Origin of the sequence: Ammoniphilus sp. YIM 78166 (assembly GCF_004522215.1) — a bacterium.
GTDB lineage: Bacteria > Bacillota > Bacilli > Aneurinibacillales > RAOX-1 > YIM-78166.
On record NZ_SDLR01000001.1, the window covers coordinates 856,428 to 914,098 of the forward strand.

General features: G+C 43.7%; 57 protein-coding genes and 1 riboswitch (1 of these 58 only partly in view). Of the genes, 47 read left to right on the forward strand and 10 right to left on the reverse strand.

Going from position 1 to position 57,671, the window contains the following annotated elements; all coding sequences use genetic code 11:
* Nucleotides 1-107: 107 nt before the first annotated feature.
* Nucleotides 108-875 (forward strand): DODA-type extradiol aromatic ring-opening family dioxygenase, encoded by a 768-nt coding sequence (locus tag EIZ58_RS04230; protein ID WP_134699250.1) that lies wholly within the window; start codon nt 108-110, stop codon nt 873-875.
* 110 nt (nt 876-985) lie between these two features.
* On the opposite strand, the gene spx is transcribed toward EIZ58_RS04230, so the two are convergent.
* Nucleotides 986-1,342 carry a transcriptional regulator Spx gene (gene spx, locus EIZ58_RS04235; protein WP_134699251.1) on the reverse strand — a complete coding sequence of 119 codons (357 nt, stop codon included), beginning with the start codon at nt 1,340-1,342 and terminating at the stop codon, nt 986-988.
* Between the two features lie 159 nt (nt 1,343-1,501).
* Here spx and EIZ58_RS33060 point away from each other — a divergent pair, with 159 nt between their 5' ends.
* Both EIZ58_RS33060 and EIZ58_RS04240 read left to right on the forward strand, forming a co-directional pair.
* Nucleotides 1,502-1,651: a hypothetical protein gene (locus EIZ58_RS33060; RefSeq protein WP_167577481.1), complete on the forward strand. Its 150-nt coding sequence runs from the start codon at nt 1,502-1,504 to the stop codon at nt 1,649-1,651.
* Between the two features lie 6 nt (nt 1,652-1,657).
* Complete coding sequence (locus EIZ58_RS04240; RefSeq protein WP_134699252.1) at nt 1,658-2,317, forward strand: FMN-dependent NADH-azoreductase; 660 nt, start codon at nt 1,658-1,660, stop codon at nt 2,315-2,317.
* Nucleotides 2,318-2,361: 44 nt separating this feature from the next.
* Here the strand turns inward: EIZ58_RS04240 and EIZ58_RS04245 are convergent, their stop codons facing one another.
* Nucleotides 2,362-2,664: an IDEAL domain-containing protein gene (locus EIZ58_RS04245; protein ID WP_134699253.1), complete on the reverse strand. Its 303-nt coding sequence runs from the start codon at nt 2,662-2,664 to the stop codon at nt 2,362-2,364.
* A 155-nt stretch (nt 2,665-2,819) separates the two neighbouring features.
* Between EIZ58_RS04245 and EIZ58_RS04250 the strand changes: the two genes are divergently transcribed.
* From EIZ58_RS04250 to EIZ58_RS04280, 7 genes are all read left to right on the forward strand, one after another.
* Nucleotides 2,820-3,032 (forward strand): hypothetical protein, encoded by a 213-nt coding sequence (locus EIZ58_RS04250; RefSeq protein WP_134699254.1) that lies wholly within the window; start codon nt 2,820-2,822, stop codon nt 3,030-3,032.
* A 233-nt stretch (nt 3,033-3,265) separates the two neighbouring features.
* The gene (locus EIZ58_RS04255) at nt 3,266-4,789 is read left to right on the forward strand and encodes a PAS domain-containing protein (RefSeq protein WP_167577482.1); all 1,524 of its coding nucleotides are present in this window, start codon (nt 3,266-3,268) and stop codon (nt 4,787-4,789) included.
* Between the two features lie 515 nt (nt 4,790-5,304).
* Entirely contained in the window at nt 5,305-7,122 is a 1,818-nt protein-coding gene (locus EIZ58_RS04260) for an assimilatory sulfite reductase (NADPH) flavoprotein subunit (RefSeq protein ID WP_134699256.1), read from the forward strand.
* 27 nt (nt 7,123-7,149) lie between these two features.
* On the forward strand, nt 7,150-8,868 hold the full coding sequence (gene cysI, locus EIZ58_RS04265; protein WP_134699257.1) for an assimilatory sulfite reductase (NADPH) hemoprotein subunit: 1,719 nt from the start codon (nt 7,150-7,152) through the stop codon (nt 8,866-8,868).
* A 75-nt stretch (nt 8,869-8,943) separates the two neighbouring features.
* A complete protein-coding gene (gene rpiA / locus EIZ58_RS04270; protein WP_305033866.1) occupies nt 8,944-9,633 on the forward strand; it encodes a ribose-5-phosphate isomerase RpiA in 690 nt (229 codons plus the stop codon).
* Nucleotides 9,633-10,598, forward strand: a complete 966-nt coding sequence (locus tag EIZ58_RS04275; protein ID WP_134699638.1) for a sugar kinase — start codon at nt 9,633-9,635, stop codon at nt 10,596-10,598. Before rpiA ends, EIZ58_RS04275 begins: the two co-directional genes overlap by 1 nt.
* Before the next feature lie 15 nt (nt 10,599-10,613).
* Nucleotides 10,614-11,612 (forward strand): C-terminal binding protein, encoded by a 999-nt coding sequence (locus EIZ58_RS04280; protein WP_134699258.1) that lies wholly within the window; start codon nt 10,614-10,616, stop codon nt 11,610-11,612.
* Nucleotides 11,613-11,670: 58 nt separating this feature from the next.
* Here the strand turns inward: EIZ58_RS04280 and EIZ58_RS04285 are convergent, their stop codons facing one another.
* Nucleotides 11,671-12,870 (reverse strand): ROK family transcriptional regulator, encoded by a 1,200-nt coding sequence (locus EIZ58_RS04285; protein ID WP_134699259.1) that lies wholly within the window; start codon nt 12,868-12,870, stop codon nt 11,671-11,673.
* A gap of 339 nt (nt 12,871-13,209) precedes the next feature.
* On the opposite strand from EIZ58_RS04285, the gene EIZ58_RS04290 reads away from it, so the two are divergent.
* From EIZ58_RS04290 to mqnE, 15 genes are all read left to right on the forward strand, one after another.
* Nucleotides 13,210-14,241 (forward strand): TRAP transporter substrate-binding protein, encoded by a 1,032-nt coding sequence (locus EIZ58_RS04290; RefSeq protein ID WP_134699260.1) that lies wholly within the window; start codon nt 13,210-13,212, stop codon nt 14,239-14,241.
* A gap of 83 nt (nt 14,242-14,324) precedes the next feature.
* A complete protein-coding gene (locus EIZ58_RS04295; RefSeq protein WP_240688939.1) occupies nt 14,325-14,807 on the forward strand; it encodes a TRAP transporter small permease in 483 nt (160 codons plus the stop codon).
* Between the two features lie 45 nt (nt 14,808-14,852).
* The gene (locus EIZ58_RS04300) at nt 14,853-16,127 is read left to right on the forward strand and encodes a TRAP transporter large permease (RefSeq protein WP_134699640.1); all 1,275 of its coding nucleotides are present in this window, start codon (nt 14,853-14,855) and stop codon (nt 16,125-16,127) included.
* Nucleotides 16,128-16,158: 31 nt separating this feature from the next.
* Nucleotides 16,159-18,564, forward strand: coding sequence for a glycoside hydrolase family 31 protein (locus EIZ58_RS04305; RefSeq protein WP_134699261.1), 2,406 nt, complete (start codon nt 16,159-16,161; stop codon nt 18,562-18,564).
* Between the two features lies 1 nt (nt 18,565).
* Nucleotides 18,566-19,975 (forward strand): glucuronate isomerase, encoded by a 1,410-nt coding sequence (gene uxaC, locus EIZ58_RS04310; RefSeq protein WP_134699262.1) that lies wholly within the window; start codon nt 18,566-18,568, stop codon nt 19,973-19,975.
* Between the two features lie 21 nt (nt 19,976-19,996).
* Nucleotides 19,997-20,854 (forward strand): SDR family oxidoreductase, encoded by an 858-nt coding sequence (locus EIZ58_RS04315; RefSeq protein WP_134699263.1) that lies wholly within the window; start codon nt 19,997-19,999, stop codon nt 20,852-20,854.
* A 110-nt stretch (nt 20,855-20,964) separates the two neighbouring features.
* Complete coding sequence (locus EIZ58_RS04320) at nt 20,965-21,522, forward strand: glycerol-3-phosphate responsive antiterminator (protein ID WP_134699264.1); 558 nt, start codon at nt 20,965-20,967, stop codon at nt 21,520-21,522.
* A 15-nt stretch (nt 21,523-21,537) separates the two neighbouring features.
* A complete protein-coding gene (glpK, locus tag EIZ58_RS04325) occupies nt 21,538-23,028 on the forward strand; it encodes a glycerol kinase GlpK (RefSeq protein WP_134699265.1) in 1,491 nt (496 codons plus the stop codon).
* Nucleotides 23,029-23,177: 149 nt separating this feature from the next.
* The gene (locus EIZ58_RS04330; protein ID WP_240688940.1) at nt 23,178-24,881 is read left to right on the forward strand and encodes a glycerol-3-phosphate dehydrogenase/oxidase; all 1,704 of its coding nucleotides are present in this window, start codon (nt 23,178-23,180) and stop codon (nt 24,879-24,881) included.
* A 22-nt stretch (nt 24,882-24,903) separates the two neighbouring features.
* Nucleotides 24,904-25,968 carry a mannonate dehydratase gene (gene uxuA, locus EIZ58_RS04335; protein ID WP_134699267.1) on the forward strand — a complete coding sequence of 355 codons (1,065 nt, stop codon included), beginning with the start codon at nt 24,904-24,906 and terminating at the stop codon, nt 25,966-25,968.
* Between the two features lie 243 nt (nt 25,969-26,211).
* Nucleotides 26,212-27,093, forward strand: coding sequence for a pyridoxal 5'-phosphate synthase lyase subunit PdxS (gene pdxS / locus EIZ58_RS04340; RefSeq protein WP_134699268.1), 882 nt, complete (start codon nt 26,212-26,214; stop codon nt 27,091-27,093).
* 186 nt (nt 27,094-27,279) lie between these two features.
* Nucleotides 27,280-28,491, forward strand: a complete 1,212-nt coding sequence (locus EIZ58_RS04345) for an ornithine--oxo-acid transaminase (protein WP_134699269.1) — start codon at nt 27,280-27,282, stop codon at nt 28,489-28,491.
* A gap of 21 nt (nt 28,492-28,512) precedes the next feature.
* The gene (locus EIZ58_RS04350; RefSeq protein ID WP_134699270.1) at nt 28,513-29,787 is read left to right on the forward strand and encodes a Glu/Leu/Phe/Val family dehydrogenase; all 1,275 of its coding nucleotides are present in this window, start codon (nt 28,513-28,515) and stop codon (nt 29,785-29,787) included.
* Between the two features lies 1 nt (nt 29,788).
* Nucleotides 29,789-31,360 (forward strand): L-glutamate gamma-semialdehyde dehydrogenase, encoded by a 1,572-nt coding sequence (gene pruA / locus EIZ58_RS04355; RefSeq protein ID WP_134699271.1) that lies wholly within the window; start codon nt 29,789-29,791, stop codon nt 31,358-31,360.
* A gap of 187 nt (nt 31,361-31,547) precedes the next feature.
* Nucleotides 31,548-32,627 (forward strand): aminofutalosine synthase MqnE, encoded by a 1,080-nt coding sequence (mqnE, locus tag EIZ58_RS04360; protein WP_240688941.1) that lies wholly within the window; start codon nt 31,548-31,550, stop codon nt 32,625-32,627.
* Between the two features lie 38 nt (nt 32,628-32,665).
* Here the strand turns inward: mqnE and EIZ58_RS04365 are convergent, their stop codons facing one another.
* On the reverse strand, nt 32,666-32,884 hold the full coding sequence (locus tag EIZ58_RS04365; protein ID WP_134699273.1) for a spore gernimation protein GerPD: 219 nt from the start codon (nt 32,882-32,884) through the stop codon (nt 32,666-32,668).
* Between the two features lie 153 nt (nt 32,885-33,037).
* On the opposite strand from EIZ58_RS04365, the gene EIZ58_RS04370 reads away from it, so the two are divergent.
* From EIZ58_RS04370 to EIZ58_RS04425, 12 genes are all read left to right on the forward strand, one after another.
* Nucleotides 33,038-33,259, forward strand: coding sequence for a spore germination protein (locus tag EIZ58_RS04370; protein ID WP_134699274.1), 222 nt, complete (start codon nt 33,038-33,040; stop codon nt 33,257-33,259).
* A gap of 25 nt (nt 33,260-33,284) precedes the next feature.
* Complete coding sequence (locus EIZ58_RS04375; RefSeq protein ID WP_134699275.1) at nt 33,285-33,536, forward strand: spore germination protein GerPB; 252 nt, start codon at nt 33,285-33,287, stop codon at nt 33,534-33,536.
* Nucleotides 33,537-33,562: 26 nt separating this feature from the next.
* Nucleotides 33,563-34,171 (forward strand): spore germination protein GerPC, encoded by a 609-nt coding sequence (gene gerPC, locus EIZ58_RS04380; RefSeq protein ID WP_134699276.1) that lies wholly within the window; start codon nt 33,563-33,565, stop codon nt 34,169-34,171.
* Complete coding sequence (locus EIZ58_RS04385; protein ID WP_134699277.1) at nt 34,172-34,369, forward strand: spore gernimation protein GerPD; 198 nt, start codon at nt 34,172-34,174, stop codon at nt 34,367-34,369.
* A gap of 3 nt (nt 34,370-34,372) precedes the next feature.
* Nucleotides 34,373-34,735: a spore germination protein GerPE gene (locus EIZ58_RS04390; protein WP_134699278.1), complete on the forward strand. Its 363-nt coding sequence runs from the start codon at nt 34,373-34,375 to the stop codon at nt 34,733-34,735.
* Between the two features lie 11 nt (nt 34,736-34,746).
* Nucleotides 34,747-34,965 (forward strand): spore germination protein, encoded by a 219-nt coding sequence (locus EIZ58_RS04395; protein WP_134699279.1) that lies wholly within the window; start codon nt 34,747-34,749, stop codon nt 34,963-34,965.
* 191 nt (nt 34,966-35,156) lie between these two features.
* On the forward strand, nt 35,157-36,482 hold the full coding sequence (locus tag EIZ58_RS04400; RefSeq protein WP_134699280.1) for a CitMHS family transporter: 1,326 nt from the start codon (nt 35,157-35,159) through the stop codon (nt 36,480-36,482).
* Between the two features lie 62 nt (nt 36,483-36,544).
* Nucleotides 36,545-38,155, forward strand: a complete 1,611-nt coding sequence (locus tag EIZ58_RS04405) for an ATP-binding protein (protein WP_134699281.1) — start codon at nt 36,545-36,547, stop codon at nt 38,153-38,155.
* Nucleotides 38,130-38,828, forward strand: a complete 699-nt coding sequence (locus tag EIZ58_RS04410) for a response regulator (protein WP_240688942.1) — start codon at nt 38,130-38,132, stop codon at nt 38,826-38,828. The genes EIZ58_RS04405 and EIZ58_RS04410 overlap by 26 nt, the downstream gene beginning before the upstream one ends.
* Nucleotides 38,829-39,173: 345 nt before the next feature.
* The gene (locus tag EIZ58_RS04415) at nt 39,174-40,223 is read left to right on the forward strand and encodes a tripartite tricarboxylate transporter substrate binding protein (protein WP_134699282.1); all 1,050 of its coding nucleotides are present in this window, start codon (nt 39,174-39,176) and stop codon (nt 40,221-40,223) included.
* Nucleotides 40,224-40,273: 50 nt separating this feature from the next.
* Nucleotides 40,274-40,729, forward strand: a complete 456-nt coding sequence (locus EIZ58_RS04420) for a tripartite tricarboxylate transporter TctB family protein (protein WP_134699283.1) — start codon at nt 40,274-40,276, stop codon at nt 40,727-40,729.
* Between the two features lie 13 nt (nt 40,730-40,742).
* The gene (locus tag EIZ58_RS04425) at nt 40,743-42,269 is read left to right on the forward strand and encodes a tripartite tricarboxylate transporter permease (protein WP_134699284.1); all 1,527 of its coding nucleotides are present in this window, start codon (nt 40,743-40,745) and stop codon (nt 42,267-42,269) included.
* Between the two features lie 51 nt (nt 42,270-42,320).
* On the opposite strand, the gene EIZ58_RS04430 is transcribed toward EIZ58_RS04425, so the two are convergent.
* Nucleotides 42,321-43,172: a LysR family transcriptional regulator gene (locus EIZ58_RS04430; protein ID WP_134699285.1), complete on the reverse strand. Its 852-nt coding sequence runs from the start codon at nt 43,170-43,172 to the stop codon at nt 42,321-42,323.
* 131 nt (nt 43,173-43,303) lie between these two features.
* On the opposite strand from EIZ58_RS04430, the gene EIZ58_RS04435 reads away from it, so the two are divergent.
* The 3 genes from EIZ58_RS04435 (at nt 43,304) to ahpF (ending at nt 46,684) form a co-directional block, all read left to right on the forward strand.
* Nucleotides 43,304-44,314 (forward strand): mannonate dehydratase, encoded by a 1,011-nt coding sequence (locus EIZ58_RS04435; RefSeq protein ID WP_240688943.1) that lies wholly within the window; start codon nt 43,304-43,306, stop codon nt 44,312-44,314.
* 264 nt (nt 44,315-44,578) lie between these two features.
* A complete protein-coding gene (ahpC, locus tag EIZ58_RS04440) occupies nt 44,579-45,142 on the forward strand; it encodes an alkyl hydroperoxide reductase subunit C (protein ID WP_134699287.1) in 564 nt (187 codons plus the stop codon).
* Between the two features lie 12 nt (nt 45,143-45,154).
* A complete protein-coding gene (ahpF, locus tag EIZ58_RS04445) occupies nt 45,155-46,684 on the forward strand; it encodes an alkyl hydroperoxide reductase subunit F (protein WP_134699288.1) in 1,530 nt (509 codons plus the stop codon).
* A gap of 101 nt (nt 46,685-46,785) precedes the next feature.
* Here the strand turns inward: ahpF and EIZ58_RS04450 are convergent, their stop codons facing one another.
* Together EIZ58_RS04450 and EIZ58_RS33065 are read right to left on the reverse strand one after the other, a co-directional pair.
* Nucleotides 46,786-47,097 (reverse strand): alpha/beta-type small acid-soluble spore protein, encoded by a 312-nt coding sequence (locus tag EIZ58_RS04450; protein ID WP_134699289.1) that lies wholly within the window; start codon nt 47,095-47,097, stop codon nt 46,786-46,788.
* A 49-nt stretch (nt 47,098-47,146) separates the two neighbouring features.
* Nucleotides 47,147-47,302 carry a hypothetical protein gene (locus EIZ58_RS33065; RefSeq protein ID WP_167577483.1) on the reverse strand — a complete coding sequence of 52 codons (156 nt, stop codon included), beginning with the start codon at nt 47,300-47,302 and terminating at the stop codon, nt 47,147-47,149.
* A gap of 149 nt (nt 47,303-47,451) precedes the next feature.
* Between EIZ58_RS33065 and EIZ58_RS04455 the strand changes: the two genes are divergently transcribed.
* The gene (locus EIZ58_RS04455) at nt 47,452-47,922 is read left to right on the forward strand and encodes a hypothetical protein (RefSeq protein WP_134699290.1); all 471 of its coding nucleotides are present in this window, start codon (nt 47,452-47,454) and stop codon (nt 47,920-47,922) included.
* A gap of 30 nt (nt 47,923-47,952) precedes the next feature.
* On the opposite strand, the gene EIZ58_RS04460 is transcribed toward EIZ58_RS04455, so the two are convergent.
* The gene (locus EIZ58_RS04460) at nt 47,953-48,363 is read right to left on the reverse strand and encodes a zinc ribbon domain-containing protein (protein ID WP_134699291.1); all 411 of its coding nucleotides are present in this window, start codon (nt 48,361-48,363) and stop codon (nt 47,953-47,955) included.
* A 187-nt stretch (nt 48,364-48,550) separates the two neighbouring features.
* On the opposite strand from EIZ58_RS04460, the gene EIZ58_RS04465 reads away from it, so the two are divergent.
* From EIZ58_RS04465 to EIZ58_RS04490, 6 genes are all read left to right on the forward strand, one after another.
* Nucleotides 48,551-49,711, forward strand: a complete 1,161-nt coding sequence (locus EIZ58_RS04465; protein WP_134699292.1) for a sulfite reductase subunit alpha — start codon at nt 48,551-48,553, stop codon at nt 49,709-49,711.
* Nucleotides 49,712-49,845: 134 nt separating this feature from the next.
* Nucleotides 49,846-51,027 (forward strand): O-antigen ligase family protein, encoded by a 1,182-nt coding sequence (locus EIZ58_RS04470; RefSeq protein ID WP_134699293.1) that lies wholly within the window; start codon nt 49,846-49,848, stop codon nt 51,025-51,027.
* Nucleotides 51,028-51,067: 40 nt separating this feature from the next.
* Nucleotides 51,068-52,240, forward strand: coding sequence for an MFS transporter (locus EIZ58_RS04475; RefSeq protein ID WP_255438193.1), 1,173 nt, complete (start codon nt 51,068-51,070; stop codon nt 52,238-52,240).
* An 85-nt stretch (nt 52,241-52,325) separates the two neighbouring features.
* A complete protein-coding gene (locus EIZ58_RS04480) occupies nt 52,326-53,222 on the forward strand; it encodes a DMT family transporter (RefSeq protein ID WP_134699294.1) in 897 nt (298 codons plus the stop codon).
* A 313-nt stretch (nt 53,223-53,535) separates the two neighbouring features.
* Entirely contained in the window at nt 53,536-54,339 is an 804-nt protein-coding gene (locus tag EIZ58_RS04485) for a metallophosphoesterase (RefSeq protein WP_134699295.1), read from the forward strand.
* A gap of 241 nt (nt 54,340-54,580) precedes the next feature.
* Nucleotides 54,581-54,694, forward strand: a riboswitch (SAM riboswitch).
* Nucleotides 54,695-54,849: 155 nt separating this feature from the next.
* Nucleotides 54,850-55,707, forward strand: a complete 858-nt coding sequence (locus tag EIZ58_RS04490) for a MetQ/NlpA family ABC transporter substrate-binding protein (protein WP_134699296.1) — start codon at nt 54,850-54,852, stop codon at nt 55,705-55,707.
* A gap of 440 nt (nt 55,708-56,147) precedes the next feature.
* Here the strand turns inward: EIZ58_RS04490 and EIZ58_RS04495 are convergent, their stop codons facing one another.
* A complete protein-coding gene (locus tag EIZ58_RS04495; protein ID WP_370297604.1) occupies nt 56,148-57,443 on the reverse strand; it encodes an ABC transporter substrate-binding protein in 1,296 nt (431 codons plus the stop codon).
* Between the two features lie 31 nt (nt 57,444-57,474).
* A protein-coding gene (locus EIZ58_RS04500) for a carbohydrate ABC transporter permease (protein ID WP_134699297.1) crosses the window boundary here: on the reverse strand, nt 57,475-57,671 show its 3' portion. It continues 631 nt past the right edge of the window; 197 of the gene's 828 nt are visible here — the last part of the coding sequence; its start codon lies off the right edge, out of view — the gene reads right to left on this strand; the stop codon is at nt 57,475-57,477.

Sequence of the window (57,671 nt, forward strand, 5' to 3'; positions counted from 1 at the left end):
ATTATACTACTTTTTAATAAGTAAATGTACTTGACGCAATATAAGTTATCAATGTATACTTACTTATGAAAAGTAAGTTTAATTGGTGAAAGAAAGGAGGAACAAATATGGTTGCACCTTTATTTATTTGTCACGGAGCCCCTTCATTAGCTCTAGAAGACAATTCCTACACAAGTTTCCTTCAAGAGTTAGGTCGAAGCATGAAACCCAAAGCCATTATTCTATTTACAGCTCACTGGGAACAAGAGGTTACCACCATTTCGTTTAGGGATGACGTATACGACACGATCTATGATTTTGGTGGCTTTTCACCAGAGCTATATCAAATAAAGTATCCGGCTAAAGGTTCCACTTTGCTGGCGGAGAAGGTTGAGGAAAAGTTAATCCAGCATAATATTCTTTCTAAAAGAGACTACGATCGAGGATTGGATCACGGTTCCTGGGTAGTCCTCCGACTTTTATACCCGGATGCTGACATTCCTGTGGTGCAAGTGTCAGTCAATCCTTATTTACCCCCTGCTGAACAATTTAAAATAGGGGAAGCCCTTCGTGATCTGGGAACAGAAGACATCCTTATTGTGGGAAGTGGAGGAACCTCTCATAATTTACGAATGATCAATTGGGGGCAGTCATCACCCGAGCCTTGGACTGAAGAATTTGATAGTTGGCTTATTCAGCAACTGGAGAACAAAGATCTCGAAGCCTTGTTTCATTATGAAGAGCAGGCTCCGCATGCTCGTTTAGCCGTACCAAGGGCTGAGCATTTTGTACCACTCTTCATTGCGCTTGGAAGCGGAGAAGAGCAACAGCCAGTGAAGGTTTTACACCGAAGCTACCAATACGGAACATTAAGCCATATCGTATTTCAGTTTTAATTCGCTACTTTTTGAAGTAGCGATTTTTTTTTGACCTTAAATAATGCAGAAACTCCCTATATGCGTAAGAAGCCAGTTCCCTCCAATGTGGTGGAAACTGGCTCTTGTAATTATGCGGATAAATGCTCTAATTCCTCCCGGTTAAATCCAATAATTAGCTGGGCTCCATTCAAAAGAAGAGGTCGACGGAGTAATTTCGGTTCCTCATGCAGTAGGTCTAACAACTCAGATAACTTAAGATCATCAATATCGATGTTGAGCTGCTTAAAAGTTTGACTGCGTTTGGACAAGAGCTCGTCTGTACCACTTGATGTGAGCTTGATCATTTCTAATAACTCTTCTTGAGTAGGTGGATTTCGGAATAGATGACGTTCTTCAAAAGGAACCTGTTTATTCTTTAGTATTGCTTTCGCTTTTCGACAAGAGGTATCACTTGGGTGAGTATAAAAAATTATTTTTCCTGTCATGACGATCGCCCTCTCTATTTATATTCAATGTTTAAATGAAATAATTATTACTTACCTAAAATAAGTTTATTCTCATTTGTTCACAGTGTCAAGAGAGAAGAAAAGCAGGCATGAAAAAATAAGAGATGAGCAATCTTAAGATATGGGGGGTGACTAACATTGTTCAACCATAGACAAGAAATACCGTTACATGAAGTACCGGCTATACCTTTTTTGACAAGTGTAGAAAATAACGGTGAAGGAAAGGCAAGTTCACAAACCTTCACCTATGGTGTGGATATTCCGTTAGAAAACTTGATGGAAGGATAGGATCACATGTCTAAACTGTTGTATATTACGGCTAATCCTAAAACAGCTGAGCAATCCTATAGCCTCGCTGTAGGAGAGGCGTTCTTAGAAGCTTATAGGAACGAAAGACCAAACGACGAAGTTATCCGGCTGGACTTATACGAAATGGATATTCCCTATATTGACACCGATGTATTTAGTGGCTGGGGTAAGCTACAGCAGGGGACGGCATTTGAACAGCTGTCTGCTGATGAAAAAGATAAGGTGAGTAGAATCAATGCCCTTACAGAACAGTTTATTGCTGTGGATAAATACGTTTTTGTTACGCCTTTCTGGAATTTTAGTTTTCCACCTAAGATGAAGGCTTATATTGATTCGATCTGTATCGCAGGAAAAACCTTTAGATACACAGCACAGGGTCCAGTAGGTCTTTTAACGGACAAACTTGCTGTACATATCCAAGCGCGTGGAGGAGTGTACTCCGAGGGGCCTGCAAAAGAATTGGAGTTTGGGGATCGCTATCTTAAAACGATTTTTGGTTTTCTTGGCATTCCTTCCGTAGATTCCATCATTGTTGAGGGAATGGCGCAAATGCCAGACGAAGCGGAAGCAATAAAGGAAAAGGCCATCGCTCAAGCGAGGGAAGCTGCCGTATCCTTTGCAAAGGAAAGAGTTCACACATCATAAAGCAAAAGAAGCCCTCTTTTAAATAGGGCTTCTTCATTATCTTTTTACTGGGATTCGTAACATAATTTATACGTTAAGTCTTCAAACCATTCTCGGTCCTTTGTTTCGATAGCTAAATTAATTAGAAATTGAAGACTATCCTTAAAAGGTAATGTCTCAAACTGACTTTCTTTATGTAGTACGATCCGTTCTTGTTGTTGATTAATTTCCTCAAACACGAAGCAGGGTGATTGAAGATAATACTCTATTTCTGCAAATCGGATGATATGCCCGTAACGTGGATGATGAGGATCCGTGACCTTGCATAAATCGCCTTTATTTAAATTAACAAATAGATATAAATACAAACTTTCTCCTCCAGTTCTTACAAAAAGTATTGCACTAGCACAAATAAAGTTAATTGCAAAATATAAGTATTTTTATTATATTCTGTTTATTTTTTCACTTTACCTTGGGTTTCAAGTAAAAACAAGATCCAGTTTGTGGAAGGGGTGTCAGCGAATTGCTAGAAATTGAGTATAGGGATGTATTTAGTAAGATTGAAGGGGAAATGATAGCCGCTTATGAAGCATTTGTCACAGATGAAGAGGGTCGGAGATGGAGATATGCCCATAATCGTAGACCAAATCAAAGTATCGAGGGTTTTGAAAAAGATATCCGTAGTGCCTTCGAAGCATATGGTTATGATGACTTCAGGAGGATAGAGGAGGAATAAAGGGGTTAATAATTAATTCTTGAATGTGTCAAACTGATTTGACAACATAAATGAAATGAAACACAGCCGGACCAGTAAGCGCCCTCACCATGTAGAGGGGGCTTTTTACTTGTTTCAGCGGTCTTTACATAATTTTAAGGCCTATAGCTACCATAGTAATATAGTATAATGGCTTTATTGAAAGTTATAGAATAGAAGGAGTGATTCCCCTGGCTCTAATCAGCTTAGATCATTTGCGTTTAAATGAAAGTGAAACTTTTTACCAATTACTGTTTGAAAATAATCCGGATGCCATCTTTATCTTTGATCCCAATGGGAATTTTCATAGTATTAACCCAAGTGCGTTAAGTAGCATCGGGTACAAGCAGGAAGAGATTATTGGAAAGTCGTATAAACGTTTTGTATTTAAAGAAAACCTGGAGAAAATGGCTGAGAATTTTAAGAGAATGGCCCAGGGTGAAAGCGTAAGCTATGAATTTTCCTTTAGACATAAAAACGGCTTTCCTATTCAGTTTAATATGATTAACTTCCCTATTACGGTGGAGGAAAAGGTCGTTGGTATCTACTCGATAGCCAAAGATGTCAGCAGCGAAAAAAAGACCGAAGAAGATTTAAGAACGACAAAAGAACAGCTCGAATCGTTCTTCAAGAATACAACGGACTGCATTGTCGTTGTGAATCTTGAGGGTCATATTATTAGGGTGAATGATGCTTTCGAGAAATTTTTTGGATGGAAGCGACAAGAGGTTTTAGGGGAAGACTTGTCTTCATTAGTGATCCCTGAGCACTTAGTCAGCCAATATCAAACCCTTCATCAAGTCGTGAATTTCGGTGGCCAAGTATCCGGCTATGAAACAGTGGGAAAACGAAGAGGTGGCGCCCAATTTGACGTGAATTTGTCCATTTCCGCTATTAATGATGCCAATGGAGACGTGATGGCTCGAGCGATTACATTTAGAGACATCTCGGAGCGAAAGCGCCAAGAAAACAAACTAAAAGTTGTGCTCAAAGAGTTGGCTGATATCAAGTTGGCCCTGGATGAATCCTCGATTGTCGCGATAACGGACTATAAAGGTGTCATTACCTATGTGAATGATAAGTTCTGCCAAATCTCAAAGTATTCTCAAGAGGATCTTATCGGTAAAACGCATCGAATTATTAACTCTGGATATCACTCCAAGAGCTTCTTTCAGGATATGTGGGAAACGATCTCTGAGGGAGAGGTGTGGGAAGGAGAAATCAAGAACAAAGCCAAAGATGGTAGCTTCTATTGGGTGAAGACGACTATCGTTCCTTTCTTTGATGAAGAAGAAAATATTCATCAATACGTCTCGATTCGAACCGATATCACAGCACGAAAACAGGCAGAGGAAGAACTAACGAGTGCTCTAAAAGAGTTAGCGGATATTAAATATGCACTGGATGAATCCTCTATTGTGGCCGTGACCGATGCAAATGGAGTCATCACGAATGTAAACCAGAAGTTCTGCGACATTTCCCAATATACTCGAGAAGAGCTGATTGGCAAAACCCATAAATTGATTAATTCTGGCTATCATGCAAAAGAATTTTTTGAAGAGATGTGGAATACCATTCAATCTGGGGCGATCTGGCACGGCGATATTAAAAATCGGGCGAAAGATCAAACCTTTTACTGGGTAAAAACGACAATTGTGCCATTCTTGAACGAAGAGGGCAAGCCTTATCAATATGTAGCGATTCGCTCTGACATTACAAAATATAAAGATAGTGAATAAAGGTTGTACCCTTTATCACACCAGTTCCCTTCCTGCTATGATTTATATCACTCCTGCTCGCAGCAAAATTCGTTAGAATAAATATTGCATCCTTTGCCGCGATAGGGGCTGGTTCTTATCTTTTACTGTATAAAGTGTCATGTGATTCATAAGAAAAGCATCGCTTTAATCATTTTTGAATCATATCGAAAAATCGATGATAAAGTGGTTCCTTTAGGTGTATGTAAATAAAGCCGCTATCTTAGAGATAGCGGCTTTGTTTTGCTTGAGTTATAGGTTCTTTGCGGGTTTGGCAAGTCAGCGATTAATTGTAGTACTGTTGCATTATAATGTCAATAAGGGTAACCTTGAATTGAAGATGATAAACTTTAAGTTGACTTACCTTATCGGAATAAGTAGGATATAATAGAACTTGAATTTTTCCATTAATATTAAGGTACAACACCAATAATTGTCCCAACGTAACCTAAAATGGTATGGTACATATGTGTAGATTCTTTTGTGAGGTGGTATCATTGCAACTCCAGGTCATGAACAGTCCTTTTAATCAGGAGCAGGTTGAGCTCCTTAATCGTCTTTTGCCAACTTTAACCCAATCTCAAAAAGTTTGGTTAAGCGGGTATCTGGCTGCGTCCCAGTTTGCTTCGGTTATAGAATCGCCAGAAGCGCTTACCTCGCAAGCTACCACACAGGGCTTAGAGCAGGCCGTTTCAAAAGAAGTCACGATTTTATATGGGTCACAATCAGGCAACGCTCAGCGCCTCGCCCAAAAAGCAGGAAAGTCCCTAGAAGGTCGCGGGTTCCAAGTAACGGTTTCTTCCATGAGCGATTTTAAGCCAAACAACTTGAAGAAACTAACGAATTTGCTTGTGTTTGTAAGTACACACGGAGAAGGAGAGCCACCCGATAACGCCATATCCTTCCATGAGTTTCTCTACAGCAAGCGAGCGCCTAAGCTCGATGGACTACGCTTCTCTGTACTGGCCCTTGGTGATAGCTCCTATGAATTCTTTTGCAAAACGGGAATCGATTTTGATCAGCGCTTGGAAGAGCTTGGTGCACATCGCATTTACCCGCGTGTGGACTGCGATGTGGACTATGATGAGCCTGCAGCTGAATGGTTCGAAGGCGTTGCTGGCCGGCTCAGTGAAGGGCAAGGTACCGGGTCAACATCTATGCCTACAGTTTCAACCGCTGCGCAAGTGGAGTCCGTATACTCCAGAACGAATCCTTTTTATGCTGAAGTGCTTGAAAATTTAAACTTAAACGGACGAGGCTCAAACAAAGAAACACGTCATCTAGAGATTTCCTTGGCTGGTTCTGGATTGACCTATGAACCAGGAGATAGTCTGGGAATTTATCCGGAGAATGATCCCGAGCTTGTCGATCGGCTTTTAGAAGAGCTGAAGTGGGATCCGCAGGAAACGGTGAGCGTCAATAAGCAAGGAGAGATCCGAGCGCTTAAGGAGGCTTTAATCTCTCACTTTGAGATTACCGTCTTAACCAAACCGCTTCTTCAGCAGGCTGCTTCGTTTCTCCCAGGTGTTCAAGAGCTTCTTGCAGCAGGCAACGAGGATCAACTCAAGGCCTATATTCAGGGTCGGGATTTATTAGATCTGGTTCGCGATTATGGTCCATGGAAAGCTTCCGCTCAGGACTTTGTTTCGATTTTGCGTAAAATACCTCCGCGTCTCTACTCGATTTCAAGCAGCTTAGCAGCGAATCCGGAGGAAGTGCATCTTACGATCGGTGCTGTTCGCTACGATGCTCACGGCCGTGAACGCAAAGGCGTTTGCTCAATTTATTGTGCGGATCGAATAGAGCCAGGAGATAAAATTCCAATCTACCTACAACAAAACCAAAACTTTAAATTACCTCAGAATCCGGAAACACCGATCATTATGGTTGGACCGGGTACAGGTGTTGCGCCGTTCCGTGCGTTTATGCAAGAGCGTGAGGAAATCGGAGCGGAAGGGAAATCCTGGATGTTTTTTGGGGATCAGCACTTTGTAACCGACTTCCTTTACCAGACAGAGTGGCAAAAGTGGGTCAAGGACGGGGTCTTAACGAAAATGAATGTTGCCTTCTCGAGGGACACGGAGCAGAAGGTATATGTCCAGCACCGCATGCTTGAGCACAGTGCAGAATTGTTCGCATGGCTGCAAGAGGGTGCCGTGGTTTACATCTGCGGAGATGAAAAAAATATGGCTCGTGACGTTCATCATACGCTGATTGAGATCATCGAAAAAGAAGGCAGGATGACCCGTGAACAAGCGGAAGCTTATCTAGCCGACATGCAACAGCAAAAACGTTATCAGCGCGATGTATATTGATTTTGACAAGAAAGGGGTTAGTCCAACATGGCGAACCAAATTTTAAAAGCACCGGAAGGCCCGCCAAGTGATGTAGAGCGGATTAAGGATGAAAGTAACTATTTGCGCGGCACGCTAAGAGAATCCATGCTGGAGCAGATCAGTGCAGGGATTTCAGACGATGATAATCGCTTGATGAAATTCCATGGCAGCTATTTGCAAGATGACCGTGATTTACGCAATGAACGCCAAAAACAAAAGCTGGAGCCAGCATATCAATTCATGCTTCGTGTTCGAACGCCGGGTGGGGTAGCGACACCGGAGCAATGGCTTGTCATGGATGATCTTGCCCAAAAGTACGGCAATGGTACGTTAAAACTTACGACTCGACAAGCTTTCCAGATGCATGGAATCCTAAAATGGAACATGAAAAAAACCATTCAAGAAATCCATGCTTCTCTCTTGGACACGATTGCAGCCTGCGGAGATGTCAATAGAAATGTGATGTGCAACCCGAATCCGGATCAATCCGAGCTTCATCAGGAAGTATTCTACTGGTCGAAAAAGTTAAGCGACGACTTGCTTCCTCGCACCCGCGCGTATCATGAGCTCTGGTTGGATGAAGAGAGGGTGGCTGGTACGCCTGACGTCGAAGAAGTCGAACCTATGTATGGACCGCTTTATCTCCCTCGAAAGTTTAAAATCGGGATCGCTGTCCCTCCATCCAACGATATCGATGTCTACTCCCAAGATCTTGGGTTTATTGCCATCGTGGAGCGGGATAAGTTAGTTGGTTTTAACGTAGCGATTGGCGGGGGGATGGGGATGTCTCATGGCGACAAAACCACTTATCCGCAGCTAGCCAAGGTGATTGGTTTCTGTAAGCCGGAGCAAATTTATGATGTGGCGGAAAAAATCATTACCATTCAACGCGACTACGGTAACCGTTCCGCCCGTAAGCATGCTCGCTTCAAATACACCGTAGACCGTCTTGGGCTTGAAAATGTAGTAACCGAACTGCATGCAAGACTAGGCTGGAGCTTAGAAGAAGCTAAACCTTTCCACTTCGACCATAACGGTGACCGTTATGGATGGGTAAAGGGTGTAGGCGGCAAATGGCACTTTACCCTGTTTGTTGAAGGTGGCCGGATTTCGAATTATGACGATTACAAGCTGATGACAGGCTTGCGCGAAATCGCTAAAATTCACACGGGAGATTTCCGTTTGACTGCCAATCAGAATTTGGTGATTGCTAATATTTCTAGTCAGAAAAAGAAAAAGATTAGTGAGCTTATTGAACAATTTGGATTGACCGATGGCAAGCACTATTCTGCGTTGCGACGCAGTTCTCTAGCTTGCGTCGCTCTACCTACATGCGGACTAGCCATGGCGGAAGCTGAGCGTTATTTGCCTGTTTTAATTGATAAGATTGATGAGATCATTGAGGCTAACGGGCTTCGTGATAAAGAGATCACCATCCGCATGACCGGCTGCCCGAACGGTTGCGGCCGTCACGCCCTGGGGGAAATTGGATTTATCGGTAAAGCACCAGGCAAATACAATATGTATCTAGGTGCCGCTTTTGACGGCAGCCGGTTAAGCAAGATGTACCGAGAAAACATCGGGGAAGAAGAAATTCTAAGTGAGTTACGTATGTTGATTCCTCGCTATGCGAAGGAGCGACAAGACGGTGAACACTTCGGTGACTTCGTCATCCGCGCGGGTGTTGTAGAAGCGGTAACAGACGGAACCCATTTTCATAACTAGTTCGTGACCGAGTCCAGGAGAATCCTGGGCTCTTTTTTTGGTTTATGGTAAATACTAGGGAGAGAGGTGATCACCATGCTCAACCAAGTGGATGCAAAGAAAAAAGCGGTTGGAGAAAAAGCAGTAGAATATATTCAAGACGGGATGACCATCGGCCTTGGCTCTGGCTCCACTGTCTATTGGATGTTGAAGAAATTAGGGGAGCTCGTAGAGAAGGGATTTCGTGTAAGAGGAGTTCCCTCTTCCTTGAGAACAGAAGGATGGGCGAAGGATTTCGGCATCTCTTTAGTTTATTTCTCAGAAGTAACTAGACTAGATCTCGCGATCGATGGGGCGGATGAAGTAGATCCTCAGTTTAACCTGATTAAAGGCGGCGGGGGCTCTTTGCTTCGAGAGAAACTGGTGGATGCAGCCGCAGACCAGCTGATCATCGTAGTGGATGATCGTAAATTGGTGCAAACGTTAGGCAGTTTTCCTTTACCGGTTGAAGTCGTTTCATTCGGGTGGGAAACCACAGCAAAGAGAATTCAGGAGCTTCATGGTAACCCACAGCTACGTCGGAGAGACGGTGAAATTTTTGTAACGAATAATGGAAATTATATATTGGATTGTTCCTTCTCTTCGATTTTAGACCCGGCTGCCCTTCACCAGCAGCTCAAGCTTCTCCTTGGCGTCGTGGAAACGGGACTGTTCATTAATATGACTGATATTGTTATCGTAGGCGAAGAGAATGGAATAAGAATACTCGAAAAGGCTGGTCCATGATGAAGAGATTAGATGTTGTTACGTTCGGAGAAACGATGGTCCTTTTTCAACCAGAACAGATGCTTCCTCTAGAATACGTGAGTCATTTTCCTAAGCGCTTCGGTGGGGCAGAATCGAATGTAGCCATAGGGTTGACTAGGTTAGGACATTCCGTCGGGTGGTTCAGCAAGTTAGGGGATGACCCGTTTGGTCGCTATATTTACAAGTCGATTCGCGGGGAAGGGGTAGATACCTCTAGGTGCCTGTATACCAATGAAGCAGCAACCGGTTTGCTTTTTAAAGAACAGTTAGCGCCAGACCATATGAATGTATATTATTATCGAAAAGGCTCCGCGGCAAGTAAGATGGAGGCCCATGATCTGGATGAAGAATACATAGCTAGTGCAAAAATACTTCACGTAACGGGCATAACGCCGGCACTTAGTGAATCCTGTTATCAAACCGTAATGAAAGCAATTGAGATTGCCAAACAGAATCAGATGATCATCGTATTTGATCCGAATATCCGCTATAAGCTTTGGCCAGCAGAAAAGGCAAAATCCGTATTAAATGAAATCGCTTCCCATGCAGATGTTATTTTACCGGGTTTAGATGAAGGCCAGTTTATGACAGGCAAGGAGGAAACTGAAGCGATAGCAGAAGCCTTTATGGGCCAAGGGAATAAAACGATTGTGATGAAGCTCGGCAGTCAAGGAGCATATTTCCATACGAACAATGAACAAGGCTATGTAGCCGGATTTCCTGTGCAACAAGTGATTGACCCTGTCGGAGCGGGAGATGGATTTGCAGCAGGGGTAATCAGCGGAATCTTGCGTCAAGAGCCACTCCAGTACACGGTTAGACGCGCCAATGCGATTGGTGCCATGGTTGTGGGGATGAGTGGAGATATTGAAGGTTTACCTACATACGAAGGTGTAGAAAGATTTATGAATTCGAATACTGGGGCTAGAGATGTACTCAGATAAAAAAGGAGTTTTGCCATGAGCCAATATAAAGTAGTAGTGACCGATTATGAATACGATACGTTTGCGCCAGAGAAAAGTGTATTGGATCAGTTGGGAATTGAATTGACGTTAGAGCAATGCAAGACAGAGGAAGAAGTAATCGCAGCGTGTAAAGATGCTGACGCCCTGTTAAATCAATATGCTCCCATTTCACGTAAGGTACTCGAAAACCTCCCTCATTGTAAAGTAGTCTCTCGATATGGGATTGGGTTTAACACGGTTGACGTTGAAGCAGCCACGGAAAAAGGCATCATTGTTAGCAACGTCACAGATTACTGTCTAGATGAAGTGTCGGATCATGCGATGGCGTTTTTACTCTCGAGTGCTCGTAAGATAACAAAACTGAACAACGAAGTCAAAAGTGGGACATGGGATTTTAAAGTGGCAGTTCCCGTCTTCCGTCTACGTGGACGTACTTTGGGTCTCCTAGGCTTTGGGAATATTCCCCAAACGTTAGCGAAGAAAGCACAAGCCTTCGGGATACAGGTCATTGCTTATGACCCCTTCGTCCCAAGAGAGGTAGCGGACAGAAGTCAAGTCGAACTCGTAACTTTAGACGAACTTTGCGAAAGATCCCATTACATCTCCGTCCACTTACCTTTAAATCAGCATACGGAAAAAATGATCAGTCACGATCAGTTTAATAAGATGAAAAAAGAAGCGTTTATCATTAACACAGCCCGCGGCCAAGTAATTGATGAAGCGGCTCTCATCACCGCATTACAAGAAGAGAAAATCGCGGGGGCGGCTCTCGACGTCCTTGAAAAAGAACCGGTTGATCCGAATAATCCTTTACTTAAAATGGATAACGTTTTGATTAATCCACATGCCGCTTTTTACTCGGTAGAAGCAGAAGCCGAATTAAAGCGAAAAGCGGCACAAAACGTAGCTGATGTATTATCGGGTTATTTTCCTCGTTATTTGGTCAATAAAGAAGTAAAGGAAAAGTTGAATCTAAAAGAAAAAGAAGTGTAAAGAAGAAAAAAACCGCAGTTATCGTATAACGATAACTGCGGTCTAAATCGGTGTCTTACTAGGAGACAACCATTTTACCCATCAATGTTAGATTATCTTGCTCAGGAAGTTCAAGTCGAATATGAGAGATCCCTAGAAACCTTTGAATACTCATAGCGCAAGCGCCCATAGCACAAGCGTACTTTCCTAGTTCTGAAAATTGAATGGTGCGATAGTGGTTAATATAAGAAGAAAGGTTACTTTTAATGTTTGAAATTAGTTCTGGGTAAACTTTACTTAATTGACTATTAATGATAATGGTTTCGGGGTTAAATAGATTGATTACGTTATTGATGCCCATTCCTAGATAGGTGGATAAGTTAGATAGTTGATCTAAAGTCGTAGGATCCCCATTCGTAATGGAAGCTTGAAGGTCATCCATTGAAAATTCATTGACTCCTGTTATCGCGTTTAATTCCCTCCAGAAGCTTTTTTCCGACGCGTATTGCTCCCAACAGCCCAAATTACCACAGGGGCACTCTCTGCCGTTTGGCTGAATAATCATATGGCCGATTTCCCCGGCAAATCCGTTCATCCCTCGATAAATTTCTTTATTGATCACAATACCCAGACCGATTCCAGAATAGGTGCTTATACATAATAAGTTGGATGTATCATGGGAGTAAACCAGTTCAGCAAAGGCGCAAAGATTGGCATTGTTGTCTACATGGACGGGAACCTGGAATACGTCCTCTAATGGTTTTTGTAAATCAACATTTTTCCATTGGTGACGTGGAGTAAAGACGATACGCTGCTCGTTATCCACGATGCCCTGCACGCCGATACCTATTCCGACTAACCCGTGTTTTGTTTTCTCTCGGGAGGCAACCAGTCGGTCAATGGTTGTAATCAAAATATCTTTGATCTTTTCAAAAGAAGGTTCCCGAAGACTAACATCCGTTTGATCGAGAACCTTGCCTGAAAGATCGGTGATTAGAAAGGAGATGCGCGTCGTATCGATTTCGACCCCAACGGCAAATCCCGCATCTTTATCTAAAGTGAGCAGGATGGGTTTTCTTCCCCCGTTTGACTTATCCAGTTCCTTTTCAAAGATGAGACCCTCTTCTAGAAGCGAGTTGATTTGTGAAGAGATCGTTGCTTTATTCAGTCCCGTAATTTTTGATAACTCGGCTCTAGAAATGTTTTTGTGAAGGATAATATTCTCTAAAATAATATTTCTATTTAAATTTCGTATATATGCGGCATCCCCCGTATTCATACTGGCCTCCTATTAGAGTGGTTACGTAGCAGTAATCTATAATTCTATTATATCCTTTTTTTTACTAAGTTCTTACTAACTTATGAACTATTAAACGGGATATTGCAATCTAGTATCTATTCAGGTAATATAATAACATAGTTTGTTGACCAAACAAACTAAAATGTAAAGGTTTACGAAAAACTTAAAAAAACATTAACTAGTAAAACGTATGCTAACAGCACATCGAAGAGGAGATGGGGTAAAGCAATAGCGAGGGAACAGATAAGGGTAGGTTATCATCATTTATTTCATGTAAATGTGGGAAAATAACTAAAGGAAAAATGGGGGTCAACGAAAATGAAAAAACTAATGTCTTATGTTGCAACAAGCGTATTAGCGGTGGGGTTATTAAGCGGATGCGCTAGTTCAAATGAAAATACAAGTGCCCAAACAGGAAATGATGTGAAAGAAGAGAAAGCGCAAACATTAAAGCTTGCACACAATTTGAGTGAAGACCATCCGGTTCATAAAGCGCTTGTAGAGTTCGCTACGACGGTAGAAGAAAAGTCAAATGCCAGCGTGAAGGTGCAAATTTTTGCTAACGGCGTACTTGGTGGAGAAAAGGAAGTTCTTGAGCAGCTTAAAGGCGGAGCAGTAGATATGACAAGAGTAAGTGCAGGGGCCCTTGAAAACTTTGCTCCTGAATACGCAGTGTTTAGTCTGCCGTATCTGTTCGTAAGTCAAGATCATTACTATAAAGCAATGGATTCAGAGGCGGTACAAAAGCTATATGAAGCAAACAAAGACAAAGGATTCGTAGGTTTGACTTTCTATGATTCTGGTGCTAGAAGCTTTTATACCAAAGATAAGGCTATTCAAACTCCAGAAGATTTAAAAGGCTTGAAGATTCGCGTGATGGACAGCCCAACAGCGATTAAGATGGTGCAGTTATTAGGTGGAAATCCGACGCCAATGGCGTATGGCGAAATCTACACTGCACTTCAGTCCGGAGTTATTGATGGAGCAGAAAGTAATGAAACTGCGTTAACAACTGGAAAACATGGGGAAGTGGCGAAGCAGTTCTCCATTAATCAACACACGATGATTCCAGATGTCCTTGTGATCAGTTCCAAGACTTGGGATGGTCTTTCTGCAGAACAGCAGCAAATTGTAAAAGAGGCAGCTAAGGCGTCTACAGAATCCCAAAAAGTACTATGGAACCAGGCGATTGAAGAAGCTAAAGCAGAAGCACAATCCAAGCTGGGTGTAACATTCAATGAAGTGGACAAGGCGCCATTCATCGAAAAAGTACAGCCTATGCATGAAGAATACAGCAATAAAGATCCAAAAATTAAAGAGATCATCGATGCTTTTGAGGCTCTAAAATAAATGGGAGAAAGGTCGAGCCCCGCTTGCAGGGGCTTGGCCTATTCTATTAGGTAAAACATCCATGTGAGGCAAGGAGGATGATCATGAAAGCCTTAAGAAATGTTTTGGATAAATTGATTATGTTTGTAGGGTGTACATTTACGATCATCATGGTTGTCGGAGCGATTTGGCAAGTCTTTAGTCGATATGTATTGGGTAGTCCCAGTACGGTAACCGAAGAATTGCTACGATTTGGTCTAATATGGACGGCCATGCTAGGAGCAAGCTATGCGTTTGGCACGAACAAACATTTGGCTATTACAGCTATGGTGGATAAATTGAAAGGCAGTAATGGAAAAGTGATTAGAGTAATCAATACGCTGTTTATCGTTGGTTTTTCCGGTCTAGTCATGATTAAAGGCGGTCTAAACCTGGTGTCCTCGACGATGTCACAGGTCACACCTATTTTGCAGGTTCCGGTCGGGGTCATTTATTCCATTTTACCAATATCTGGGGTCATTATTATTCTATATCAAATTATGAATATTACGGACTGGATGAAAAACGGAGAAGAAGCTTTGAAGTGATGAAAGGGGGAAAACTACGTGGATGCGCTTCAAACAGGATTAGTCATGCTATCAAGTTTTATTTTATTAATGGTCATCGGGGTTCCTATTTCTGTAGCTACTGGAATAGCTTCCTTTATAGCTGCCTTAATGATCATACCGTTTGACGTAGCGATTTTTACGGCAGCACAAAAATTGGTTAACGGAATGGACAGCTTTGCCCTGTTAGCTGTAATCTTTTTTATTTTGTCCGGAATTATTATGAATAACGGGGGTATTGCGCTGCGACTCGTCAATCTGGCGAAGCTACTAGGCGGAAGGCTGCCGGGATCCTTGGCACATACTAATGTTGTAGGAAATATGTTGTTTGGTTCGATTTCGGGTTCAGCTGTAGCGTCTGCAGCTGCCATCGGAGGCGTGATGTCCCCGCTGCAGGAAAAAGAGGGATATAACAAATCCTATTCAGCCGCTGTAAACATCGCTTCTGCACCTGCTGGCCTATTGATTCCGCCGAGCGGAGCTTTGATTATTTTTTCCATGGTTAGCGGAGGAACCTCCATTGCTGCCCTATTCTTAGCGGGTTATCTGCCAGGAATTTTGATGGGGCTATCTGTTATGATTATTGCTTATATTATTGCCAAGAAAGAAAAATATCCAGTAGCTAAAAAAGTCACCTTATCCGAGGGACTTAAGGTTGTGATTGATGCGATTCCAAGCTTAATGCTGATCGTTATCGTTATCGGAGGGATTGTGGCTGGGGTCTTCACTGCGACGGAAGGTTCGGCAATTGCCGTTTTGTATTCCGTTATTCTTTCTATCTGCTACAGATCCTTGAAGTGGTCGGATGTTCCGAAGATTCTGATCGAAACCGTAGTTATGACAGGAATTGTGCTATTTCTTGTCGGGGCTTCTTCGATTATGTCTTGGGTTATGGCGTTCAGCGGTATTCCAGCGGCCATCAGCCAGGCTGTTTTGTCCGTCTCAGAAAGTCCGATTGTCATCTTGCTGATTATGAATGTTGTCCTCCTGTTAGTCGGGATGGTGATGGATATTACGCCAGCGATCCTTATTTTTACTCCTATCTTTATGCCGATTGTCACACAAATAGGAATGGATCCGGTTCATTTTGGGATCGTGTTAGTTTTTAACCTATGTATTGGGATCATGAGCCCGCCTTCCGGAAGCGCCTTGTTTGTCGGATGCAGTGTCGGGGGAGTCAGTATAGAAAATGTAACGAAACCATTGTTAATTTTCCTTGCAGGACTGATCTTTACGCTGTTGCTTGTGACCTATATCCCAGCAATAACCTTGTTTGTGCCAAAACTCTTTGGCGTAATGTAGCAAAACATAAGTCACTCGGAGGTGCCTAAACTTGATTAAAACTACTTATCGCTTTGAACTTCAATCCGAAATCAATCATGGCTTGCAATTTGAAAATAAAGAAGCAAATGTACAGGTGCGCCTATATGTACTGGAAGAAGATATTTTTCGTGTAGTCTTCTTAAATGACAATCAATTGGAACTGAATAAGACCTGGCTGGTTGCACCGGGAATGGATGATATTGCGTTTGAAGGACGAGATCGATTCGATTTATCGCCATTTTCCTTGCCGCCATTTGAGGTAGAATCGGGTAACGACCAAGTGTCTGTCGCCACTTCAAAATTGAAGGCGGTCATTGATCTGAACGGCTTTAAAGTTCGTTGGTATGCCAACACTGATGCAGGCTGGACGCTGGTGGCCAATGATCGTAAAACGCAAAACTATAATTTCGAAAACAGCTTAGGCGAGGGAGTTTTCCATTACTTAGAGCGATCCTTAGATGAGCAATACTTTGGACTCGGTGAGAAAACCGGAAATGTAGATAAGTACGGCCGGCGCTTTCGGATGTTGAATGTCGATCCGATGGGCTACGACCCGGAAACGACAGACCCGCTGTATAAGCATATTCCTTTCTATATTACAAGGAACCAAAAGACGGAATTATCCTTTGGTCTATTCTATGATAATTTGTCCACAGCCATTTTTGATATGGGATCCGAAATGGACAACTACCATGGATACTACCGATACTACCAGGCAGAGAGCGGGGATCTCGATTATTATATGATCCTTGGACCGAAGGTCAACGATGTAGTCAAAAGATTTGCCTGGATGACAGGAAAAACCATCCTACCGCCAAAATGGAGCATTGGCTATTCCGGTTCCACGATGACCTATACAGATGCGCCTAACGCCCAAGAGCAGTTATCCCAATTTTTGCGTGACTGCGAAGAACACGATATTCCTTGCGATTCGTTCCAGCTTTCATCTGGCTACACCTCCATTGGAGACAAGCGATATGTGTTTCATTGGAATAAGTCCAAGGTTCCGAATCCGAAAAAACTAGCGGATGACTTTGCAGAGAAGGGCTTGAAACTATGCGCCAACATTAAGCCGGCCTTATTATGGGATCACCCAAAATTCGAAGAGCTCAAAGAGAAGAACATGTTCGTCCTTTCAAGAGACAAGGAAGGCCCGGAAATCGCTCAATTTTGGGATGAGTTAGGCGCTTACCTAGACTTCACCAATCCGAAAACCATCGAGTGGTGGAAGTCAAACGTAAAAGAACAGCTCCTTTCCTATGGAATCGAGTCCACTTGGAATGATAACAACGAGTTTGAGATTTGGGACGGCGAAGCCAAGACGCACGGATTCGGTGAAGATTTACCTATCGGCCTGATTCGACCGTTGCAGCCGTTACTCATGATGAAAGCTTCCTACGAAGCACAAAAAGAGTTTGATCCGGACAAGCGGCCGTATCTGATCTCGAGATCAGGATGCCCCGGCATGCAAAGATATGTACAGACCTGGACGGGAGATAACCGTACGAGCTGGAAGACCTTGAAGTTTAATATCCGCACCGGAATCGGGCTGAGCCTATCTGGTATCTATAACTTTGGTCATGATGTGGGAGGATTTGCCGGTCCTGCTCCAGATCCGGAATTGTTTATCCGATGGGTGCAAAATGGGATTTTCTATCCACGGTTTACGATCCATTCTTGGAATGATGATGGAACCGTCAATGTTCCATGGATGTATCCAGAAGCGACTAAATACATCCGAACGCTGATCAAGTTCCGCAGCAAGTTTACGCCATATATCTATCAATTGCTATACCAAGCGCATAAAGATAATGAACCGATGGTCAAGCCGACCTTCTATGACTTTGAGTCGGACCCGCAAACCTTTGAAGAAAATGATGATTTCATGCTTGGCGATAGCCTGCTAGTAGCCTCCGTGGTTAAGCCAGGGAAGTATGAGCGAGAAGTGTACCTGCCAAAGCATGAAGCGGGTTGGTATGACTTCCATACGGAGAAATGGTATGAAGGCGGGACAAACGTAACGATCCCTGCACCGCTTGATTATACCCCTTTATTGGTGAAAGGCGGGTCGATCCTTCCTATTAATGATTCTGACATCACCTTTGAAACCAAGTCAGCGGATGAACGAGGCTTTATGTTCTATCCCCATCAGCAGACAGGGGAAAGCCAGTTCAGTCTGTACGAGGATGATGGGGTATCCACGGCTCATGAAAAAGGCGACTTTGCGATCATTCATGTCACGATGAAAACATCCCAAACCCAAATTGACGTGACCCTGCAAAAGGAAGGGAATTTCGATCTTCCGTATCAACAAGTGCGTTTATATTTCCCGGCTTCGGAAGCACGCAAGATTGTCGTAAATGGGACAACCTTGACTCCTCATTCAACCAACGTCTATGAATGGCAGGTGAAATAAAATGAAAGGTTTTATGGATGAAACCTTCTTATTGAATAGCCCGGTGGCCGTTGAATTATATGAGCGCTTTGCCAAGGACATGCCCATTTTTGACTATCATTGCCACTTGGACCCAAAGGAAATCTGGGAAGATAAAAAGTATCGGAATATGACCGAGCTTTGGCTCGCGGGTGACCATTATAAGTGGAGAGCCATGAGAAGCAACGGCATTACGGAGGACTGCATTACAGGGGATGCACCGGACTATGAGAAATTTATGGCATGGGCAAAAACCATGCCTCATACGGTCGGAAATCCTTTGTTTCACTGGAGTCACTTGGAACTGAAGCGATACTTTAACATTGACGAAGTGTTGAATGAAGACACAGCCGAACAGATCTGGCAACGATGCAACGCCATGCTTCAGGAGGATGCCTTTTCGACTCGATCCTTGATCCAAAGATCCAATGTAAAGTATATCGGAACTACCGATGATCCAACGGACAGCTTAGAATATCATCAAAAGATCCGTGAAGAAGGAAGCTTGGGAGCCAAGGTGTGCCCAACCTTCCGTCCGGATAAAGGTTTGGAAATAAAAGATCAAGCCTTCTTAACTTGGCTAGACAAGCTTTCCGCCGTGACAGGTCGTAAGATCCAATCTTATCGTGAGTTTTTGGCTGCTATGGAAGAGCGGGTTCATTATTTTCATAACCACGGTTGTCTCCTATCGGATACGGGAATCAGTGAGATGACTTACGAAGAAGCAACTATAGAGGAAGTAGAGCAGATCTTTAATCGGGTCCTTCAAGGGGAAGCGATCAGTTTGCAGGAAGTAAAGAAATACAAGACCTATACGCTCGTTTTCTTAGGTGAACTGTATGCTTCGTTAGGCTGGACGATGCAGCTGCATATGGGGGCGCTTAGAAATAACAATACACGAAAGTTCTTAGCACTAGGCCGAGACGCTGGATTTGATTCCATTGGGGACAAAGAGTTAGCGGTACCTCTTTCGCGCTTCCTAGACCAACTGGAAAAGAACGATTCTCTTCCTAAAACAATTTTATATACTGTCAATCCTAAGGATAATTATATTCTTGGCTCCATGCTGGGGAACTTCCAAACGGGGGGCGTCCCAGGGAAAATTCAATTTGGTTCCGCTTGGTGGTTTAATGACCATAAAGATGGCATGTACCGCCAGATGGTTGATTTAGCTAATCTTGGATTGCTCTCGAGGTTTGTCGGCATGCTGACCGATTCGAGAAGCTTCCTTTCCTACACGAGACACGAATATTTCAGAAGGATACTTTGTAATCTCTTGGGAGAATGGGTTGTGAACGGAGAAATGCCTAACGATATGAAGTGGTTAGGTCAAATGGTAGAAAACATTTGCTATCACAACGCCAAGCAGTATTTTGGAGTTCCCCTCGATTAGAGAAGATGAAGGAGGATATACGTGAATATACCTTTTGAAGTGGATTTAAGAGACAAGGTCGCTGTCGTAACTGGCGGAAGTGGCGTATTGGGTAGTGTGTTTTGTGAAGCCTTGGCGAAATGCGGGGCCAAAGTCGCGATCTTGGGCCAAAATCGCGAAAAGCTAGACCATGTAGTCAAAAGCATACAAGATTCTGGCGGTACTGCGATTGGCATCCAAGCCAATGTATTAGACAGGGAACAATTATTGGAAGCCAAAAAAGTGATCCATGAAAAGCTGGGAACATGTGATATTTTAGTGAATGGAGCGGGAGGTAATCACCCGAAAGGAACGACAACAAGGGAATATCTGCTTCAAGATGACTTGACGGAGAAGATCGAAGGGCTCACTACGTTTTTCGATCTAGATCCAGAGGGAATAGAGTTCGTATTTAACCTTAATTTTCTTGGCACGCTTCTTCCTACTCAGGTGTTTGGAACGGATATGGTAGGCAAACAAGGGACAACGATTATTAATATTTCCTCCATGAACGCCTTCAAGCCCTTGACTAAAATCCCAGCGTACAGTGGAGCGAAAGCGGCCATCAGCAACTTTACCCAATGGTTGGCTGTCCATATGTCGAAAGTGGGCATTCGAGTGAATGCCATTGCTCCTGGCTTTTTCGTAACGGAGCAAAATTATAATCTCCTATTCCAGGAAGATGAAACCTACACGGAAAGAGCCCAAAAAATTATCAACCAAACACCCATGGGGCGTTTCGGTGAAAAAGAAGAATTGGCGGGCACTTTCTTATGGCTTGTCAGCGATAAAGCATCCGGCTTTGTTAATGGTGTAGTCATTCCTGTGGATGGCGGGTTCTCGGCTTATTCAGGGGTATAATTGACAATCACCATAAATTGGTGCACATTAGTACTACGGAAGGCCGGTTTGATTTATGGACCGGCTTTCGCTTTTTTACCGGAATAAGCTACTCGGATGAGGTGAGATGCATGGACATACTCGATCAAAAAATCATTCCTGCAGCAAAGGATATGAAAGACTTTGAAAGATTCCTCACGAGTTCGTATGTACACGGAATTTTTCTAGATGTGCATATTGCACGATTGAAAAACCTGCATGAGATGGCTTTATCCCATGGGAAACAAATGTTTTTGCATGCTGACCTGATTCAAGGATTGAAGAATGACGAATATGCGACGGAATATATTTGTCAAGAAATTCAACCCGCAGGCATTATATCTACAAGAGCTAATGTGATCCTAACGGCAAAGAAAAAAGGAGTCCTGGCGATTCAGAGACTTTTTCTATTGGATACGAATGCGTTGGAAAAAAGCTATGCTATTTTTGAAAAAACCAAGCCGGATTATATCGAGGTTCTACCAGGCGGCATGCCCCATATTATTGCGGAAGTCGTTGAGAAAACAGGCATTCCCATGTTTGCAGGTGGCTTTATTCGTACGGTGGATGATGTAGAGCGGGCCCTGGAAGCAGGGGCGAAGGCGATCACCACTTCAAATAAACAATTGTGGAAACACTATCAAACATAAGTAGGAGAGAAGAATATGGATACCTACATTTTATCCATTGACCAAGGCACCACAAGTTCCCGCGCGATTCTATTCAATCGTGAGGGGAACATCGTTCATATGTCTCAAAGGGAATTCACTCAGTTTTTCCCACAACCGGGATGGGTGGAACACGATGCGAATGAGATATGGGGCTCCGTTCTTGCGGTGATTGCCTCTTGTCTGTCGGAATCCGGAGTGAAGGCGGAACAGGTGGCTGCGATTGGGATCACCAATCAACGGGAAACCACCGTGGTTTGGGATAAAAACACGGGAGAGCCGGTTTATCATGCGATTGTTTGGCAATCTCGCCAAACCTCAGAGATTTGTGAGGAACTAAAAGCAGCGGGCCATGGTGATCTATTCCGCAAAAAAACAGGGCTATTAATTGATGCCTATTTTTCAGGGACAAAGGTGAAATGGATTCTTGATCATGTAGAGGGAGCCAGAAGCCGGGCTGAGCGTGGGGAACTATTATTCGGCACGATCGATACGTGGCTGATGTGGCGACTTTCTTGTGGAAAAGTTCATGTGACGGACTACTCCAATGCCTCACGTACATTAATGTTCAATATTCATGACTTATCCTGGGATGATGAATTACTGGATATTCTTACGATTCCAAGATCCATGCTTCCGCAAGTCCGCCCTTCCTCTGATGTCTATGGCCATACGGACCCGAACCACTTCTTCGGACAGCAAGTGCCGATTGCTGGAGCAGCAGGAGATCAGCAGGCTGCTCTATTCGGTCAGGCGTGCTTTAGCGAGGGAATGGCAAAAAACACCTATGGAACTGGATGCTTTATGTTGATGAATACCGGTGAAAAGATCGTAGAATCCGGGCATGGATTACTTACTACCATCGCTTGGGGCTTAAATGGAAAGGTCGAATATGCGCTTGAGGGAAGTGTCTTTGTCGCCGGTTCTGCTATTCAATGGCTTCGCGATGGGCTTCGTATGATCAAAGATGCGAAAGATAGTGAAGAATATGCTTCCCGCGTAGCTTCTACGGATGGGGTCTACGTGGTACCGGCCTTTGTAGGGTTAGGAACCCCTTATTGGGACAGTGATGTGCGCGGTGCGGTCTTTGGGTTAACCCGTGGTACAGAAAAGGAACATTTTATTAGAGCCACGCTGGAATCCCTTGCCTACCAAGCTAAGGATGTGCTGACTGCAATGGAAGCAGATTCGGGTCTTTCCTTGAAAGGGTTGCGAGTCGATGGTGGAGCGGTTAAGAATAATTTTCTGATGCAATTTCAAAGTGACATTCTTGGCGTGACGGTCGAACGTCCAAAAGTGAATGAGACGACAGCCTTGGGTGCAGCTTATTTGGCAGGTCTCGCGATTGGGTACTGGAAAGACCAGGAAGAGATATCCAAGCAATGGAATAGGGATCGAAGTTTTGATGCCAATATGAGTGAATCCCAGCGAAGCGAATTATACCAGGGTTGGCAGAAGGCGATTAGGGCAACAATGTCTTTTAAATAATGCAGAAGTATGATATACTGTAATTAAGTTAATAAACGGTTGGAGACGAGGAGACCATAACCTTTTCGGTGGTTGCATTAATGCGACTATCGTATGTGTTATGGTCTCCTTTTTTATGTCCAATTTTACTAAAAAGGGAGGAAAAGACAGTGAGCTCAACCTTTTCAAGTTTAAATAGAAGTAATATCATATCCAGCTTAAACCATAAGCAGGTGGACTTAATTGTGATTGGCGGGGGAATTACGGGATCGGGTATTGCCCTGGATGCGACTACACGCGGCATGGAGACCGTCGTGTTTGAGATGCAGGACTTTGCTGCTGGTACATCCAGCCGGTCAACGAAATTAGTTCACGGAGGCTTGCGTTATCTCAAACAATTCGAAGTGAAGATGGTCGCTGAAGTAGGGAAAGAGCGTGCTATCGTTTATGAGAACGGACCTCATGTCACCACGCCGGAATGGATGCTGCTACCGATTCATGCAGGCGGTACATTTGGAAAATTCAGTACATCCATCGGACTTCGTGTATACGATTGGCTAGCAGGAGTCAAGCGCAGTGAGTGGCGTAGTATGCTGAACACAACGGAAACGATAACGAAAGAGCCTCTACTGAAGCAAGACGGACTGAAGGGCGGAGGCTACTATGTGGAGTATCGCACCGATGATGCCCGCTTAACCATGGAAGTGATGAAGGAAGCCGTGAAAAGAGGGGCTACAGCGGTCAATTATGCGAAAGTAGAACAGTTTATCTATCATGATGGAAAAGTTGTCGGTGTTGAAGTGGTAGATCAAATCACAAAAAAAACCTACAAGGTTTACGCGAAAAAGATTGTGAATGCTGTTGGGCCTTGGGCTGACTCCCTGCGAGAAAAGGATGGATCGAAGAAAGGAAAATCCTTACAGCTAACCAAGGGAGTTCATCTGGTTTTCGACCAGAAACGCTTCCCGTTGAAGCAGGCAGTTTATTTCGATACGCCAGACGGCCGGATGGTCTTCGCTATTCCACGTGACGGCAAAACGTACGTAGGGACGACGGATACGGTCTATAAGGAAGACCAGGCCCACCCTCGAATGACAAAAGAAGACCGGGAGTACATTATTAATGCCATTAACTATATGTTCCCAGCGGTTAAGGTTACTGCAAAGGATGTAGAATCCAGCTGGGCAGGGCTCCGTCCGCTCATCCATGAGGATGGCAAAGCTCCATCCGAAATCTCTCGCAAAGATGAAATCTGGGTGTCCGAGTCCGGTTTGATCACGATTGCTGGAGGGAAGCTGACTGGTTATCGAAAAATGGCAGAGACCGTGGTGAATCTCCTTGGTAAACAACTGTCTACGGAAGGTAATAGCTCTTATGGACCAAGTATGACCAAAAACATGCCGATTTCTGGAGGAGCTGTGGGTGGCTCCGTAAACTTCCCGTCTTTTATCCAAACGAAAGTCCGGGAAGGAGAAAAAGTAGGCCTTGACGCTGAGCAAGCGGAAAAGCTTGTGCGCCGTTATGGATCCAATGTAGACCGCCTCTTTGAGCTAGTCACGCAATATGACGGGGCAGCGGCTGCAAGCGGCTTGCCAGTGGACCTCTATGCTGCCGTCCTTTACAGCATTCAGGAAGAAATGACCGTAACACCGGTTGACTTTTTCGTCCGCCGTACGGGAGCCCTTTTCTTTGATATCAACTGGGTTCATCAGTGGAAGAGTCCTGTGATCGAATTCATGGCGAGTACGCTAAACTGGAGCGCGGAGGAGAAAGCGAGGTATACGGAACAATTAGAAAAGCATTTACATGATGCCGTTGTTCCTAGTAATGAAGCAGATTACAGCAAAAAAAAGAATGTGAGTTGCGCAGGTTAAAAGAGACAGGAGGAAATACACGGTGAGAATGGTATTCAGATGGTTTGGTGAAGGGAACGATCGGATTCCTTTAGAGCATATTCGGCAAATTCCTGGAGTAGAGGGTGTCGTATGGGCGCTTCATGATATCCCTGCCGGGGAAGAATGGCCAATGGATCGAATTCTGCAGGTAAAAGAGCAGGCGGAAAAACACGGTTTAAATATCGACGTCGTTGAAAGCGTCAATGTCCATGAGGATATTAAGCTAGGGCTTCCGACGAGGGACCGGTATATCGAAAATTACAAGAAAACGATTGAGAGATTAGCTCAAGCAGGGGTTAAAGTGATTTGCTATAACTTCATGCCGATCTTTGATTGGACCAGAACAGATCTTTTCAAAAAGCTTGAAGATGGCTCAACGGCTCTTTTCTTTGAAAAAGAAAAGGTAGAAAGTATGGATCCATTGGATTTGGTGGCTAAAATTGATGCTGACCCACAGTTCACGATGCCGGGTTGGGAGCCTGAAAGATTGAAGCACCTCACTTCATTGTTTGAAGCCTATAAAGGTGTGAGTGAAGAAGACCTATGGAACAACCTAGAATACTTCTTAAAGCAGATTATTCCTGTAGCGGAAATCAATAATATCAAGATGGCTATACACCCTGACGATCCGCCATGGTCCATTTTCGGTCTTCCTCGAATCATGACCAATAAGGACAACATTAAGAGGTTCTTAAACATCATAGATAGTCCTTACAATGGCGTCACCCTTTGCAGCGGTTCATTGGGCGCTAATCCTAACAACAATATAGCAGATATGGTAAGAGAATTTGCAGATCGCATTCCGTTCGCCCATATTCGCAACGTCAAGGTCTATGAGAATGGTGATTTTGTTGAGACCTCTCATAGAACGAGTGATGGTTCCGTGGATATTACTGAGATTGTGAAAGCATACCATGAGACCGGCTTTACCGGGTATGCAAGACCTGACCACGGCAGACATATTTTCGATGAAGAATGCAGACCGGGCTACGGGCTATACGATCGAGCTTTAGGGATTATGTATCTATGGGGAATTTGGGATACATTGCAAAGAACGGCTAAGTAGGTATTGTGATTCATCAATAGTTAAACAAGAAAAGGCTGATCTCCAACGAGATCAGCCTTTTTTCGCAGGCGCTTAAAATATTTGCAGTGCAAAAAACTATACTCTCTAGACGCAAAAAATAATGGCATTTATTTTGGTTGTCTCAGACTTTCTGTGTTCTATAATCTTGGCATCATTCTTGCTTAAGTAACAAGTGAGTCATGAATTATAAAACAAACGAAAACCAAAAGGGGATAGTTGGAAATGCAAAGTGGAACCGATCGCGTAAAAAAAGGAATGGCCGAAATGCAAAAAGGCGGCGTCATCATGGATGTTGTTAATGCCGAGCAAGCACGAATCGCAGAAGCTGCTGGTGCTGTTGCGGTTATGGCATTGGAAAGGGTGCCTGCTGATATCCGGGCTTCAGGAGGCGTGGCTCGGATGACGGACCCGGTGCTGATCGAGGATATCATGAAGGCAGTCTCGATTCCGGTCATGGCCAAGGCGCGTATTGGCCATATCGTAGAAGCCAAGGTCCTAGAAGCTTTAGGAGTAGATTATATAGATGAAAGTGAAGTATTGACTCCTGCAGATGAAGAGTTTCATCTCAACAAGAAAGATTTTACCGTACCGTTTGTGTGCGGAGCCCGTGATCTAGGCGAGGCATTGCGCCGGATCGGCGAGGGGGCTTCCATGATTCGGACCAAAGGGGAACCGGGAACAGGAAATATTGTGGAAGCCGTACGCCACCAACGGATGATGCAGAGCCAAATTCGAAAAGTGAAAAGCATGTCTTATGATGAATTAATGACAGAGGCTAAGTTGCTGGGAGCCCCGTATGAACTGTTAGAGTGGATTCATCTAAATGGGAAGTTGCCAGTCGTCAATTTTGCAGCGGGTGGGGTCGCAACTCCGGCTGATGCCGCACTTATGATGCAGCTGGGGTCTGACGGAGTGTTTGTAGGCTCCGGTATTTTTAAGTCAGAGCATCCAGAACGCTTTGCTAGAGCAATTGTTCAAGCTACCACCCATTTTGAGGATTACGCGCTGATCGGCGAGCTATCCAAGAACCTAGGCGGTGCGATGAAAGGTATTGAACTCTCGACCCTATTGGAAAACGAAAGAATGGCCACTCGAGGCTGGTAGGGGAAACGATATGCGGATTAGCCCGCAAAAAAACATGGCATGAAATAGTCTGATGAATGATAGTGCAAAATTTTTTAGCAGAAAAGTGGAGCGAGGCTCAGTTTACCTGATGGCACGGAACTTGCTTTAACCTACAGTGTGGATTTATTTTTCGATTTAAAAAAATCAGCTAGAGGAGGAACGACAATGAAAAATACACAACAAATTATTTCCCAAACCGACCAATACGGGGCTAAAAATTATAACCCGCTGCCGATCGTCATTTCTCATGCAGAAGGAACTTGGGTATCGGATCCGGAAGGCAATCGTTATATGGATATGTTGAGTGCTTATTCTGCTTTAAACCAGGGGCATCGTCATCCCCGTATTATTCAAGCTCTTAAGGACCAAGCGGATAAAGTTACATTAACTTCTCGTGCTTTTCATAATGAGCGCCTTGGGGATTTCTATGAAAAGCTCTCTGCGATTACGGGCAAGAGCATGATCTTACCGATGAATACTGGGGCAGAAGCTGTTGAGACGGCATTGAAAGCTGCTCGCAGATGGGCGTATGAAGTCAAAGGCGTAGCTGATCTACAAGCAGAAATCATCGTATGTGAAGGGAATTTCCACGGTAGAACGATTACAGCGACATCTTTTTCTTCGGAGCCAGCGTATCAGCGTGGGTTCGGACCGTTCACGCCAGGGTTCAAGATCATTCCTTATGGAGATGTGGAAGCACTAAGAGCGGCGATTACACCTAATACCGCAGCGCTGCTTCTTGAACCGATTCAAGGTGAAGCGGGTATTCGAATTCCTGCATCTGGCTTCATAAAGCAGGCTAGACAGGTTTGCCAAGATAACCAGGTTCTGTTTATTGCTGATGAAATTCAAACCGGCCTTGGACGTACAGGGAAAATGTTTGCATGTGATTGGGAAGACATAAAACCAGATATGTATATCTTGGGTAAGGCCCTTGGCGGAGGAGTGTTCCCGATCTCAGCAGTTGCTGCCAATGAGGAAGTGCTTGGCGTATTCGGACCAGGCTCCCATGGATCTACGTTCGGGGGAAACCCACTAGGTTGTGCCGTGGCTATTGCCGCTATGGATGTATTAAATGATGAAGAGCTCGTGGATCGCTCAAACGAATTGGGTCAGTATTTCCTAGATCAGCTCAAGACTATTCATAATCCAATGATTCATGAAGTCCGGGGAAGAGGGTTGTTTATTGGGGTTGAACTGAAGGTGCCAGCAAGACCGTTTTGTGAAGAATTAAAGGAAAAAGGCTTGCTATGCAAAGAAACGCACGAAACTACCATTCGATTCGCGCCTCCGCTTGTTATATCTAAGGAGGACCTAGATTGGGCGATCGATCAAATCAAGCAGGTTTTAGCCGTAAAAGAAGTGGTTACTCAATAATAGAGTGAAGAGGTGGATGTCATGGTCTTATCAGTTAAGGAGACACCAAAAATGCAAGAAAATATGGATGTATTTAGCCGCACACAAGCGGTTATTAAAACCGCTTTACATCATCTGGGATTTGAAGATGTAGTATACGAATTGTTAAAAGAGCCTCTCCGCTTGCTTACGGTGAGAATTCCTGTACGGATGGACGATGGTACGGTTAAGGTGTTCACAGGCTATCGGGCCCAGCATAATGATGCCGTTGGACCGACGAAGGGTGGAATTCGCTTCCACCCCGATGTAACGGAGGATGAAGTCAAAGCGCTTTCGATGTGGATGAGTATCAAGTGCGGGATTACCAACCTCCCTTATGGCGGAGGAAAGGGCGGCATTCAGTGCGACCCAAGAACGATGTCGTTTCGTGAGCTTGAGCGTCTCAGCCGCGGGTACGTTCGCGCGATCAGTCAAATTGTAGGACCGAACAAGGATATTCCTGCTCCTGATGTGTTTACTAACTCCCAAGTGATGGCCTGGATGATGGACGAATATAGCCGAATTCGAGAGTTTGACTCTCCTGGCTTCATCACGGGTAAGCCATTAGTATTAGGAGGATCGGCTGGCAGAGAGTCCTCAACAGCCAAAGGAGTAACGATCGTACTGAAAGAAGCCGCCGATGTGGTAGGGATCCCGCTTAAAGGGGCTAAGGTGATCATTCAGGGATTTGGAAACGCAGGAAGTTTTCTAGCCAAGTTCCTTCATGACGAAGGAGCTACCATCGTAGGGATCGCCGATGCGGTGGGGGCGTTGTATAACCCTGAAGGACTAGATATTGATTATTTACTAGACCGCCGGGATTCATTTGGTACCGTAACTACGTTGTTTGAGGATCGCTTGAGCAATAAAGAAATCTTAACCATGCCTTGTGATATCTTAATCCCTGCAGCGATTGAAAACCAAATCACGGAGGAGAATGCAGCAGATATCCAAGCGAAAATTGTGGTGGAAGCCGCCAATGGGCCAACGACGCTTAAAGGAACCGAAATCCTAACAAACAAAGGTGTGTTAATTGTTCCAGATGTATTAGCGAGCTCAGGCGGGGTTGTTGTCTCCTATTTTGAATGGGTTCAGAACAACCAAGGCTACTACTGGTCCTCAGAGGAAGTAGATGAAAGATTAGAAAAACTATTGGTCGAATCGTTCCACAACGTATACGAGACCTCCCAAACCAAGGAAGTGGATATGAGGCTAGCGGCATATATTGTGGGACTAAGAAGAATGGCAGAAGCCACAAGATGGAGAGGATGGGTTTAACATGAATACCGTTAAGGAAAAAAATACACCTTTCGTAAATGAACCATTTACCGATTTTTCTATAGAAGCTGAGCGTCAAGCTATGCAGTCTGCTCTTCAGAACGTAAAGAGTCAGTTGGGACAAGATATTCCTCTATATATTGGAGGCAACAAGATCTTTACAAATGAACGGATGGACTCCATTAACCCAGGGAATGTAGATGAGATCATCGGCCGCGTGAGCACGGCCGATGAGATACTAACAGAGCAAGCCATCCAGTCTGCTTTACGAGCCTTTGAATCGTGGAAGAAAGTGCCTGCACAAGAACGGGCAAGTTACTTGTTCCGTGCAGCTGAGCTGATGAGAAAGCGAAAGCATGAATTCTCTGCTCTAATGGTCCTCGAATCCGGGAAAAACTGGGGTGAGGCGGATGCTGACACGGCTGAAGCCATTGATTTCATGGAGTATTACGCAAGAGAAATGATTCGTCTCAGCGAGATTAATCAACAACGTCCTCTTACCCAAATACCTAGCGAAAATAATCAATTGGCGTACATTCCGCTTGGCGTAGGTGCGGTTATTCCGCCTTGGAATTTCCCCTTGGCGATTTGTGTGGGGATGACAACCGCTGCGATTGTTTCTGGAAACACGGTTTGTCTGAAGCCGGCGTTGCCGACGCCTGTGATTGCCTATAAGTTTGTGGCCCTCATGGAGGAAATCGGATTGCCGGCAGGCGTGTTAAACTTTGTTCCTGGAGACGGCCTTCGTGTGGGGGAATACCTCACAACTCACCCACAAATCCGATTCATTAGCTTTACGGGTTCCAAAGAAGTGGGGCTTCGTATCAATCGTGTGGCTTCAGTAAAGGCAGAGGGTCAGCTTTGGATCAAGCGTGTCATTGCAGAAATGGGAGGTAAGGATGGCGTTGTTGTAGACGAAACCGCTGATTTAGAAGCTGCGGCAGCGGCGATTGTAGCTTCAGCGTTTGGGTTCCAAGGGCAGAAGTGCTCGGCCGGTTCGAGAGCGATTATCGTAGAATCGGTCTATGAACAAGTTAAAAACCGTGTAGTAGAACTTGCAAGCGAGCTGGCGATGGGACTTCCAGAGACAAACGCAGCTGTTGGTCCGGTAATTGATGACAAATCCTATAACAAGATTCTTGATTATATCGAAATCGGAAAATCCGAAGGATCCTTACTGCTAGGCGGCCAAAAAGCAGAAGGAAACGGGTACTATATCCAGCCTACCATTTTTGCTGATGTCGATCGGAAAGCAAGAATGATGCAAGAAGAAATTTTTGGTCCGGTGTTGGCTCTAAGCAAGGCCAAGGATTGGAAAGAAGCGATTGATATTTATAATGATACAGAGTTTGGGCTTACGGGGTCCTTTTTCTCACAGGATGAAGAGCGAATTTCCTATGCGCTTGATGTGATGCATTGCGGAAACCTCTACATTAATCGCAAGTGCACAGGTGCTTTGGTAGGCGTTCATCCGTTTGGCGGTTTTAATATGTCAGGAACGGACTCCAAAGCGGGTGGACATGATTATCTCTTATTGTTTACACAGGCCAAGTTAATGTCTAGGAAAGTGTAGTTGGTGCACTCAAAGAGGGGAATCCCCCTCTTTTTTTGTTTTAAGCCCTAAGAAGACGCGGCTGTGATGGGGGCCGCAATGCTGGTGTTTTACTCTTGTTTTAATAGAGAATAGGTTATGATAGAATAATTGATGTATAAATATGTTGATGTGAGAGAACGGAGTGATCCTTATGCATAGTACCACAATGGATAATCGCATGGCTGAAATTGCGGAAAAGGTCTACCGTGGCGAGCGGTTGACAGCCGAGGACGGAGTTTTTCTTTACCAGAGCAACGACTTGCTTACGATTGGACAACTGGCTAACCATGTAAATCAGCGTATCAATGGGGATAAGGTTTATTTTATATCCAACATGAGCCTTTATTTTACGAATGTGTGTGAAGCACATTGTGCATTTTGCCATTTCCGCCGAGATGAAGGGGAAGAGGGCGCGTACACCTTAACGGCTGAGCAACAGTTTGAGTACATTGATCAGCATCTGCAAGAGGACATGAGAGAGTTCCATATTACGGGCGGACATAACCCCCACGTTCCTTTTTCCTACTATGTGGACTACGTGAGAGCGTTAAAACAACGATATCCTCATATCACAGTCAAGGCTCATACGGCTGCGGAAATTGAGTTTTTCTCACGGATTAGCGGCAAAAGCTATGCAGAAGTGCTACAGGAGCTGATGTACGCTGGGTTAGACACCCTTACAGGGGGCGGGGCTGAAATCCTCTCGGAGCGCTACCGTCAAAAAATGGGGGTAGGAAAGGCAACAACCGACCAATGGCTAGAAGTTCAACGTGTCGCTCATAGCTTGGGGTTAAAGACCCATGCTACGATGTTATACGGATCCATTGAAACCATCGAAGAGCGCATCCAGCATATGGTGCTTCTGCGCGAACTCCAGGATGAAACGAATGGTTTTATGGTATTTATCCCTAATAATGTGCAACCGGCCAAGGTCACCATGGGGATCAAACGCCGGGTGTCAGCTTTTGAAGCTCTGAAAACGATCGCGATTTCTCGCTTGATGTTGGATAATATCCCGCACATTAAAGCTTACTTTATTAATTTAGGCACACAGCTAACGCAAGTGGCCCTTACTTTCGGTGCCTCAGACGTCCATGGGACGATTGTAAAAGAACGGATCTCTCATGCCGCAGGTGCAGATACGCCAGAAGGTCTTACAAAAGACGAGTTAGTTTGGCTGATTCAAGGGGCGGGAAGAACCGCAGTTGAGCGTGATACGTTTTATAATGAAATTAAGGTGTACTAGACCAAAAAGGAAGAGAGAGCCAATGGGGCCCTCTCTTTTTATTTCACTTGTTCAGCCTCTAGAGGGGGCATTCCGCCTCTTCCTCCGGTAACGATGGGTATGCTTGGATCATCAATAAATGAGTCTGCTGGAGTGTCAAAGATGGAGGAAGAAGTAATGACTTGCGCATCACCCATGATAAAAACAGAGGAGCTCCCTACCCCCCCAATCTGAAGATCTCCTACGTGCAGCTTTTTATTCGTAACGGTCATATTCATACTTATTTTACTCCTTCGCTTATAATCGCTAATGTTTACAGCCTATGCAGAGAATGTTTAGATGTGATTATCGGAATGGATGAACACCTAGAAGTGGGCATACATACATTAGCATTAAAGACAATAATTTTGACAATGAAAAGGGGGGAGTGTATGCCAGCATTAGTTGGAGCTGTCAACATCAACAGTATCGGTGCCAGTTCAGTGTTCAATATAGGCGATGTATACACCATCTCTCCGATGAGTGCGGTTAAAACCTATGCAGGTGCGGGTTCATTCATAACAGGAAATAACTTAAAAGTATACAATTATCAAAATCAAACCAATACCATAGACTTTGAGGCAGTGGATCAACCATTAGCCGCAAATGTCTAAAACGTAAGGTAGGAGCGGAACCTACATGAATTTATTTGTAAACCAGAACATAACCATCCATAAACTTGAAATTGGTGGTGTCTCAAACTCTTCCGTGTTTCAAATCGGGAGTGCAGGCATTATTAAACCGTTATCGAACCTATTCAACAGTGGAGGATTTACAGGGCCTGCTCCCGAAATTGAAGAAGAAGCAACCATGATCGATCGACCTCCTCAAGTTTTTGTCCCTCCCACCTTAATCCCGGCACAGCCGTTCGTCCCACTGACTACACCATAAAGTCTCGAAAAGGAGGGGAACATCCTATGTATATGCATCCTTATTATTATCAATATATTCACCACATGAATATGACGCTGCAAGCTCAGCAAAAAGCTTTACAGGATATTCAAAAAATGGTAGCCGAATTAAATCAAGAAGTAAATGAGTTGAAAAATAGGCCAACGAATGTAAACAACACGTATCAATTTGATCTGCTGAAGGTTGAGCGATTGGAAGGGACCTTGAGCATCGGATTAAACCCTAACGGCGAGGGCAACAGTCTTGGAGATTTATCCATCAATCAGTCCATCAGCTCTCCCAAATCAGGTACTCCTCATTCTGAGCTTTTTGGCAGGATCTGTACCAATATTAACAATTATCTTGATACAGATGCTTACGAAACGATGAAGTCTCTTGAAGCTCAGTATCAGCGTCCTTTAGAAGATGCTTATCGAAAATTTATAATACAAGACGTCAAGAGACAAATTGACCAACGAATCATGTATTACCTCCATCAGTTAGAAGAAAATGGACTGGATGAAAATCAACAATCCGATATGGAGCACATGATTTATGAAAAAGTGCAACAGGATATTTCAAAGACCTTCCAACTTTACCTTCAAAATTTGCCTCAAAAAGGAGATATCAAGTAAATGAACTTTACCGTTGTTAATGGAGAAGTTTCAGTTGGAAAAGTGGTCGTAGACGATGTAGCCGCTTCTTCCATCTTTTTGATTGGAGATGCCCAGTACATCCAGTTATATAGTACTTTTGAAACGCCCGCTGAAACCTCGATTGTGGGAGTGACAATCCCCCCCATTGCTGCACAACCTGCTGAAGGGGAGGGGTAAGGGATGAGTAGGCTCTCACACGTAGGAAAGATGAAAATTCTCAACGTCTCCAACACCTCAGTCTTTGAAATTGGAGATTCAGTGAATGTCCACACGTATTCTAGGGTACTTGCGCTTAAACGAACAAGACCCGTTTATTTAGGGGAAGAGCATGACTTCTCCGATTATACCGTTTTTAATCAGCCCATCCCCCGACGTCTCGTCTATGAGTCCATAAACATGACCGTTTTTAATCAAAATCCAGTGATATCCGTGGGATCGATTGAATCGACCAGCGTATCCACCGCTTCGATCCTGCATATCGGCTCCACAACGAATATTGCTGCAGAAGCACATGTTAAACATGTTCGACATTCACTTGGATAGGAGGGATCTAAGTGCCTTCAGTTGTTTTGGGACCCATCAATATTACGGAAAATGGGGGGGTTGTTCATTTTGGCGACTCCTTGAACATCTCTCCTAAAGCTACTGCAAAGAGCTTCTCTGGCTCTGGAGGAGGGAACACGGGTAACTATGTCCTTGCTAATAATGGGATAAGCGCAACGAATACGATCGATTCTCAAGCTGTGGATCAACCGATGACAGGTAATCTGTAGGCAGTCAAGAATAAATGAAGCCACTCCGTAAAGGAGTGGCTATTTTTCATTGTGAACAAAATGAACAAAATGTACTTATTCTTCCTTATTTGTTTTATATCCATAATATTTATTCCCTCTAAAGGCTATGGTAAAGTTCTTAATAATTACACAAATGAAGGCGTTCGCAATCATAGAAGGGGGAAACACCAATGCTTAGCATCATCGGGTTGGCAACGATATTAGTTATTGTCCTTTTGTTACTAACGAACAGAATCACACCGATTATCGCGCTCGTTTTAGTTCCAATTGGAGGAGCATTACTCGCCGGCTTTGGAGTCACAGAAATTGGGGAGTTTTTTAACGACGGGATTAGTAAGGTCATTAATGTTGTTATCATGTTTATTTTTGCCATTTTGTTCTTTGGTGTCATGCAAGACGCTGGATTATTTGATCCCATCATCAACAAAATGATAGCCATTTCAAGAGGAAATGTTATCGCTGTCGCGGCTGGAACCGTTATCATTGCAGCGATTGCTCACCTAGATGGGTCTGGCGCTTCAACTTTCCTCATCACCATACCAGCTTTACTTCCTTTGTACAAACGTCTTAACATGAGTCCTTATTTACTTCTTTTACTTGTTGGTACAAGCGCAAGCATTATGAACATGGTTCCTTGGGCAGGACCGCTAGGCCGGACGGCATCCGTACTGGGTGTGGATCCAACTGAACTATGGAGACCGCTAATTCCTTTGCAAGTAATTGGTCTGGTTTTATTAGTGGGGATGGCCATCATTCTTGGACTTAGAGAAAAACGCCGAATCGCTCGATCAACAGAACTTAATTCGGTATCTTTGGAAGCGGCCGCAACCCTTGAAACGGTAGCGAGTAGTCCACAGCTGGATACAAGAGAAGATGTCTTGGCTAGACCGAAGCTACTCTGGGTAAACTTGTTGATAACGCTGACCTTAATTGGTATGTTAGTGTGGGGGATTATCCCTGCTGGCTTCTTGTTCATGATTGCTCTTAGTATTGCTTTACCGATTAATTATCCTAGTGTAAAAATGCAGATGGAACGTATCAAAGCACACGCACCAAACGCCCTATTAATGGCTTCGATTATCCTTGCTGCTGGTTCTTTCTTAGGTATATTAAATGGGACGGGCATGTTGAAGGCATTAGCTACTGACCTTGTCGATATTCTGCCAGCTATGATTGTCCCTTATTTGCACATCGTAATTGGGGTATTCGGTGTACCTTTTGAACTTATCTTAAATACAGATGCTTATTACTTTGCGTTGCTGCCCGTAGTAGAACAAATTGTAACGAGTTATGGGGTGGATTCCTTCTCCGCTGCTTACGCTATGATCATTGGAAATATCATCGGCACATTCATTAGTCCGTTCGCTCCTGCTTTATGGCTGGCTCTTGGGCTTGCAGGACTTGAGATGGGACGCCATATCCGCTATTCTTTCCTATGGGTATGGGGATTCAGTCTTGTGTTATTAGTGGTTGCCATTATCATTGGCATAATTTAAATAGAGTAACATCCCACCCCATCTGTTGGGGTGGTTCTTTTGTTTTCGGAAAGGAGAATAACATGAGGTTACAGACCAAGCTTATTCTACTGATTTCTTCCTTGGTCATTCTTGTCATTGCTGTAACCGGTATATCAAGCGGATATCTAATGAATCAATCCTTAAAGCAGCAAATGGGGGCAAGAGCCTTGGATGTAGCCACCACCATTTCCAGGATGCCCTCGATTCGGGAGGCTTTTTTGACCCCTGAGCCATGGAACGTGATTCAGCCGGTTGCAACCGATATTCAAAAAAATATTGAAGCCGAGTTTGTCGTCATTGGCAATCATGAGGGAATTCGATATTCTCATCCGAATCCAGAACAAATCGGGAAGGAAATGGTGGGCGGGGATAACCGACTCGTATTAGCCGGGCAACCAACCGTTACTGAAGCCATAGGATCACTTGGCCCTTCTTTGCGGGGAAAAGCTCCCATATTTAATGATGCAGGAGAAGTAATTGGTCTTGTATCCGTTGGATTTTTGATGAAGGATATTGAGCGGGCAGAGACACAATACCGAAGGAATGTACTCTTCTTTGGATTACTTGCGCTTCTTGTTGGCGGCCTTGGGGCTCTTCTCATTTCACGGAATGTCAAACAGTCGATTCTAGGGCTTGAACCGCGTGAAATTACTCAGCTGTACCAGGAAAAACAGGCCATTATCCAATCGATAAGGGAAGGTATCGTAGCTACCGATGCACGAGGGAAAGTTTCAACGGTCAATTCAAACGCTCTGAAGTTCATCGGTACGGACGATGAGAGAAAGGTGATCGGCAAACCGATTGGGGAGGTGTTCTCCGGTTCTCCTCTCGCGCTTCATTTGAGTGAGGGCAAAGCGGAATATGACCAAGAGATAATTATTGGGGATCAGGTTGTCATCGCCAACCGTCTTCCCATCATCAATCAGCAACAGGAAGTGGTAGGGGTAGTCTCCAGCTTTCGCAGTAAATCGGAGCTGTATTCCCTTGCGAAAGAACTAGCTCAAGTCAAGCAATATGCGGAGGCCTTAAGGGCACAAACGCATGAGCATTCCAATAAGCTTTATATGATTTATGGACTTATTCAGCTAGAATCCTATCAAGAAGCCATTGAAGTGATCACCAAGGAAGTGGGTGTGCATCAAAATTTAGTACGGTTTATCATGAAGGAAATTCCTGATCCAATTGTAGGCGGGTTACTGATCGGTAACTTTAATCGTGCCCAGGAGTTGCAGGTGGAATTGGAGATTGATGAAGAGAGCAGCTTCAGCGATATCCCGCCTGAGATTGATCGAATGGACTTGGCTACCATTCTCGGGAACCTGATCGGCAATGCAATGGAGGAAGTATCGGCTCAAGAGGTAAAAAAAGTAAAGGTATTCCTGACCGATCTGGGTACAGATCTCATCATGGAAGTCGAGGATTCAGGCAAAGGAATTCCCGATGAGGACCTAGACAAGATCTTTCAGCTCGGATATTCGACCAAGTCCACGAAAAATCGTGGTGTCGGTCTGGCATTAGTTCAGCAAGCGGTAAACAAGTGGAACGGATTCATCAGCTATGCGCGAAACTCAGAGGGGGGAAGTATCTTTACCGTACTCATCCCTAAAAATGGAAGAGGGGGACAGCATGAACATACAGGTACTGATTATTGAAGACGATCCTCGAATCGCAGAGATTAATCGAAGATTCATTGAAAAAGTGTCAGGCTTTGAGGTCACTGGCATTGCAACGAATGAGCCACAAGCAAAAGAACTGATGGACATCCTGACACCAGATCTTGTTTTATTGGATGTCTACTTTCCCGATATGAGTGGCTTAGACTTTATGGATTGGATTCAAAAGGATTATGCAACGACGGATGTCATCATGATTACAGCGGCCAAGGAAGTCACTGCGGTACGTGAGGCGATCAGGAAGGGGGCCTTCGACTACTTGGTCAAGCCTCTCATCTTTGAGCGATTTCAAGAGACGATGCTGCGTTATAAGCAGTATCGCGAGAAGCTGGTCCAATTGGGAAAATCTAAGGAGAATATTAGCCAGGATGAGATCGATCGTCTGCTTCAGAGTCCACGAGCACCGAAAAAAAAGGAAACCTATTATCCGAAGGGAATTGACCATCTAACGTTAGAGAAAGTAACATCGGTCATCGACCAACAGGAAGGAGGGCTTACGGCGGAGGAAGTAAGCCAGAGAATTGGGGCCAGCCGATCGACGGCAAGGCGATATTTAGAATACCTTGTTTCAAAAGGAGAAGTTCTATCGGACCTTTCTTATGGAGTCGTAGGCAGACCTGAAAGGATTTATCGCAGGTTGAAAGGGAAGTAAAAACCAGACCACTCTTGATTGAGTGGTCTATTGTGTTTTTCAAAATAAAAAAAAGACCTATGGCAACACCATAAGTCACAAGGGAGACATTGTAGTTGTAGTTTGAGACAGTTTAGACATTCGAAATCTCTTTATCAATCTACCATGGGATGGAACGTTACAGCAACATTGTGAACATAAGCTTTATTTACTTCATTAAAATCACGGATTGTCCCATCGTAAATTTTATGAACAAAAAGAACTCTATAAACTTTATCCGGCTTATGGCCTAAAACTTTTAAAATAATTAACGTTCTGATAATTTATAGACAACAAAGAAATACCAATCAAGGGGGATTAAACGAAATGAAAAAGTTTGCTACACTCTTGCTTTCTAGTGTTCTCGCTATCAGCTTGACGGCCTGTGGCGGTGGAAGTAATCAATCAGCACCTACACAAGCTGCAAACGATACAAATTCTACAAAAAATGAAAAGGCTTCCAATTATCCCGAAAAACCCATTACGGTTGTTGCACCGTCCGGTGCAGGTGGGGGGTGGGATAAGACCGCTCGTTCCTTAACCAAGATCTTAGCGGAGACGAAGCTTGTTGAAAAAACGATGACCGTTGAAAACAAGCCAGGCGGCGGTGGTGCTGTTTTCCTAGCTGAGTATGTCAATCAAGATAAAAAGAATCCTTATAAATTATTTGTCAGCTCTCCGCCTATTTTGATCAACAACAATAAGAAAGAAGGCAACAGCCCTTTTGGATATAGAGATACCACACCACTTGCCCAATTAACACGGGACTATGGAGCTATTGTAGTGAAAGCAGATTCGCCTTTCCAGGACTTGAAATCAGCTCTTGAGGCAATAAAAGCAGATCCGACAAAGGTTACAATCGCTGGCGGCTCGGCCCCTGGATCAATGGATCACCTGGTTGCGGTTCTCCCCGCGTTTAAATATGGGATTGATCCTAAAGCAGTGAAGTATGTTTCTTATGATGGAGGCGGTGAAGCCATCGCAGCATTGCTTGGCGGAAATGCTGACTTTATCGCGACGGATGCTTCCGCTGTAGGGGAGTACTTGAAGGCTGGAAAAGTTCGCGTGCTAGCGGTAAGCGCTACGGAACGCTTGGGAGGAGAGCTGAAGGATATTCCGACGTTCAAGGAAGCGGGCGTGGATGCTGAATTTACAATTTGGCGCGGGGTATTTGGTTCGAAGGATATGCCAGAAGAAGCCTTGAAGTTCTGGGAAGAAAGCTTAAAGGCCTTGTCTGAAAAGGAAGAATGGAAAAAAGAATTGGAAGCTAATGGATGGCAAAGTGAATACAAGAACAGCCAAGATTTCACCGTTTTCTTGGACGAGCAAGATCAGTTAGTTAAAGAGCTATTGACGGCATTAGGCATGGCAAAATAAAAAATGGGGGAGAAGTTCCTTCTCCCCAGATATTTTGGAGGTGAGTCCTGGTGAATGCTACGTTTGATCGTTATGCTAGTTTGGTATTTCTTCTTATCGGAGTCGCCTTTATTATAGAGAGCCGAAAAATCTCCGCAAGTGCTTACGGAAGCAGTGTGGGTCCGGACATGTTTCCCATGTTTTTGGGCATTGCCTTAATTTTATTAAGTCTTCGTCTGTTCTATGAAACTAGGTTTTACTCTACTGTGAAAGTTAAAGGCATGTCCTTAGATTATAAACGATTCTTGATTATTCTTGTTTCTGCTATTCTTTATGGATTATTACTTGAGCCAGTAGGCTATGTGATCACTACCTTTGTCTTCTTATCCATTGGATTCCAAACGATGGAAAAAGGCGGCTTGTGGAAAACACTTTTGATTTCTGGAGTCTTTTCCTACGGAATTTACTACTTGTTTGTAGAAGTATTAGAAGGTTCCTTACCGGGATTCCCTGTATGGTTTAATTAGGAGGTGAAGGAAAATGGAAACATTACAATTTCTAGGGAACGGGTTTGCCATTGCCCTTCAATGGCATAATCTTGCGTTTGCCTTTTTCGGAGTTCTTATTGGGACCGCCGTTGGTGTTCTTCCGGGAATTGGGCCTATGAGTGGAGTGGCGCTCTTAATACCGGTCACATCTACTTTAACGTCAGGCTTGGATCCGGGATCGGCTGCGACCAGTTCCATTATCTTATTGGCAGGCGTGTATTACGGGGCGATGTACGGAGGCTCGACGACTTCCATCTTGCTGAATACGCCAGGGGAATCCTCCTCCGTTGTGACTGCCTTAGACGGGTACCAGATGGCCAAGCAAGGTCGGGCGGGTCAAGCCCTATCCATTGCCGCGATCGGTTCGTTCTTTGCGGGTATCGTTTCCATTGTCGGATTGGTGTTGCTTGCAGAGCCTTTATCCGATGTTGCCTTATCCTTTGGTCCGGCAGAATATTTTTCTTTAATGATTCTAGGTCTTTGCGCCGTTAGCGGTCTAGCAGGAAAGTCCATGACGAAAGCGCTCATCATGACAATCTCTGGTTTGCTGTTGGCCACGATTGGTCTAGATAACGTATCAGGGGTTGCCCGCTTTACCTATGACACCCCGGTTCTTTATTCCGGACTCGAGTTTCTAACCATTGCTGTAGGCTTATTTGCCTTAGGAGAAGTATTTAAAACAATCCTCGAAAAAGAAAGCGAAGGAGCCGTGATTGCGAAAGTAGGAACGATTCTTCCAACCAAACAAGATATGAAGGATAGTGCGGTTCCTATTGCGCGCGGTTCTTTCTTAGGTTTCTTCATCGGTCTGTTGCCTGGTGCTGGGGCAACCTTAGCATCATTCTTTTCCTATATTATGGAGAAAAAGTTAAGTAAAAATCCAAGTAAGTTTGGTCAAGGGGCGATTGAAGGTGTAGCTGCACCTGAATCGGCCAATAATGCAGCTTCCGGCGGAGCGATGATTCCTTTACTCACTTTAGGGATTCCTGGATCGGGTACGACAGCGATTCTTATGGGGGCCCTGATTATGTACAATATTCAGCCCGGTCCTTTATTGTTTTCCGATCATCCTCAGGTCGCTTGGGGCTTGATTGCAAGTATGTTCATTGGAAACGTCATGCTCCTGATCTTGAACATGCCTCTAGTTAAAGTGTTTGCCAAAGTCATAGAAACACCAGCAAAATATTTGCTTCCTATTATTATTGCTATTTCGTTCTTCGGTGTATATGCCGTCCAGTTTACCACGTTTGATTTGATGCTTCTTATCGCTTGTGGTGTTGCCGGGTATTTCTTGACGAAAAATGATTTCCCTGTGGCTCCGCTCGTTCTTGGTTTGGTTCTGGGTCCAATGATCGAAAATAACCTTCGTCGCGCTCTCACTGGCTCTAATGGGGACTTTATGATTTTCTTGCAAAAGCCCATCTCTTTAGCGTTCTTGATTGTAGCCGCGCTATGGATGCTTATCCCACTGTTGCTGAAGATGAGAGGGAAAAATGTGATTATCAACGAAGAAGCGTAATTGTGATGTAGTGTACCCCATTTTCTATTTCGGGAATGGGGGATTTTTTTTTCAAGCTCTCATCACAAACTCTACAAATGCCCTCACGATCGATAGATTCATCGAACTCTCCCGATAATTCATCCAGCTTTGCATGTGCAGTTGGTCACCTGATACGGTGTTTAAGTCGATGACATGTAAAGGATCTTGTGAATTTAAACAAAATGCCGGGACGAAAGCGACCCCCAACCCGCTCAGTACCATTCGTTTACAAGTTTCCACGTAGTCTGTCTCCATAATAATGTGAGGAGGGGCACTAAACCTTTTGATCCACCAGCGGTTCATGACACCTTTGATTGCAGCAATGGGAACATAAATAAGAGGGAGGTTCGGTAAATCATCAATCGTAACGGGATCTCTAGAGATAAGGCATAGGTTGTCCTTATCTATGAGAATCTTTTGTTCCGTCCAACGATATCCCGCGCTTTCAATGCCAATATGAATGTCACCTTCATGGAGCAGTCGCATGACTTCATGGCCTAAGCCTGTTTTTAGCTGTATTTTAACTTTAGGAAAAGAGGTCATGAAACTGCTGAGCATGGCGGGAAGTTTATACAACGAGAAATTGTTGGAAACGCCAAGTTTTAACGTCCCCTGGATCTCTTCATTCATGCTCTGAAGTCCTTCAATCATTTTTTCCGTCTCCATCAAAAGCTTCTTGGAGTGCTCGACTAAATACTCCCCTTGATCTGTGAATTGAACTCCCTTATTTCCCCTAATCAAAATGGTCGTTCCCCATTCTTTTTCCAATTGCTGAATTCGATAGCTGATCGCAGGCTGGGAAAGGAACAGGCGATCAGCTGCCTTCTTAATATTCTTTTCCTCATAGAGTACATTCAGGATAGCTAAATCCTTAAAATCCATCCGTTTCACCTTCCTCTTTCTGATATAAATATCTTTTATATCTAGCTATAAAAATCCAATATTTTATTTATTACAAAAACCATACTATACTTTTACTTAACAATCAAGACAGAAAGAGGATGAGTATAATGATGAAAATCTCGATGACCTCCTATAATGTGGATCTATCCGATGCGGATTTAAGACAGCTCAGCCAATTAGGGGTCGATTGTATCGATTTTGGGAAAGGGTCAGCTTTTAAAGGGGTTAAGGAACAGGGATATCCCGATTTAGATGAGTTACTCAAGCTGAAGCGTCGCATTCGTTCTTATGGTATGGATATCAACCGCGTAACTCTACCAGACTTATCGCTTAAGTTCATGCACAATGAACCTGGAGCGGAGGGGGAGTTGGAAAACTCCATTCGTGCCATGAAGGTGTTTGGAGAAGCGGGTATCCCTATTGCCAGACAGCGCTTTGAAGGCGATACGTTTCCTCAACTAACGACACAGTACCGTTCGATTCAAAGAGGGGGAGCCATTGCAAGAGGCGAAGCTGTTGGCTTTAATCAAGAAGAATACCATCCAACACTAGAACTCTATGAAGCCTATTGGAATCGTTTTTGTGACGCTTATGCTCAATTAGTTCCAGTAGCTGAAGACTATAACGTGCAATTGGGCATGCACCCTTCAGACGCTCCGCATCCGGGAACCTTGTTTGGGGGGTTAGGGTATCGACGAATCATAGATGCCTTTCCAAGCAAGAATGTTGGTTACATCTATTGTGTCGGTACGAGAGCTGAAGAAGGCGGAAGCTCGCTCGTTTTGGATGAAATCAACCAATACGGAAGAAAAGGAAGGATCTTCCTTGTGCATTTCCGAAATGTTCGTGGAAGTCTTCCGACGACGAAAGCATTTGAAGAAGCCTTATTGGACGATGGGGACCTGAATATGTTCAAGATTTTATTAGAGCTGCATAAAGTAGGCTACGATGGCTGCTTGAACCCAGATCATGTACCAATTTTAGAAGGCGTGCAGATCGAGCATAATCCGAGCTGGCCGAATACTTGCATACAGTGGAACTATAACAATATTGGGTATGTCTATTCGATTGGTTATATCAAAGCTCTTTTAGCAGCATTGGTTGAATTTTCTGGGAAATAAAAATATCAAAGATCACTTTCTCGCGAAGTGATCTTTTTCGTTTATTACGAAAGAAGAGGTAATGCAAATAGAAAAACTTTTTATTATAATAGGAATAAGAAAACCTAATTCAATTTATAATATGAAACGATGGCAAATAAACATGTATTATATGTATTGACAAATAACAAATAAACAATTAATATTTATTTGTAAGTATTATATATAGCTAACGAAAACCTTTAGCTATAATATTACACTCATACCCTAAGGAGGAATTTAATCATGTCTCTAATTGGAACTGAAGTAAAACCGTTCAAAGCACAAGCATACCGTAATGGTGAGTTCATCGAAGTAACCGACGCAGACCTTAAAGGACAGTGGAGTGTCGTTTGTTTCTATCCGGCAGACTTTACTTTTGTGTGCCCAACAGAGCTTGAGGATCTTCAAAACGAGTACGATACCCTAAAGGGACTTGGAGTAGAAGTGTATTCCGTTTCTACAGATACTCACTTTACTCATAAAGCATGGCATGACAGTTCAGAAACAATTGGCAAAATTACATATACGATGATTGGAGACCCTTCCCATACGATCTCTCGCAACTTCGATGTGCTTATTGAAGATGCAGGTCTAGCTGATCGCGGTACGTTTATCATCGATCCAGACGGTGTGATTCAAGCAGTTGAAATTAATGCAGGCGGCATCGGTCGTGATGCAAGCATTCTTGTCAGCAAAGTTAAGGCAGCCCAATATGTCCGTAACAACCCAGGTGAAGTTTGCCCGGCTAAATGGCAGGAAGGCGCTGCAACCCTGAAGCCAAGCCTTGACCTTGTAGGAAAGATCTAAGGAACACGACCCATGCTACTAGATGCGGAAATTAAGGCCCAATTGAATCAATACCTGCAACTGATGGAGGGCGATGTGCTGCTTAAAGTGTGTGCAGGGTCCGATGAGGTATCTCGGGACATGCTAGCATTAGTCGATGAGATTGCTACCATGTCATCGAGAATTACAGTGGAGAATACCCAGTTGTCGAGAACGCCAAGCTTCAGTGTGAACCGAATAGGCGAAGAGACTGGAGTCACATTTGCTGGGATTCCATTAGGCCACGAGTTTACTTCTTTGGTATTGGCGTTGCTACAGGTCAGCGGAAGAGCTCCTAAGGTGGATCAAAAGGTCATTGACCAAATTAAAAGCATCCGTGGGGAATACCGTTTTGAATCTTACATCAGTCTGAGCTGCCACAACTGTCCTGATGTGGTGCAGGCGCTGAACTTGATGAGCATCCTCAATCCTGGCATTACACATACCATGATTGATGGAGCAGCGTTTAAAGGGGAAGTAGACAGCAAGAACATCATGGCTGTACCCTCCGTTTTCTTGAATGGAGAATTTTTTGGCGGCGGTCGAATGACTATTGAAGAAATTCTAGCCAAAATGGGGAATGGTCCAGATGCATCCGAGCTGTCGGATAAAGAACCATTTGATGTTCTTGTCGTTGGGGGCGGACCAGCCGGTGCAAGTGCAGCCATCTATGCCGCTCGTAAAGGCATTCGTACAGGAATTGTGGCTGAGCGCTTTGGCGGACAGGTCATGGATACCATGGGTATTGAAAACTTTATCAGTATGAAATATACAGAAGGTCCTAAGCTGGTAGCCAGTCTTGAAGAACATGTGAAAGAGTACGGCATTGATGTAATGAATTTACAGCGTGCCAAGCGTTTAGATAAGAAGGAGTTCATTGAAGTCGAACTCGAAAACGGTGCTGTTCTGAAGAGTAAGTCCGTGATCCTTTCTACAGGTGCTCGTTGGCGTAACGTAGGTGTGCCGGGCGAAGCAGAGTTCAAGAACAAAGGGGTAGCTTATTGCCCTCATTGTGATGGTCCTTTGTTTGCAGGTAAACATGTAGCGGTTATTGGCGGTGGCAATTCGGGGATCGAGGCGGCGATCGACCTTGCAGGGATTGTGAAGCATGTTACGGTACTTGAGTTTATGCCAGAGCTGAAAGCCGATGCTGTATTACAAAAGCGCCTTTACAGTCTGCCGAATGTGACGGTTTTAAAGAACGTGCAAACCAAGGAGATCACCGGTACGGACAAAGTGAACGGAATCTCCTACATGGAGCGTGACACGAAAGAAGTGAAGCATATTGAATTGCAGGGTGTGTTCGTTCAGATTGGACTTGTACCTAACACAGATTGGTTAGGCGACACCGTTGAACGCACTCGTATGGGAGAGATTGTAGTCAACAGCCATGGCGCAACGAATGTCCCTGGTGTGTTTGCTGCAGGGGATTGTACCAATAGCCCATATAAGCAGATCATTATTTCTATGGGGTCTGGGGCTAATGCAGCCCTTGGAGCTTTCGATTACCTCATCCGCAATTAATAGAGCTAGTTCCCATGGGTAATGGGAACTAGTTTTTTTTCTTCTTCTTGTACGATAGATCGAAGAAAAAAGGAGCCTATGGGCTCCTTTGTGTCAGCAGATTAATGCAGCTGTTGTTGGTCGAAGGACTCCTGCGGAAGTTGATAGGCTGGGACTCCCTGTGCCTGTTGCATGGTTTGAACCACCCGACTTTGATCCTCAGCAGTAACCGCGTGGTCGTTCATCATCGTAGGGTTCAGTCCTTCATTCTCCATCACTTGTTCTGCTAAATTAATCATTCTCCTTACCATCATCCCACCAACCATTCCGTTGACACGAGAAGGTAAAAGACCTTTGTCTATTTCATCATAGTTAGGTATTCCTAATTCGGAAGCAGTCTCGTTCTTAAATTGATCCCACATCTGACCCTTCATTAGGCACCCCCACGATTTAGACTTAGGAGCTGACACCCTATTAGTATGCCTATTGCTGATTTTTTTGAACGATATAATCTGGGTTAACTGCAGCTTGCTCACGCTCTGCCCATACCGTCTCGTCTTGATAGGCATCTATAAGCGCATTCTCCTGGTCTTTTGCCTCACCGATTACATTATGGTCGACAGTGTAACTGGTACGCATACATGAAGCGGGCTCTTTGTTATCCATATTCTTCTCCTCCTTTCAACCATAATATCTCCTCTATTTCCTAACTTCTTTCAATATGCTTCTTTTCACCTAGATCAGCCATCTGTCTATCTACATATAATCCCATAAGGGAGAGGATGTTTATGAGAATGTTTAATGTACAGTATATACCTCTGAACAAGCTCAAACCAGATTCGACAATGAAGATGACGAAGAGTATGCAAAGACTGAGAAACTTGATGACTGATTGTATGCAGGTCATTGCTGTAAAAAAGAATAAAAAAAGCGGCAAATATATTATTATTAGCGGACACGATCGATATGAATATCTGCGTAAACATACATCAAACAAATATGCACCGTGTATCATTGACGAAGGTAAAATCTCCAAGGGAGCTAAATCGTTAATGCATCGGTATCCGGACCTGAGCTTGGATCAATTGGTTCCATCAAGTCTAAAGATCATTCAGGCCTTTCTCAAGCAAGATCCTCGGTTTTCCAATTTGTCCTACAGTCAACAGCTGCGGGTGCTCCTTCTTGCCATACGCTATAAGAAGACCGTTATCTCGTCCATGAAAGCTAAAGTAGACGAATTCATGAAGCCTACTCACTAGAGGGAGGCTATTTTTTTGACCTCCATCACATTAAATGTCTTTTCCGCATTTTGGACAAAAGTTAAAATCGGTTTGTACCTTTGTACCGCAGAAAGGACAAAACTCTCCTTCAAACCTCCGTACCGGATCGTTAGTAGTAGAGTTTCGTTCACCCCCAAATCTAAGGTTTAGTGGATCGGGCTCTTCACGGTTATCTGTAATATCCAAGAGTGACATTCTATCTTTGGAAGTGGCATTCTTATAATGGAATACCGCATTGGCGATTCCGATACCGATAAAGATGAGACCAAACAATGGAAATATCGTTCCTACCAACGGAAACGGAGAATCCCTGGTAATACTAAAAGCCATGATCGTCCAAAAAACACCAAATAGCACAGCTCCTATACTGCCTACAGCCCCCAACGCGGAAGGTCCCCGACCTGGTTTAATGCTTTTCATTTTCCGTCCTCCTATCCCAATTTTAATGTTTATACGATATGAGTTTGTTTTAGTTTCAATGTTTCCTAGGGTAAACTAATAAAACACACCAAATCATAAAGAAATTATAAGAATTTCTTGAAAAAAAACATACCTGATTTTCCGTTACTGTGTTATCCTAGAAAAAAAACATTTTGGAGTGGTAATTATGCAAACTACTGACGTGAAAAAGGTGTCGACAACGTTTTCAAGGACCAACCCATTTCAAGCCAAAGTACTCAAAAATGTCAACTTAAATCGAGAAGGCTCTAGTAAAGAAACAAGGCATCTCGAGCTATCGTTAGATGGATCCGACCTTTCATATAACCCTGGCGATGCTCTTGGCATTGTCCCTTCCAACGATCCTGAACTAGTGGCTTCCCTTCTTGAGGAAATGAAGTGGGATGAAGAAACCCTAGTGGAAATTAATAAGCAAGGCGATACCCTTTCACTAAAAGAGGCGCTAACCACCTACTTTGAGATTACGTTACTATCTAAGAAAATTCTACAACAGGCCGTGGACTTCACAGAAAGCGAAGAACTGCGAAATCTTTTGTTAGTGGAAAATGCAACTCAACTTAAAGAGTACACCAGCGGGCGTGATTTGCTTGATATGCTGCGCGACTTTGGCCCTTGGAACGCTTCGGCCCAAGATATTGTGTCCTCATTGAGAAAGATGACACCACGTTTATACTCCATTGCAAGCAGTATTGCTGCTAACCCTGAGGAAGTACATTTAACCATCGGGGCTGTCCGTTACATGGCACATGGCCGCTTACGAAAAGGAGTTTGCTCCGTGTTATGTGCTGAACGTCTACAAGAGGGAGATACACTCCCTGTATTTATCCAGCCGAATAAACACTTCCACCTTCCAGAGTCTACAGAGAAGGATATTATCATGGTTGGACCTGGGACAGGCATTGCACCTTTCCGTTCCTTTATCCAGGAACGTGCCGTGACGAAAGCAGAAGGCAGAACCTGGTTATTCTTCGGAGACCAAAAATCTGCGACGGACTTCTTGTATCAAGACGAGTTAGAGCAATATCAAAAAGATGGTGTCCTAACAAGAATTGACACGGCGTTCTCGCGTGATACCGAGAAAAAGGTTTATGTTCAGCATAAGATGCTTGAGAACAGCAAAGAATTGTTTGCATGGCTAGAAAAGGGAGCTTATTTCTATGTTTGCGGAGATAAGCAATATATGGCGAAGGACGTTCATAATACGTTGATCGACGTGATTGAAAAAGAAGGAGCCATGACCCGCGAAGCAGCTGAAGCATACCTAACGGAAATGCAAGAGCAAGGGCGTTACCAACGCGACGTATATTAAGAGGGAGAAGGAACAGACAAACGATTTGTCTGTTCCTTTTACATTTTTCAGCAAGATACGGCTATTGCCATGTAAGCGCTTCGTGCATTATCTTTAGGTGTACTGAGAAAACATGGAGCGAAGGTGCTTTCATTATGAATATGGTTTTAAGCTTAATTATCTATTCTCCTTATCTTGCGGCACTACCCATTCTCTATATCACATACAGGTACCTCAAGGAAGGGAATTGGTCCTTGGAGCATTCATGGACCAATGGCTTGCTTTTTTTATTTTTCTGGTCCGTTCTCGTCGGTTTTGCCAATGATCAAGGAATATATATTACATCGTCCTTGTTTCTTTTGGGCTATTTTTTTCTAAGTATGTATCTCCAGGAGAAATACCAAAGGGAAGATGCAATTGAAAACCTTCTATCTTCGTTATTCTTCTTGTCTCTAGGATCGGCATTCATTGCATTTTTGGATAAGATCGGCGTCATCACTTATGATCCTGCATGGTGGAAGTTCTTGATTGGCACCCGAAGTATTGTAGATATTGGTGACTATCAGAATTATCGGGTGTCCGGCACGTTTAACAACCCGAATTTAGCAGGAACTTGGTATGCTATTATGGTTCTTATAGGATATTATTTCCTTCAAAAGAAATCTGGTCTTACGAAGTGGGTCTATGCTCTTTGTATGATGATTTTTGCTTTAACACTTATGATTACGGAATCTCGTGGGGCCGTCATAGGACTATTTCTTGGGTTTGTGATTTACAGCTATTTCTCCGGCCATAAGAAAAAAATGCTCTTTCTTATGTTTCTATTACTGGGGAGCATAGCCTTAATGCTTCATCGTCCGGATTGGTTCCCAAGAGGAGAAATCCTGTTTTCCTCCATTCGGGATCGTCAAGCCATCTGGATTAATACCTTTGAAATGTTTCTTAAAAAACCGGTAACAGGCTGGGGTCTTTTAGGCATTTATTTTGCAGACCGCAGCATTTACGATTATTTGCGCGTTTTCCATGCACACAATATTCTTCTTACGCTTGCTACGACTTTAGGTGTTGTGGGCCTGTTTACCTTCTTTTACATGAAGTGGTCGTTATTACAGGAAATCAGGATATTATATCAGGCAAACTGCAGATTAACTCCCCTGTTAAGCGGAATGCAAGCCATGATCTTAGGTCAGGGAGTTTTTGATTTTACCATCATGAGTCCCCAAATTGGCGTGCTCTTTATCGCCTCAGCCGCCATGATCGGCGGATTGGCTAGAACCTATAGACCAATAGTTGGAAGAACTATAGCATGGCAGCAAGGAAAATATAAGAAGGCGTAGTCGTTCGTTTCATTGTGTGTGTACAGAAAGGGGTAAAGGTGTGAACTCTGCTTTACAGGATGTAAAAAGACACAACTTGTTTTTTATTATGTTTTATTTTCTTACTTTCTACGGGATTGGTTCCCTATTTCCGTTACTGACCGTTTATCTTAAGGATGTGGCAGGGTTGAGCGGAACGGAAGTAGGGATTATTATGTCGATCTCTCCAGTTGTAACCTTATTTGCCCAACCCGTTTGGGGGATGGTCAGTGATTATACCCAGAAGCCTCGAGTCATCTTAACGGTTTCGCTAGTACTTAGTTCCATTCTGGGTTTAGTCTATTCAAGTGGTACAGGCTATTGGTACATTTTTATAGCTGCTGCCGCGTTAGCCATCTCCCAAAGCGCCATTGTTCCCGTATCGGACAGTATTGCCCTCAATTTTGTTCAGAAGGTGAAGGGAGATTATGGAGGTTTACGTTTATGGGGAGCGGTCGGGTTTGCCGTTAGTGTACTCATTGGCGGAAGAATAGCGGAGATGTTTGGTCTAAACGTCATCTTTTATTTGTTTAGCGGTATTATGTTAGCCACAGCGATCGTGGCATGGTCATTGCCCAATGAAAGTCAATCGATGAAGGTGGATCTAAGCAATGGCCTATCGCTATTATTCGGGATGAAGCGGTATGTTATTTTCCTGTTGATCACATTCTGTATATTTGGTCCCATCTACGCTAACAATTTCTATTTTGGCCTTTTAATTACCGAACTAGGAGGGACACTAACAGGGGTGGGCTTTGCCTTTTTACTTGCAGCAGGGAGCGAAGCCCCATTCATGAAGATCGCTTCCCGATGGATTGCTCGGATCGGGATGATGAAAATCCTGATCATGGCAGCAGCGATAGCAGGCCTGCGTTGGTTCATCTATTTCTTTGAACCGCCGCTAGCTATTGTATATCTATCCACCATTGCGCAAGGTTTTTCTGTTGGAATGTTTATTCCGGCCGCCCTTCAATATGTTCGAGACCTGGCGCCAGCCGATGTTCGGGTCACAGCGGTTTCTCTGTACTCCGCATTCGGAAATGGGTTAGGAACCTTATTTTGCACGTTCTTAAGCGGCATGATTTTTGAGTATTTTTCTATTGGATTTGTTTATCTGTTTTATGGTGCCTTGACCATGGTCGGAGTGCTCCTGTTGGTGGTCCTACAGGGGATGGAGGGAAAGTTCTATGGCTAAACAAGCGAAGGGACGTTTAATGAACAACCTCAAAGAGTAGAACTAATGGTCATCAGCCAATAGTTTCGAGAGGAGGAGTAAGTGCTTGTTTTTAGGTATTTTATATACTATCTTATGGGCATCTGGAGCGGTTTCCGTGAAATTTGGTCTTCTGTCTTCCCCACCATTAACAATGGGAACCATTCGATTTCTTTTAGCCGGTAGTTTATTGTTGTTATATATTTATTTGTTTAGAAACGGTAAATACCCGATGCCTAAAAAACGAGAGTGGAAGCCATTAATTTTATTAGGTTTATTTAATACTTCGATGTATCTTGGTTGCGGTTTTTGGGCATTACAAACGGTCTCATCTGGTTTTTTTAATTTAGCTGTGGTCATCAATCCGTTTCTCGTTGCACTTCTTTCTTCTATTTACATGGAACGCTTTATTCAACGGAAAGAGTGGCTAGGAATGGTTGTTTCTGCGATCGGATTAGTCATTGCGACATACCCGTTATTAGAAAACAGCCATTCAACGTTAAGCGGACTTCTTTTACTGATGATTGGCATGATATCGATGGCGATCGGCAGTGTATACTTTCAAAAAGCAAACTTGCAACTGCCTAGTTTGGTCATAAATGCGTGGCAAGTTTTATTCGGCGGGATTATTTTAATCGTGCCCTCTATAATTTTAGAATCAGGTAAACCATTCCTATTTGATAAGAATCTAATACTATATCTGGTGTGGTCAGTCTTAGGTGTTTCCATCCTTGCCATGGTTCTATGGTTTTATTTGCTTAAACAAGATGCAGTTAAAGCAAATATGTGGTTATTTTTAACTCCTATCGCTGGATACTTTCAATCATCGTTCCTATTAGGAGAAGAGATTACAAGATATGATGTGATTGCTGCTCTTTTTGTGTTTGCTGGATTATATTTATCCGGTAATTTACGACTTAACAATTTACGTAAACCTCTAGCCGAGAAAAAGATTGGAGCATAAAACTAATTTGGAGTGGTTGTTCAGCGGGGATCGATAGCAGGGGAAGGGATATCCCTCCCCTGCTTTTGGTTGCACTATCATCTGTTATACTCAAACTAAAGGAACATTTTGGGAGGGGGAAATAGTAACAAGGGGAGATGGGTTGCGATTTAGTCGGCATAGTGGTTTTGGGATTTGGGATTATCCCCAAATAAGAAGTAATTCGGAAATTTCGAGGGATTACGTCGAAGGTTAGTAGATGTTGAGAAGCACGATTTAGAATGGGTAGTGAAGAAAGAAGGATTAACGAGAGGGATGAATAGGAGAGATCGGGATGAGAATAGCTGTATTGTCTGATATCCATGAAGGAATTAATCGTAAAAATACCCAAACTAACCTGATGGAACTGTTACATAAATGGATGGCGGCCCATATGCCCGATGTGTTTATTATAGGGGGCGATATGACGGCTGGGCCAGAAAAAAGCCTTGCTTTGTTAAATCAGCTTCAGCAATATTTTCCGGATACTAAGTTTTTGTTCGTCCTTGGGAATCATGATATCTATCATGAAGATTCAAAGGCTGCTCATGAAATTCTTCTTCAATTTCCGGGAAACCTCGGCAATGGTCCCGTTACATTAAATGATGATTGGGTCGTTATCGGCGAAGGGGGCTGGTACGATTATAGCTTTGGAATCCCCGGATTTACGGAAGAACAATTTTCTAACGGTATCTACCATGATTTCACTTGGCCGGATAAAATTCATGCCCACTGGCCAGCGTCAGATCGTGAAGAGACGGACCAGTATATTTCTAAACTTGAAAACTGGTTAAGCGAGTATCGTGGAAAAAATATCATTTTGGTCACGCATTTCGTTCCTTTTTCGCAGTTTGTTTTATACAAGGACGACCCTAAATGGGACTTTTTCAATGCGATGCAAGGAAGCGTTAGATTCGGGGAATTGGCTTTAAAATATGGGGTGAAGAAATATATTTTCGGTCATATCCACACCCGTTACCATGAGCAAATAGAGGGAATGGAGATGATCTGTAATCCGCTGGGCTATTATCCTCACGAATGGAGCCATCAAACGGCGGAAGAAGAGATCTTTTCCACGATTAAAATCATTGAAATTTAATAAAGACAGGGTTCGGGTAATTTATATCGTCATCGTGCTACCAAGAAAATAGCCTTCTATAAAGTCCGAAAAAAGACAAAACCAAAACAGGGAGCGGCCCAATTCCGTTCTCAAGCGAGGCCATTTCTGGCCAAAAACCCAAAGTAGCTCGTCCCATCGTCCATAGATATAAAAAAGATTGACAATAAGATTCAACTCGATTAAGATAAACTTTGTCAAACAAACAACAACTAAATTATATCTCTTATCGAGAGAGGCGGAGGGACTGGCCCTATGAAGCCCGGCAACCGTTACATCCTCAGGGATGAACAGGTGCTAATTCCAGCAGAATCACGCTGATTCTGCAAGATAAGAAGGAAGTCTTCTTTTGAATTCAACTTCTTCTTATCGAAGGAGTTTTTTGTTTGTACCGAGAAGCAAAAAACTACTTTAGTAATAAAGCAGTAGAGGGGTACTGTAATCAAAACCAACTAAACATATCGGGAAAATAAAGAAAAAGGAGAAAAAAACATGAAAAAGTTTGCTAGTTTGATATCCACATCCATCTTAGCCCTAGCATTGTTAGCCGGATGCGGCGGACAACCTAATCAAGGGGACACTTCCGCAGGAGCAGAACAAGACAGTAAGAAAGAAGCCGTTGTGTTAAAAGTAGGAGCAACCGCGGTTCCACACGCAGAAATATTAGAACAAGTAAAACCTCTCCTTTTAGAAAAGGGAGTTCAACTGGAAGTTCAGGAGTTTAACGATTATATCCTTCCTAACAAGGCGTTAGAAGACAAGCAATTGGACGCTAACTTTTTCCAGCACGTGCCTTACTTAGAGTCTTTTAATCAAGATCATAAGACACACCTTGTTGCTAAAACACCAGTACATTTTGAGCCACTTGGGTTATATGCCGGTAAGTCCAATTCCCTGGATTCAATTCAGGAAGGAGCCCTTATCGCAGTTCCCAATGATCCAACGAATGAAGCTCGCGCTCTGCACCTTCTACAAGATCAGGGACTGATTAAACTTCCGGAAAATGCTGACCTAAAGATTACTCCAAATGATATTGTAGAGAACCCTCATAATCTGGTATTTAAGGAACTAGAGGCCGGATTTATCGCACGGTCTCTGGGTGATGTGGATTTTGCAGTGATTAACGGGAACTATGCCATTGAAGCAGGATTAAAAACAGCTGATGCATTGGCTCTCGAAGATCAGGAGTCCCTTGCTGCAAAAACCTTCGCTAACGTGGTCGTCGTGCGTGAAGGCGACGAGAATCGTGATGTAATCTTGTTATTGGAGGAAGCCATTACTTCTCCGCAAATTAAAGAATTCATTGAATCCAAATACAGTGGTGCTGTTGTTCCAATGTTTGGAAAATAAAACAAAATGAAAGAAGGACTTCTTCATCAACGTAATCGTTGAGAGAAGTCCTTTTTTTGTGTTTTTGGCTCTCAATTTTCCTTGATCTTCACCTGGACTTCTATAAGGGGATTCCGGTTACGGTGATGCCTTACGGACAATTTATGGCGATTCTTTCCTTAGTAGAGTATTTGTATATTAAGATTTAATAGAATGGAGCGGACAAAGGGTTCGCTATTTGTTGGAAAATGCTATCCTTGAGCTTATATCGGACATGGAGTGCGTTATTTGCTCAAAAAGTAGGAAAGATAGCTCGAATTTAACAAAATAACGGAACGTATGTCCGATGGCCTCTCGAAAACAGTGTTTTTCATAACGATAGCGGATCCTATGTCCGCCTACCAAAACAAAAGAGGGTAGAGCCTAAGTGTGAAATACTTTTGGGTTCTACCCTTTATCTATTACCTCTTTAGCTTCGCCCAGCTTGCCTCAAGGGCTTTCATCGTGTCTTCCTTGGAAGCTTTTCCTGCCACATAGGCTTGAAGGGATGCACCGAATTCTTGGCCGACTCCATCCGGGTATTTCATGAACTGCCATGGGTAGGCTTTTCCTTCCGCGGAATACTTCAGAAGGTCAGCGCCTAGCGGTCCAATGTCTTCTGCTTTGGCTTCAATAGTTTTAAAGGCAGGGATATACTTGAATTCTTTGGTGATGGCGGTTTTGCCTTCTTCAGAAGTGACCATCCAGTTTAAGAAATCCTTCGCTGCTTGTTTGTCCGCTTCGGGAGCTCCATTATGGATCACCCAGTTACTCGGAACATCAATCATCAGCTTGTCTGCCTTTACAGGGTCGTCGCTGAGAGCGAGAGGAATAAAGCCGACTTCCATGTTCGGAGAGATCTTGTCGAGCATCGGCTGAATCCAGTTTCCTTGCTGGATCATCGCGGCTTCACCTGTTGCAAACAAGGTCACTTGCGTATTGTAATCGGTGGTTATCGGGTTCTTATTCCCATATTTAATAGTAAGATCAATCAGCTTAAAGTAGTTGTCAAAATGCTCATTTCCGGCAATCTTTCCGGTTCCATCGTTTAATCCTTGGATAAATTGGTCCGGATTTTCCTGATAGGAGAATGGTACGCTCAATCCGTGGTTCGCCAGAACCCACCACTCCCCATACCCGACAGAGAAGGGGGTAATTCCAGCCGCTTGAAGTTTTTCGGCGGTAACCTCTAGTTCTGAGAAAGTTTTAGGCAATTCTTGAATGCCGGCTTTCTCAAATAGCTTCTTGTTGTAGGCGAAACCATAGCCTTCGATGTTGAAGGGCATGCCATAAAGCTTCCCATCGATGGTCATGCCGTCTAATGTGCCTTCAAAGGCATCTTGAACCCATGGCTGATCGGATAAATCCTCGAATTTTGCTTTCCACACTTGTGCCGCTTGGTAGCCTTCGTTCGTGAAGATATCGGGGGCCTTATTTGAAGCAAATTTGGCCTTTAATGCTGCCGCACCGTCCGCACCGCCACCCACGGTTTCAATATTGAATACAACATGTGGATGTTGTTTCGTATATTCATCCGTTAACGCTTTCAGTTGATCAACAATTTCTACTTTCCCTTGGAAAATATCAACGATAACCTTATCGTTCTTCTCGGCTGAACCCGCTTTTTCTCCTGAGGTGCTCTCGTTGCTGGAACATGCTGCCGTCAATACAAGGGATGCGGATAAGATACCTGCTGCTAATGTGCGTTTTTTCATCATAATTCTCCTCCTAATGTAGAATGAAATGGTGTTACTTAATCGACCCGCTGGTAATGCCTTTAATGATGTGCTTTTGCATAGAGAAGAAGAAGATCAGTAACGGGATGATACTAAGAACCAATCCCGCTAAGGCCAGATCCCATTGCTTTGTATACTGGCCAAAGAAGAAAAAGGTAGCTAATGGAATGGTTCGCAGGTCTGGATCCTGAAGTACGAGGGAAGGAAGAA

Coding starts and splice junctions, on each gene's coding strand:
- gerPC (WP_134699276.1), top strand. CDS start 33,563: ATGTATATGCATCCTTATTATTATCAATATATTCACCACATGAATATG.
- EIZ58_RS04230 (WP_134699250.1), top strand. CDS start 108: ATGGTTGCACCTTTATTTATTTGTCACGGAGCCCCTTCATTAGCTCTA.
- EIZ58_RS04390 (WP_134699278.1), top strand. CDS start 34,373: ATGAGTAGGCTCTCACACGTAGGAAAGATGAAAATTCTCAACGTCTCC.
- ahpC (WP_134699287.1), top strand. CDS start 44,579: ATGTCTCTAATTGGAACTGAAGTAAAACCGTTCAAAGCACAAGCATAC.
- EIZ58_RS04425 (WP_134699284.1), top strand. CDS start 40,743: ATGGAAACATTACAATTTCTAGGGAACGGGTTTGCCATTGCCCTTCAA.
- rpiA (WP_305033866.1), top strand. CDS start 8,944: ATGCTCAACCAAGTGGATGCAAAGAAAAAAGCGGTTGGAGAAAAAGCA.
- EIZ58_RS04470 (WP_134699293.1), top strand. CDS start 49,846: ATGAATATGGTTTTAAGCTTAATTATCTATTCTCCTTATCTTGCGGCA.
- EIZ58_RS04495 (WP_370297604.1), bottom strand. CDS start 57,443: ATGATGAAAAAACGCACATTAGCAGCAGGTATCTTATCCGCATCCCTT.
- EIZ58_RS04240 (WP_134699252.1), top strand. CDS start 1,658: ATGTCTAAACTGTTGTATATTACGGCTAATCCTAAAACAGCTGAGCAA.
- EIZ58_RS04460 (WP_134699291.1), bottom strand. CDS start 48,363: ATGAAAAGCATTAAACCAGGTCGGGGACCTTCCGCGTTGGGGGCTGTA.
- spx (WP_134699251.1), bottom strand. CDS start 1,342: ATGACAGGAAAAATAATTTTTTATACTCACCCAAGTGATACCTCTTGT.
- EIZ58_RS04415 (WP_134699282.1), top strand. CDS start 39,174: ATGAAAAAGTTTGCTACACTCTTGCTTTCTAGTGTTCTCGCTATCAGC.
- EIZ58_RS04365 (WP_134699273.1), bottom strand. CDS start 32,884: ATGAATATGACCGTTACGAATAAAAAGCTGCACGTAGGAGATCTTCAG.
- EIZ58_RS33065 (WP_167577483.1), bottom strand. CDS start 47,302: ATGCGTACCAGTTACACTGTCGACCATAATGTAATCGGTGAGGCAAAA.
- EIZ58_RS04290 (WP_134699260.1), top strand. CDS start 13,210: ATGAAAAAACTAATGTCTTATGTTGCAACAAGCGTATTAGCGGTGGGG.
- mqnE (WP_240688941.1), top strand. CDS start 31,548: ATGGATAATCGCATGGCTGAAATTGCGGAAAAGGTCTACCGTGGCGAG.
- EIZ58_RS04410 (WP_240688942.1), top strand. CDS start 38,130: ATGAACATACAGGTACTGATTATTGAAGACGATCCTCGAATCGCAGAG.
- EIZ58_RS04280 (WP_134699258.1), top strand. CDS start 10,614: ATGAGCCAATATAAAGTAGTAGTGACCGATTATGAATACGATACGTTT.
- pruA (WP_134699271.1), top strand. CDS start 29,789: ATGAATACCGTTAAGGAAAAAAATACACCTTTCGTAAATGAACCATTT.
- EIZ58_RS04465 (WP_134699292.1), top strand. CDS start 48,551: ATGCAAACTACTGACGTGAAAAAGGTGTCGACAACGTTTTCAAGGACC.
- EIZ58_RS04275 (WP_134699638.1), top strand. CDS start 9,633: ATGAAGAGATTAGATGTTGTTACGTTCGGAGAAACGATGGTCCTTTTT.
- EIZ58_RS04295 (WP_240688939.1), top strand. CDS start 14,325: ATGAAAGCCTTAAGAAATGTTTTGGATAAATTGATTATGTTTGTAGGG.
- EIZ58_RS04435 (WP_240688943.1), top strand. CDS start 43,304: ATGAAAATCTCGATGACCTCCTATAATGTGGATCTATCCGATGCGGAT.
- EIZ58_RS04375 (WP_134699275.1), top strand. CDS start 33,285: ATGAATTTATTTGTAAACCAGAACATAACCATCCATAAACTTGAAATT.
- EIZ58_RS04455 (WP_134699290.1), top strand. CDS start 47,452: ATGAGAATGTTTAATGTACAGTATATACCTCTGAACAAGCTCAAACCA.
- EIZ58_RS04285 (WP_134699259.1), bottom strand. CDS start 12,870: ATGAATACGGGGGATGCCGCATATATACGAAATTTAAATAGAAATATT.
- EIZ58_RS04485 (WP_134699295.1), top strand. CDS start 53,536: ATGAGAATAGCTGTATTGTCTGATATCCATGAAGGAATTAATCGTAAA.
- uxaC (WP_134699262.1), top strand. CDS start 18,566: ATGAAAGGTTTTATGGATGAAACCTTCTTATTGAATAGCCCGGTGGCC.
- EIZ58_RS04490 (WP_134699296.1), top strand. CDS start 54,850: ATGAAAAAGTTTGCTAGTTTGATATCCACATCCATCTTAGCCCTAGCA.
- EIZ58_RS04370 (WP_134699274.1), top strand. CDS start 33,038: ATGCCAGCATTAGTTGGAGCTGTCAACATCAACAGTATCGGTGCCAGT.
- EIZ58_RS04450 (WP_134699289.1), bottom strand. CDS start 47,097: ATGAAGGGTCAGATGTGGGATCAATTTAAGAACGAGACTGCTTCCGAA.
- cysI (WP_134699257.1), top strand. CDS start 7,150: ATGGCGAACCAAATTTTAAAAGCACCGGAAGGCCCGCCAAGTGATGTA.
- EIZ58_RS04320 (WP_134699264.1), top strand. CDS start 20,965: ATGGACATACTCGATCAAAAAATCATTCCTGCAGCAAAGGATATGAAA.
- EIZ58_RS04350 (WP_134699270.1), top strand. CDS start 28,513: ATGGTCTTATCAGTTAAGGAGACACCAAAAATGCAAGAAAATATGGAT.
- ahpF (WP_134699288.1), top strand. CDS start 45,155: ATGCTACTAGATGCGGAAATTAAGGCCCAATTGAATCAATACCTGCAA.
- glpK (WP_134699265.1), top strand. CDS start 21,538: ATGGATACCTACATTTTATCCATTGACCAAGGCACCACAAGTTCCCGC.
- EIZ58_RS04400 (WP_134699280.1), top strand. CDS start 35,157: ATGCTTAGCATCATCGGGTTGGCAACGATATTAGTTATTGTCCTTTTG.
- EIZ58_RS04385 (WP_134699277.1), top strand. CDS start 34,172: ATGAACTTTACCGTTGTTAATGGAGAAGTTTCAGTTGGAAAAGTGGTC.
- EIZ58_RS04430 (WP_134699285.1), bottom strand. CDS start 43,172: ATGGATTTTAAGGATTTAGCTATCCTGAATGTACTCTATGAGGAAAAG.
- EIZ58_RS04300 (WP_134699640.1), top strand. CDS start 14,853: ATGCTATCAAGTTTTATTTTATTAATGGTCATCGGGGTTCCTATTTCT.
- pdxS (WP_134699268.1), top strand. CDS start 26,212: ATGCAAAGTGGAACCGATCGCGTAAAAAAAGGAATGGCCGAAATGCAA.
- EIZ58_RS04345 (WP_134699269.1), top strand. CDS start 27,280: ATGAAAAATACACAACAAATTATTTCCCAAACCGACCAATACGGGGCT.
- EIZ58_RS04405 (WP_134699281.1), top strand. CDS start 36,545: ATGAGGTTACAGACCAAGCTTATTCTACTGATTTCTTCCTTGGTCATT.